Annotated in this window: 55 protein-coding genes and 1 riboswitch; of the genes, 17 read left to right on the forward strand and 38 right to left on the reverse strand. The window is 44.9% G+C overall.

What is annotated here, in order from left to right; translation table 11 throughout:
• Positions 1-571 precede the first annotated feature (571 nt).
• Positions 572-1,024: an RNA-binding protein gene (locus AB4249_RS14245; protein WP_017061054.1), complete on the forward strand. Its 453-nt coding sequence runs from the start codon at positions 572-574 to the stop codon at positions 1,022-1,024.
• On the opposite strand, the gene murI is transcribed toward AB4249_RS14245, so the two are convergent.
• From murI to AB4249_RS14260, 3 genes are read right to left on the reverse strand one after another with little or no spacing between them, the layout of a single operon-like run.
• Positions 987-1,793, reverse strand: coding sequence for a glutamate racemase (gene murI, locus AB4249_RS14250; RefSeq protein WP_372103689.1), 807 nt, complete (start codon positions 1,791-1,793; stop codon positions 987-989). The two genes, AB4249_RS14245 and murI, sit on opposite strands and share 38 nt — an antisense overlap.
• A 60-nt stretch (positions 1,794-1,853) precedes the next feature.
• Entirely contained in the window at positions 1,854-2,519 is a 666-nt protein-coding gene (locus AB4249_RS14255; RefSeq protein WP_372103692.1) for an ATPase, read from the reverse strand.
• A gap of 48 nt (positions 2,520-2,567) precedes the next feature.
• Positions 2,568-4,388, reverse strand: a complete 1,821-nt coding sequence (locus AB4249_RS14260; protein ID WP_372103695.1) for a TonB-dependent receptor domain-containing protein — start codon at positions 4,386-4,388, stop codon at positions 2,568-2,570.
• A 39-nt stretch (positions 4,389-4,427) separates the two neighbouring features.
• Positions 4,428-4,631: riboswitch (cobalamin riboswitch) on the reverse strand.
• 154 nt (positions 4,632-4,785) lie between these two features.
• On the opposite strand from AB4249_RS14260, the gene trmA reads away from it, so the two are divergent.
• Positions 4,786-5,895, forward strand: coding sequence for a tRNA (uridine(54)-C5)-methyltransferase TrmA (gene trmA, locus AB4249_RS14265; RefSeq protein ID WP_372103698.1), 1,110 nt, complete (start codon positions 4,786-4,788; stop codon positions 5,893-5,895).
• An 80-nt stretch (positions 5,896-5,975) separates the two neighbouring features.
• Here the strand turns inward: trmA and AB4249_RS14270 are convergent, their stop codons facing one another.
• Both AB4249_RS14270 and fabR read right to left on the reverse strand, forming a co-directional pair.
• Entirely contained in the window at positions 5,976-6,347 is a 372-nt protein-coding gene (locus AB4249_RS14270; protein ID WP_004736696.1) for a YijD family membrane protein, read from the reverse strand.
• Positions 6,347-6,988 (reverse strand): HTH-type transcriptional repressor FabR, encoded by a 642-nt coding sequence (fabR, locus tag AB4249_RS14275; protein ID WP_010438693.1) that lies wholly within the window; start codon positions 6,986-6,988, stop codon positions 6,347-6,349. The genes AB4249_RS14270 and fabR overlap by 1 nt, the downstream gene beginning before the upstream one ends.
• A 327-nt stretch (positions 6,989-7,315) precedes the next feature.
• Between fabR and sthA the strand changes: the two genes are divergently transcribed.
• Complete coding sequence (gene sthA / locus AB4249_RS14280; protein WP_017061048.1) at positions 7,316-8,716, forward strand: Si-specific NAD(P)(+) transhydrogenase; 1,401 nt, start codon at positions 7,316-7,318, stop codon at positions 8,714-8,716.
• 183 nt (positions 8,717-8,899) lie between these two features.
• Here the strand turns inward: sthA and dinF are convergent, their stop codons facing one another.
• From dinF to AB4249_RS14300, 4 genes are all read right to left on the reverse strand, one after another.
• Positions 8,900-10,255: an MATE family efflux transporter DinF gene (dinF, locus tag AB4249_RS14285; protein WP_017061047.1), complete on the reverse strand. Its 1,356-nt coding sequence runs from the start codon at positions 10,253-10,255 to the stop codon at positions 8,900-8,902.
• A 117-nt stretch (positions 10,256-10,372) separates the two neighbouring features.
• The gene (locus AB4249_RS14290; protein ID WP_017070281.1) at positions 10,373-11,251 is read right to left on the reverse strand and encodes a class I SAM-dependent methyltransferase; all 879 of its coding nucleotides are present in this window, start codon (positions 11,249-11,251) and stop codon (positions 10,373-10,375) included.
• 97 nt (positions 11,252-11,348) lie between these two features.
• Positions 11,349-11,969 carry a transcriptional repressor LexA gene (gene lexA / locus AB4249_RS14295; RefSeq protein WP_019820514.1) on the reverse strand — a complete coding sequence of 207 codons (621 nt, stop codon included), beginning with the start codon at positions 11,967-11,969 and terminating at the stop codon, positions 11,349-11,351.
• A gap of 94 nt (positions 11,970-12,063) precedes the next feature.
• Positions 12,064-12,426, reverse strand: coding sequence for a diacylglycerol kinase (locus AB4249_RS14300; protein ID WP_017061045.1), 363 nt, complete (start codon positions 12,424-12,426; stop codon positions 12,064-12,066).
• A gap of 220 nt (positions 12,427-12,646) precedes the next feature.
• On the opposite strand from AB4249_RS14300, the gene plsB reads away from it, so the two are divergent.
• Complete coding sequence (plsB, locus tag AB4249_RS14305; RefSeq protein WP_372103701.1) at positions 12,647-15,070, forward strand: glycerol-3-phosphate 1-O-acyltransferase PlsB; 2,424 nt, start codon at positions 12,647-12,649, stop codon at positions 15,068-15,070.
• Between the two features lie 103 nt (positions 15,071-15,173).
• On the opposite strand, the gene ubiA is transcribed toward plsB, so the two are convergent.
• The gene (gene ubiA, locus AB4249_RS14310) at positions 15,174-16,028 is read right to left on the reverse strand and encodes a 4-hydroxybenzoate octaprenyltransferase (protein WP_372103704.1); all 855 of its coding nucleotides are present in this window, start codon (positions 16,026-16,028) and stop codon (positions 15,174-15,176) included.
• On the reverse strand, positions 16,029-16,571 hold the full coding sequence (locus AB4249_RS14315) for a chorismate lyase (protein WP_164091128.1): 543 nt from the start codon (positions 16,569-16,571) through the stop codon (positions 16,029-16,031).
• Between the two features lie 162 nt (positions 16,572-16,733).
• Here AB4249_RS14315 and AB4249_RS14320 point away from each other — a divergent pair, with 162 nt between their 5' ends.
• Positions 16,734-17,141: a flagellar basal body-associated protein FliL gene (locus AB4249_RS14320; RefSeq protein ID WP_017063771.1), complete on the forward strand. Its 408-nt coding sequence runs from the start codon at positions 16,734-16,736 to the stop codon at positions 17,139-17,141.
• An 87-nt stretch (positions 17,142-17,228) separates the two neighbouring features.
• On the opposite strand, the gene glpG is transcribed toward AB4249_RS14320, so the two are convergent.
• The 6 genes from glpG to ftsY form a co-directional block, all read right to left on the reverse strand.
• Positions 17,229-18,071 (reverse strand): rhomboid family intramembrane serine protease GlpG, encoded by an 843-nt coding sequence (gene glpG / locus AB4249_RS14325; RefSeq protein WP_102428643.1) that lies wholly within the window; start codon positions 18,069-18,071, stop codon positions 17,229-17,231.
• A 58-nt stretch (positions 18,072-18,129) separates the two neighbouring features.
• Positions 18,130-18,450 carry a thiosulfate sulfurtransferase GlpE gene (glpE, locus tag AB4249_RS14330; RefSeq protein WP_017061039.1) on the reverse strand — a complete coding sequence of 107 codons (321 nt, stop codon included), beginning with the start codon at positions 18,448-18,450 and terminating at the stop codon, positions 18,130-18,132.
• A 440-nt stretch (positions 18,451-18,890) separates the two neighbouring features.
• Complete coding sequence (rpoH, locus tag AB4249_RS14335) at positions 18,891-19,748, reverse strand: RNA polymerase sigma factor RpoH (protein WP_017055518.1); 858 nt, start codon at positions 19,746-19,748, stop codon at positions 18,891-18,893.
• Between the two features lie 177 nt (positions 19,749-19,925).
• Positions 19,926-20,894: a permease-like cell division protein FtsX gene (gene ftsX, locus AB4249_RS14340; RefSeq protein WP_017061038.1), complete on the reverse strand. Its 969-nt coding sequence runs from the start codon at positions 20,892-20,894 to the stop codon at positions 19,926-19,928.
• A complete protein-coding gene (gene ftsE / locus AB4249_RS14345; protein ID WP_016791845.1) occupies positions 20,881-21,558 on the reverse strand; it encodes a cell division ATP-binding protein FtsE in 678 nt (225 codons plus the stop codon). The genes ftsX and ftsE overlap by 14 nt, the downstream gene beginning before the upstream one ends.
• A 78-nt stretch (positions 21,559-21,636) precedes the next feature.
• Positions 21,637-22,893: a signal recognition particle-docking protein FtsY gene (gene ftsY / locus AB4249_RS14350; RefSeq protein ID WP_136989532.1), complete on the reverse strand. Its 1,257-nt coding sequence runs from the start codon at positions 22,891-22,893 to the stop codon at positions 21,637-21,639.
• A gap of 230 nt (positions 22,894-23,123) precedes the next feature.
• Here ftsY and rsmD point away from each other — a divergent pair, with 230 nt between their 5' ends.
• Both rsmD and AB4249_RS14360 read left to right on the forward strand, forming a co-directional pair.
• Positions 23,124-23,726 carry a 16S rRNA (guanine(966)-N(2))-methyltransferase RsmD gene (gene rsmD, locus AB4249_RS14355; RefSeq protein WP_017061036.1) on the forward strand — a complete coding sequence of 201 codons (603 nt, stop codon included), beginning with the start codon at positions 23,124-23,126 and terminating at the stop codon, positions 23,724-23,726.
• Positions 23,727-23,736: 10 nt separating this feature from the next.
• Positions 23,737-24,003 (forward strand): DUF1145 domain-containing protein, encoded by a 267-nt coding sequence (locus AB4249_RS14360; protein ID WP_016784000.1) that lies wholly within the window; start codon positions 23,737-23,739, stop codon positions 24,001-24,003.
• Between the two features lie 117 nt (positions 24,004-24,120).
• Here AB4249_RS14360 and AB4249_RS14365 read toward each other — a convergent pair whose 3' ends face one another.
• From AB4249_RS14365 to AB4249_RS14380, 4 genes are all read right to left on the reverse strand, one after another.
• On the reverse strand, positions 24,121-24,705 hold the full coding sequence (locus AB4249_RS14365) for a YhgN family NAAT transporter (protein ID WP_017061035.1): 585 nt from the start codon (positions 24,703-24,705) through the stop codon (positions 24,121-24,123).
• A 206-nt stretch (positions 24,706-24,911) separates the two neighbouring features.
• Positions 24,912-25,148, reverse strand: a complete 237-nt coding sequence (locus AB4249_RS14370) for a YecH family metal-binding protein (protein ID WP_372103708.1) — start codon at positions 25,146-25,148, stop codon at positions 24,912-24,914.
• A 90-nt stretch (positions 25,149-25,238) separates the two neighbouring features.
• The gene (locus AB4249_RS14375; RefSeq protein WP_017061033.1) at positions 25,239-25,859 is read right to left on the reverse strand and encodes a lysoplasmalogenase; all 621 of its coding nucleotides are present in this window, start codon (positions 25,857-25,859) and stop codon (positions 25,239-25,241) included.
• A gap of 927 nt (positions 25,860-26,786) precedes the next feature.
• Positions 26,787-27,161 (reverse strand): hypothetical protein, encoded by a 375-nt coding sequence (locus AB4249_RS14380; protein WP_004736595.1) that lies wholly within the window; start codon positions 27,159-27,161, stop codon positions 26,787-26,789.
• A gap of 244 nt (positions 27,162-27,405) precedes the next feature.
• Between AB4249_RS14380 and AB4249_RS14385 the strand changes: the two genes are divergently transcribed.
• Complete coding sequence (locus tag AB4249_RS14385; protein WP_017061032.1) at positions 27,406-27,735, forward strand: DUF2500 domain-containing protein; 330 nt, start codon at positions 27,406-27,408, stop codon at positions 27,733-27,735.
• Between the two features lie 60 nt (positions 27,736-27,795).
• Here AB4249_RS14385 and AB4249_RS14390 read toward each other — a convergent pair whose 3' ends face one another.
• The 7 genes from AB4249_RS14390 to rhtB all read right to left on the reverse strand — a co-directional run bounded on the left by AB4249_RS14390 (position 27,796) and on the right by rhtB (position 34,308).
• Entirely contained in the window at positions 27,796-28,809 is a 1,014-nt protein-coding gene (locus tag AB4249_RS14390; RefSeq protein WP_017061031.1) for an acyltransferase, read from the reverse strand.
• Between the two features lie 169 nt (positions 28,810-28,978).
• Entirely contained in the window at positions 28,979-30,199 is a 1,221-nt protein-coding gene (gene arsJ / locus AB4249_RS14395) for an organoarsenical effux MFS transporter ArsJ (RefSeq protein ID WP_029235159.1), read from the reverse strand.
• 96 nt (positions 30,200-30,295) lie between these two features.
• A complete protein-coding gene (locus tag AB4249_RS14400; protein WP_017061028.1) occupies positions 30,296-30,787 on the reverse strand; it encodes a cyclin-dependent kinase inhibitor 3 family protein in 492 nt (163 codons plus the stop codon).
• A 21-nt stretch (positions 30,788-30,808) separates the two neighbouring features.
• Positions 30,809-31,810 carry an ArsJ-associated glyceraldehyde-3-phosphate dehydrogenase gene (locus AB4249_RS14405; RefSeq protein ID WP_017061027.1) on the reverse strand — a complete coding sequence of 334 codons (1,002 nt, stop codon included), beginning with the start codon at positions 31,808-31,810 and terminating at the stop codon, positions 30,809-30,811.
• Between the two features lie 173 nt (positions 31,811-31,983).
• On the reverse strand, positions 31,984-32,325 hold the full coding sequence (locus tag AB4249_RS14410) for a metalloregulator ArsR/SmtB family transcription factor (protein ID WP_017063763.1): 342 nt from the start codon (positions 32,323-32,325) through the stop codon (positions 31,984-31,986).
• Positions 32,326-32,424: 99 nt separating this feature from the next.
• Positions 32,425-33,645, reverse strand: a complete 1,221-nt coding sequence (locus AB4249_RS14415) for an EAL and HDOD domain-containing protein (RefSeq protein ID WP_372103711.1) — start codon at positions 33,643-33,645, stop codon at positions 32,425-32,427.
• A gap of 45 nt (positions 33,646-33,690) precedes the next feature.
• On the reverse strand, positions 33,691-34,308 hold the full coding sequence (gene rhtB / locus AB4249_RS14420) for a homoserine/homoserine lactone efflux protein (protein ID WP_017061024.1): 618 nt from the start codon (positions 34,306-34,308) through the stop codon (positions 33,691-33,693).
• A gap of 81 nt (positions 34,309-34,389) precedes the next feature.
• On the opposite strand from rhtB, the gene AB4249_RS14425 reads away from it, so the two are divergent.
• Together AB4249_RS14425 and AB4249_RS14430 are read left to right on the forward strand one after the other, a co-directional pair.
• Entirely contained in the window at positions 34,390-35,370 is a 981-nt protein-coding gene (locus tag AB4249_RS14425) for an alpha/beta fold hydrolase (protein WP_017063762.1), read from the forward strand.
• A gap of 182 nt (positions 35,371-35,552) precedes the next feature.
• The gene (locus AB4249_RS14430; protein WP_065584269.1) at positions 35,553-36,380 is read left to right on the forward strand and encodes a Cof-type HAD-IIB family hydrolase; all 828 of its coding nucleotides are present in this window, start codon (positions 35,553-35,555) and stop codon (positions 36,378-36,380) included.
• 88 nt (positions 36,381-36,468) lie between these two features.
• Here AB4249_RS14430 and AB4249_RS14435 read toward each other — a convergent pair whose 3' ends face one another.
• On the reverse strand, positions 36,469-36,936 hold the full coding sequence (locus AB4249_RS14435; RefSeq protein WP_017061021.1) for an EVE domain-containing protein: 468 nt from the start codon (positions 36,934-36,936) through the stop codon (positions 36,469-36,471).
• 39 nt (positions 36,937-36,975) lie between these two features.
• On the opposite strand from AB4249_RS14435, the gene AB4249_RS14440 reads away from it, so the two are divergent.
• Together AB4249_RS14440 and AB4249_RS14445 are read left to right on the forward strand one after the other, a co-directional pair.
• On the forward strand, positions 36,976-38,520 hold the full coding sequence (locus AB4249_RS14440) for a COG3650 family protein (protein WP_017061020.1): 1,545 nt from the start codon (positions 36,976-36,978) through the stop codon (positions 38,518-38,520).
• A 2-nt stretch (positions 38,521-38,522) separates the two neighbouring features.
• Positions 38,523-39,119 (forward strand): tRNA-uridine aminocarboxypropyltransferase, encoded by a 597-nt coding sequence (locus tag AB4249_RS14445; RefSeq protein ID WP_017061019.1) that lies wholly within the window; start codon positions 38,523-38,525, stop codon positions 39,117-39,119.
• Positions 39,120-39,264: 145 nt separating this feature from the next.
• Here the strand turns inward: AB4249_RS14445 and AB4249_RS14450 are convergent, their stop codons facing one another.
• The 8 genes from AB4249_RS14450 to lptM all read right to left on the reverse strand — a co-directional run bounded on the left by AB4249_RS14450 (position 39,265) and on the right by lptM (position 49,235).
• Positions 39,265-41,745, reverse strand: a complete 2,481-nt coding sequence (locus AB4249_RS14450; protein ID WP_372103715.1) for an EAL domain-containing protein — start codon at positions 41,743-41,745, stop codon at positions 39,265-39,267.
• A gap of 192 nt (positions 41,746-41,937) precedes the next feature.
• Positions 41,938-44,436 (reverse strand): EAL domain-containing protein, encoded by a 2,499-nt coding sequence (locus tag AB4249_RS14455; RefSeq protein ID WP_017061017.1) that lies wholly within the window; start codon positions 44,434-44,436, stop codon positions 41,938-41,940.
• Between the two features lie 168 nt (positions 44,437-44,604).
• Positions 44,605-45,321, reverse strand: coding sequence for a 5-amino-6-(5-phospho-D-ribitylamino)uracil phosphatase YigB (gene yigB, locus AB4249_RS14460; protein WP_017068593.1), 717 nt, complete (start codon positions 45,319-45,321; stop codon positions 44,605-44,607).
• Between the two features lie 15 nt (positions 45,322-45,336).
• Positions 45,337-46,269 (reverse strand): tyrosine recombinase XerC, encoded by a 933-nt coding sequence (gene xerC / locus AB4249_RS14465; RefSeq protein ID WP_017061015.1) that lies wholly within the window; start codon positions 46,267-46,269, stop codon positions 45,337-45,339.
• Positions 46,238-46,936 carry a DUF484 family protein gene (locus AB4249_RS14470; protein ID WP_017061014.1) on the reverse strand — a complete coding sequence of 233 codons (699 nt, stop codon included), beginning with the start codon at positions 46,934-46,936 and terminating at the stop codon, positions 46,238-46,240. Before AB4249_RS14470 ends, xerC begins: the two co-directional genes overlap by 32 nt.
• 44 nt (positions 46,937-46,980) lie before the next feature.
• Positions 46,981-47,811, reverse strand: a complete 831-nt coding sequence (gene dapF / locus AB4249_RS14475) for a diaminopimelate epimerase (protein WP_017061013.1) — start codon at positions 47,809-47,811, stop codon at positions 46,981-46,983.
• Between the two features lie 11 nt (positions 47,812-47,822).
• A complete protein-coding gene (gene lysA, locus AB4249_RS14480; RefSeq protein ID WP_017061012.1) occupies positions 47,823-49,076 on the reverse strand; it encodes a diaminopimelate decarboxylase in 1,254 nt (417 codons plus the stop codon).
• Positions 49,077-49,118: 42 nt separating this feature from the next.
• Positions 49,119-49,235, reverse strand: coding sequence for an LPS translocon maturation chaperone LptM (gene lptM / locus AB4249_RS21920; RefSeq protein WP_063524726.1), 117 nt, complete (start codon positions 49,233-49,235; stop codon positions 49,119-49,121).
• Positions 49,236-49,310: 75 nt separating this feature from the next.
• Here lptM and cyaY point away from each other — a divergent pair, with 75 nt between their 5' ends.
• Positions 49,311-49,625, forward strand: a complete 315-nt coding sequence (gene cyaY, locus AB4249_RS14490) for an iron donor protein CyaY (protein WP_017061010.1) — start codon at positions 49,311-49,313, stop codon at positions 49,623-49,625.
• 71 nt (positions 49,626-49,696) lie between these two features.
• On the opposite strand, the gene AB4249_RS14495 is transcribed toward cyaY, so the two are convergent.
• Positions 49,697-52,225, reverse strand: coding sequence for a class I adenylate cyclase (locus tag AB4249_RS14495; RefSeq protein WP_372103718.1), 2,529 nt, complete (start codon positions 52,223-52,225; stop codon positions 49,697-49,699).
• Positions 52,226-52,569: 344 nt separating this feature from the next.
• Here AB4249_RS14495 and hemC point away from each other — a divergent pair, with 344 nt between their 5' ends.
• From hemC to AB4249_RS14515, 4 genes are read left to right on the forward strand one after another with little or no spacing between them, the layout of a single operon-like run.
• Complete coding sequence (gene hemC, locus AB4249_RS14500) at positions 52,570-53,508, forward strand: hydroxymethylbilane synthase (protein WP_017061008.1); 939 nt, start codon at positions 52,570-52,572, stop codon at positions 53,506-53,508.
• A 2-nt stretch (positions 53,509-53,510) separates the two neighbouring features.
• On the forward strand, positions 53,511-54,239 hold the full coding sequence (locus tag AB4249_RS14505; protein ID WP_017061007.1) for a uroporphyrinogen-III synthase: 729 nt from the start codon (positions 53,511-53,513) through the stop codon (positions 54,237-54,239).
• Between the two features lie 19 nt (positions 54,240-54,258).
• Complete coding sequence (locus AB4249_RS14510; protein ID WP_372103720.1) at positions 54,259-55,485, forward strand: uroporphyrinogen-III C-methyltransferase; 1,227 nt, start codon at positions 54,259-54,261, stop codon at positions 55,483-55,485.
• A complete protein-coding gene (locus AB4249_RS14515) occupies positions 55,485-56,666 on the forward strand; it encodes a heme biosynthesis protein HemY (protein WP_372103723.1) in 1,182 nt (393 codons plus the stop codon). The genes AB4249_RS14510 and AB4249_RS14515 overlap by 1 nt, the downstream gene beginning before the upstream one ends.
• The last annotated feature ends 249 nt before the right edge of the window (positions 56,667-56,915 follow it).

Here is a 56,915-nt window from a genome sequence, read left to right on the forward strand (position 1 = left end):
AACATGTAATTCTAAAGCTATTACCATTCCAACAGAATGGTAATGAATTGACTGTGCCGAATAACTACAAGTAGTTAAACGTATTGGTCACTCAGTTCATTGAAATCAATTTTGATTCCGAAGAATCTGTTTTATCTAACGATAAAACGTTTTGATATTCATCAACGAGTGCCCACACAGATTGATAGGTTTAAATTGTTAAAGAGCGCTAGCGTTTTGTGATTCACATCTCAGTCGCTAGGGGTGCGTACTATACCTGCACCACTTTGAGAGTCAAGGGTTATTTTCAAACTCTTTTTCTCTACCGATTTCGCTGTGTGACTTTCGTCTCACTCCGTGTCGGTGAGGCGGCATTATAGAGAGATTGAGATGGAGCACAAGGGCTTTTTGAAATAAAAGTTTTGTTCGCCTAAAAAGCCACCAGATCCGCATTTTTCGAATAAAAACTAAACATTTGAGACGTATCACAGCAATACATTGGAAAAATGGAAGCCATGAACGTAAGATTCATGTGTCTATTTTGTTAATGGTAGATGCGTCTATTTCGTTTATTAATATGTAGTATTCCGATATGAACTCAAAAAAATCGATGTTGTTAATTGTCGCACTGGCTGTATTAGGCGGCATTGTTTTCTCTCAGGTAGATATATCGCCTGCAATTACCTTTATCCTTGGTGTCTTGGCTTCCGCTTTTGTTGTTAACTTTTCAAGCACCGACTCAAAATCAGATTCAGAACCTAAGGCTTCAACCAAAACACTTTATGTGGGTAACCTTCCATACAAAGCGAACGAATCACATGTACGTGAATTATTCTCAGAGCATGGTGAAGTATTTGCAGTACGTTTAATGAAAGACAAACGTACTGGTAAAAGAAGAGGCTTTGGATTTGTTGTTATGGCAAGTAATGATGTGAATCATGCAATCTCTGCACTTAACGATAAAGATTACATGCAACGCACTTTAAAAGTACGTGTTGCAAATGATCCTAAACATCCTGAAGCGGACGAATCTGAACTGAGCTAAACCCTAACTGCTTTAACATACTATTTAGTGCACTTTCTTTTTTAGGAAGTGCACTACAAAAAACTTCACGTACTCCCCCTTCTTTATTAACGCTTTCCAAACCCAACAAATCTTGAACCCGCTTAGCTATCGCTTTACCAGAATCTATCAGCACTACACTTTCACCTAGTACTTGTTGAATCTCTGATTTGATCAATGGGAAATGAGTACATCCTAATACAGCCACATCAATTGTGTTGATCATCGGCTGAAGGATTTGCTGTAACTCTTCAAGGCTAATCTCCTCGCCTCTGAGTTTATCTTCGGCCATATCCACCAGCCGAGTAGAACCCAACAGCTCTACTCTTTTATTACTCGAGAAGTTTTTGATGAGCTCGTGTGTGTATTCACGAGTAATCGTCGCGGGAGTCGCAATAAGGCCAACCGCTTTATTAGCCAGTAACGAAGCAGGTTTGATTGCCGGGACTACGCCAACAATTGGGATTAGATTATTAACGCGAAGTGTAGGCAAGACTATCGTACTGGCCGTATTACAAGCTATCACTACAATATCAATAGCGTGACTCACCACAAAGCTAGCGACGATACTTTGGGCTCGCTGAATAAGAACTTGCTGATCGAGCTCGCCATATGGGTAAGCCTCGTTATCGAATACATAGATATAATTGTGATTTGGTAGTAACTGACTTATCTCTTTATATACAGACAGGCCACCAACTCCAGAATCAAAGATCAATATGTTTTTTTGTATGCTTTCCGCCACAACCATTACCTATAATAAGTTCCGCAGCAATGATACCCCTTCACTTAGTTTTCGCCAATCATCACTCTACATAATGCAAGCTCGGTAGCGTTGATGAACAAAGCGCTCACCTTGATCTACATTTTCTAGATCTATCTTGAGCTTACCTTTAAAGCATGGCGCTGACGTCACTAAGGTGTGGAACTCACCATCTTCGCCACATGGATCGACATGACTCGGTAAGCTACCTATGAGCTCAAGTGTGTACTCCTTCCCGCAATAGCTCATATCTAATGCATCGCTATCGACCGTGACGAGAAAGGTTTCGATGCCTCTGTCTATTATTTCACTCGCAAGTGCCTGACTGTTCTCTCCCATTAGAGGGAACACACACTCCCAACCAGCTGGTTCTATATAGCTTCTTCTATAGTCGGCAATGCCATTACAAAACATGTCTCCAAACGCGACTGCATCGATTGATAAGCCAGAACCTTTAAGTGCGGAGACAATGGTACTTTGATAAATCTCATTACTAGGAAACACTTCCGGGAGCTCAATCGTGATTAATGGCAAACCGATTAATTGCGCCTGCATAGCAACCACATCAATCGGAGTCACTTGGAAAGGAACTTCATCTCCAACATACGTCGTATAGAGAGCTACAACTTCATATTCGGAGCTTTCAAGTAGACGCTCCAGGGTTAATGTCGAGTCTTTACCTGACGACCAACTTATGATGACTTTCTTTTTCATTGATATACCCAATAAGAAAAAACCGCCCGAAGGCGGTTTAGATGTAAATTAGAATTGGTAAGCTAGATTAGCAAAGTACCTGCGTTCAGGAGCGTTATATCCTAGCGTTGTTTGGTATTTCTCGTTAGTTAAGTTATCAACTCGACCACGAACAACTAGCTCAGGGGAAATCCAATACCCCACAGAAACATCCCACAAGCTCACTGATGGCAAAATATTATCTGGATCGGTTGTTTCTTTTGGATTACCCGCTCTATCACCCGTGTATGTATAAGTAAGGTTCACATCAAAATCTTCATATGAAGCATCCATCAACCACTTGTAGTTTTCATCAGCACGCTTCGCTAATTTGTTGCCCGCAGAGTCTTTATGATCTTTAAACTCAGCAACAACCGTGTGATGGATAAACCACGTGTCAAAATTACCTGTGATTTCTAAACCTTTAAGTTTTGCATCTACGTTTTGAGGATACCAAAATGGGCTACCTTCATACCAAATAATTAAGTTATCGACTTCATTATCGTATGCAGTCACATCCAGCTTGAATAAATCGAATTCACCGGTGTATCCAATTTCGCGATTTTCGGCCTCTTCAGGTTTTAGGTCTGAGTTTGTTGTTAGATCAGAATAGCTCGGAGCTTTAAATGATGTACCTGCGGCAGCTCTTAACGAGTGTTTCTCCGTTAGGTAATAGCGAGTCCCTAAAGACCAAGTCGTATGATTATCGTATGTATCGTGTTTATCGTTACGCACACTACCTACGATTTGAACATCACCGAATCTAAGTTCAGAAGAAGCGTAAACACCCGTCGTATCGCGAGACTCACCAGCTAGAGCATCAGGAGAACCATATGACAAAGCATCATCATCAAGCTTTTCTCTACGCCAATCTGCGCCAGCACCAACAGAAACGTTCTCGTTGATGTAATACTGATTTAAGAACTGTAAGTTCGTTAGGTCTATTTTCTTTTTAGTACCAGCATTATCTTTACCCTGAGCTTGAGAATAGTCTAGGTTCTCGATCGCTTGTTGATTAGCCCTAAGAGTCGAGCTTAAGTTATCACCTTTATAATCAAGAGCAACTGTAACACTCAGATTCTCAGAGTAGCCATAGTTCTTACCACCAGAATCGTACTCAGTTAAACTATCGAACCAGCGAACTGAAGCACTACCTGAAAAGGCCTCATTAATAGGTTGAGAATACGATGCAAAAAGATTTTGGCTTTCATACCCATAATTAAGTCCAGTAGCAGGATCTTTGATATCGTAACCTTCAGTCTCATCAAAACCACCAGCGAGCTTTAATGTTCCACCATTAGACAAATTACGGGTCGTTGAAAAATTAGCTTCCTTTTGAGCGTCGCTACCAGCTCCAACGGAAATCATTGTCGATTCAGTTGAACTACCAGAGGCTGTAATAACATTAATTACACCCGCTACAGCATCAGAACCATAAAGAGCTCCGCCAGAACCACGAATCACTTCAACTCTCTCAATAATGCCTACTGGGATATGATTAAAATTAATACCGCCAGCAGCAGAGTCAATACGGACACCATCAACTAGAAACAATACTTGATCACTATTATAGCCGCGCATAAAAACAGATGCGCTATGTCCACGTCCGCCACTTTGAGAAACTTCAACGCCAGGTACTCGTTTCAATACATCCACTAGAGATTTAGCTTGGGTTTCTTCGATTTCTTGTTTAGAAACAACCGTTGTTGATGCAATAACATCACTTAAAGGCTGCTCAAAACGGTTAGCCGTAACCACCATGGTTTCGTCAGTAGATACTTCTTGTGCGTGTAAATTGGAGATAGGTGAAAGTAGCGATGCTACAGCAACCGCTAAAAGGGATTTGTTCATGTTGTGATCCTAAATCGCGTAAAGTCCTACCAAGCCACATTGTATGGCTTAGCCGCTGGCAGGTATTCGGACTCAAGAGCACAACCTTATGGTTACCTGATATTCGACTTCCCACAAAACGCTATTTGCAGTGTCTTTGAATACTCGTTCTCTCTTACCGCTGCGCGTCAGTTCTGGATTTACACCAGATTCCCTCTTCAGCCATCTATACATCCAAATGGCACCAGCTTGCGGGAGATAGTATTAACCTATGAATCATTTGTCTAGTCTAAGATAGTTATAAGCTATAGTTTTCATGCTCGATTTACATTGAATAGCTCTCAACACTGGACAAGCGCCTGTGATTGAATAAAATCTGCGCTCTTGATTTAAAAGCACGACAGCAAAAGGCATAACCATGGCGAATTTAGATGTAAACCCGCAACGCTACCAAGAACAACTGGCAGAAAAGACTGAACGTCTTACTGAAATGTTCTCACAATACAATGTGCCTGAGCTGGAAGTGTATGAATCTCCAGAACAACACTACCGCATGCGTGCTGAATTCCGCGTGTGGCATGAAGGTGACGATATGTATTACGTCATGTTCAATCAAGAGACCAAAGAAAAATACCGCGTAGACCAGTTTCCTGCGGCTAGTCGTCTTATCAACGATCTAATGCCTCTATTAACGGATGCAATGAAGAGCAACCACTCTCTACGCCACAAGCTATTCCAAGTAGACTTCCTTTCTACGTTAAGCGGTGAGATTTTGGTGTCACTGCTTTACCACCGTCAATTAGGTGAACAGTGGATTCAAGATGCTAAAGCGCTTAAGCAGCAATTAAATGATGAAGGCTTTAACCTAAACCTGATTGGCCGTGCGCGTAAGATGAAAATCGTACTGGATCGCGACTACGTCATTGAAAAGCTAGATGTGAATGGTGATAGCTATATATACCAGCAAGTAGAGAACAGCTTTACTCAACCAAACGCCAAAGTAGCAGAGAAAATGTTGGAATGGGCTGTCGACTGTACTCAAGACAGCAAAGGTGACTTGCTTGAGCTTTACTGTGGTAACGGTAACTTCTCATTAGCTCTGGCACAAAACTTTGAGCGTGTACTTGCAACAGAGCTAGCGAAGCCATCTGTAGAATCTGCTCAATACAACATTGCGGCGAACAAGATTGATAATGTTCAGATCATTCGTATGTCTGCGGAAGATTTTACCGTAGCAATGGAAGGTAAGCGTGAATTCCGCCGCCTACAGCAAGCAAACATCGATCTAAAGAGCTACAACTGCAACACTATCTTTGTTGATCCACCGCGTTCAGGTATGGACGTTGATACTTGTAAGATGGTGCAAGGCTACGAGCGCATCATGTACATCTCTTGTAACCCTGAGACATTGAAAGAGAACCTAGACATTCTAAGCGAAACGCACGACATCACTCGTTTTGCTCTGTTTGACCAGTTCCCTTACACGCACCACATGGAAGCTGGCGTATTCCTAGAGCGTAAAGCGTAAGTATCGCTTTCAGGTCTAAGCCAAACAGCAGATACAAAAAAACGAGCCCATTGGCTCGTTTTTTTAATTTCTAAATCAGCTTAAGCAGTTTTGCCGATAAAGCCGAGTTTCTTACCTACCCATGCAAGAAGCAACATCGCGACAATAATCGCAAAGAAGTTTGAGCCAGCATCAGGGTGTTGTGCCTTCACAAAAGCCGAGTGGCCAAATGCACCCACGAAGAAACAAGCTAAACCTACTAGTGGGATATCTTCAGATACTGGGTTAGTTAGGTACTCTTGGTAAAGCGCTTGTACAGCCAAAACTAAAGCGATAAGCGGGAAAATAGAGAAGCCCACTTCGCTCATTGTTACCCAAGATAACAATGCATCACCACACACACCGGCTACAACAGCAAGTACGAGTGTTTTTCTTTCAGAACCACGGTTTACAGTATTATTTTCATTCGACATTATTCAATCCCGCCTTTTAATCGGTTACGTTCACGTTCTTTACGATACCAAAAAGCTCCTTTGGCCATCATTCGCAATTGCATGATCAAGCGTTCAGCCAATTCATCTCGCTGACGTCGATCTAAATCTAATGCTTCTGCCCCTGAGTTGAAGACTAAGATAACCGAGGCTTCCGCTTGAGTGAAAGCTTCGTCCCTTGTCATGCCAGTCGTTATCAAATATTCGGTTAACTCAGCAGAGAAGTGCTGTATCTCACGAGCTACCGCTGCACGAAACTCAAATGAAGTTCCTGAGCGCTCTCGCAATAACAGTCTGAATACGTTAGGGCTGCTTTCAATGAATTCCATAAAGGTTTCAACCGATGTACGAATCACACTGCCTTCTTTTACTATGCGTTGCCTAGCTTGACGCATTAACTGGCGCAGCAGTAAGCCACCTTCATCAACCATGGTTAAGCCAAGCTCATCCATGTCTTTGAAGTGACGATAAAAGGAAGTCGGTGCTATTCCAGCCTCACGAGCGACTTCTCTCAAGCTTAGATTGGAAAAACTACGATCGGCGCTGAGTTGGCTAAATGCTGCATCGATTAAGCTGCGACGAGTTTTTTCTTTTTGCTGTGCGCGAATGCCCATTGGTTTCATACTTTATCAATTTCTTCTTTTACAGCCTAAACAGGCATGTCTAATACTCTATTCAATATAACGCGAATCACTTATTTATATAAGGCACTCTGGTTATATAAGACACTAAACATACCTCTTTGTTCACGTACCGAAGTAAATACGTTCGAAGAAAAAATTTCAATATCCACACTGTCATTTGGAGACATACGACATACCAAATATTATTTTTTCGATAACACTGCGTGATCCCACCGACTCTCTGATGCCCTTTTCATGTACCCAAGAACAGAATCAGTTAAAATCTCGCTAAAGCAATGTTACTCAAATATAACAAGGAAGATATCTATGCCGCACTCCAACCACTTTGATGTAATCGTAATTGGTAGTGGCCCCGGAGGAGAAGGGGCAGCGATGGGATTAACCAAAGCCGGGTTGAACGTTGCAATCATTGAGAAAGAGAGCAGCGTTGGTGGTGGTTGTACTCACTGGGGAACCATTCCTTCAAAGGCACTGCGTCATGCCGTAAGTCGTATTATCGAATTCAACAGTAATCCGCTGTTTTGTCAGAACAACAAAAGCATACACTCAACGTTTTCTAACATTTTGGGGCATGCCAAATCGGTTATCGACAAGCAGACTCGATTACGCCAAGGCTTCTACGACCGCAACCAGTGCACGTTGGTCTTTGGTACTGCACGTTTTATCGATACCAACACTGTCTCGGTAATGCAAAGCGATGGCACTGAAGAACATTACAGTGCAGACAAATTTGTTATCGCGACAGGCTCTCGCCCTTACCAACCAGATAACGTCGACTTCCTGCATGAACGTATCTACGACAGTGACTCGATTCTTTCTCTTAAACACGACCCGCAACACATCATCATCTATGGTGCTGGCGTTATTGGTTGTGAATACGCGTCGATTTTCCGCGGTTTGGGTGTAAAAACCGATCTTATCAATACTCGTGACCGTCTGTTGTCATTCCTAGACAATGAAACCTCAGATGCACTTTCTTATCACTTCTGGAACAGCGGTGTCGTGATTCGCAACGATGAAACCTTTGAGAAAATTGAAGGCACTGATGATGGCGTGATCATTCACCTAGAGTCAGGTAAAAAGATGCGCGCTGATTGCCTACTGTATGCCAATGGCCGAACGGGTAATACCGATAAACTGAACCTTGGTGCTGTTGGCTTAGAAGCGGACTCGCGTGGGCAAGTCTCAGTAAATACCAATTACCAAACCAATGTTGACCATGTTTACGCTGTCGGTGATGTGATTGGCTACCCTAGCCTAGCAAGCGCGGCTTATGACCAAGGTCGATTTGTGGCTCAAGCAATTGTGAAAGGTGAAGCTGAACGCCACCTTATCGAAGACATTCCAACCGGCATCTACACCATCCCGGAGATCAGTTCTGTTGGTAAAACCGAGCAAGAACTTACCGCAGCTAAAGTACCGTATGAAGTAGGACGTTCTTCATTCAAACACCTAGCTCGTGCTCAAATTGCGGGTAAAGACATTGGTAGCTTGAAGATTCTGTTCCATCGCGAAACCAAAGAGATTTTAGGTATCCACGTGTTTGGTGAGCGTGCCGCTGAAATCATCCATATCGGACAAGCGATCATGGAACAGAAAGGTGAAGCAAATACCATCGAGTACTTTGTGAATACAACCTTTAACTATCCAACGATGGCGGAAGCTTATCGTGTTGCAGCACTCAACGGGCTTAACCGTTTATTCTAGATAAAGAACCAATAGGAGTATTTGACCACCCATAGGCCAAATACATAAACAGCAAGCCACGCGCTTGCTGTTTTTATTTAAAACACTGAATATTAAGGCATTGATAGTAATTAGATCATGATGTTCTAAATACCCCTTTACCTGTACAGCCTCATTTACTCTCCACAAACAGAGCCCTCAGAGCTAAGCGAGAAACTCCCCTTTCTTCCACTGAGAAACAAACAACACACCAAGACCAATTCCGCGCATTGCCATAAAGCTCAGCATCGCTAACCACAGTGCATGGTTCTCTAAACCTGATGCTAAATAGAAAATCGCGAAGAAACTACAGGTCGCAACAAACATACTATTGCGCATATCCTTGCCCTTAGTTGCTCCAACAAAAATACCATCCAACAAGAAGCACCACATAGACACCAATGGCATTGCGATTAACCACGGTAAATACACCTCGGCTTGACTCTTCACGTCTGGGATTGTGGTGATCATATTGATTAAGCTCGAGCCAACGAGTGCGAACACTATGGTCAGTACCAAACAAATATTGAAGCTCCAGAAGAAAGTTCCAATCAATGACTGGTTCAGCTCATCTTTGTCTTTCGCGCCTATCGCCTTACCGACCATCGCTTCCATTGCGTAGGCAAAGCCATCCATCCCATAAGAGATGATCATCAAGAAACTCATCAACACGGCATTGGCCGCAACAACATCATCGCCAAAGCTTGCACCTTGGAAGGTCATGAAAGTGAAAGTCGCTTGTAGGCATAATGAACGAAGAAAGATATCGCGATTCAATTTCACGAAACGACTCAAACCTTGGCTGGTTTTCTTAAGCAGATCCCATGGCGATGGTAACTGCTTCTTCGCCCAGATTCGGTAAACACAAATCAAGCCAAATGTTAGACCGGCATAATCAGCCATTACAGATGCCAATGCTGCACCTTCCACTTGCCATCCTAAGCCGATAACAAAAACAATATCCAAAACGATATTGGTGATATTGGTGATGATCACCATCCACATGGGCGCTTTGGCATTTTGAGTCCCGAGTAACCAACCTAGAATCACAAAGTTAGTTAGCGCAGCAGGCGCACTCCAAGCGCGGATTGAGAAATATTGCTGACCATAGTGCTTAACTTGATCACTGGCGCTACTCAATGAGAAAACTAAATCGGCGACTAGACTGTGTAAAAGCAAAAAGACACCAGCAAACCCTAAGGCCATGGTCACGCCTTGCACAAAGACTAAACCAAGTTGCTTGCCATCATTCGCACCATAAGATTGTGCGGCTAGCCCTGTTGTCGACATGCGCAGGAAACCAAGCAACCAAAAGGTCACGCTGATCATTGTGCCGCCCAGCGCCACACCACCTAAATACCAAGAGTGCTCGAGGTGACCGATAACCGCCGCATCGACTAAGCCCAGCAGTGGAACAGTAATATTAGAGAGAACCATCGGGATCGCGAGCAGCAGCACTTTTTTGTGCATCGCCTGATTGGATAGCGTTTGAAAAATAGTTTGGGGATTAAATAGCTTCACGATCACCTCTTAGATTAGAGGCGATAGTTTAACCTAGTGGGTGGGCTTTCACTATGTTGTGGAATTTTACTTATACCGGCTATGTACTCAGTTACTCGAAATACAGAACCACTAGGGTTACCACTTAACGAGCACTAACTGCGGCGTTAAACGCTTTTTGACCTGAGAGATCTTACAAAGAAGCCGCTGCCACAATTTCCAACGATTGCATTGTTGGTCTAGGGGAGAAAACGCTTTTACCCATTGTGCCCATGGCAGCCAATTAAGAACGCTGTCTATTGGTGAAGACAACCCATGAGCATACTTTCCTGAACCAAGCTTTTGTCCCAACGTACTTGAGCTTTTATCTCCAGCTAAGACTAAACACGCATGTGCATGAGTAAAGTAGCGGCTCAAAGACTGAATGAAGTTCGCGGTCTGTTGTTCATTACAATCCAGCAAAGCATGTTCACACACCACCATCACCGAGGCTTGTTCTGGAATATTAAGTTCATCCAACCAAGTTAGGTCATCGACAGAGCCACACTCTAAGCGATAGCGTTCATTTTTGTGGAACAAGCGTTGTCGCCAAAGCAGATTCTCGGTTACATCTAACTCAACCCAATGACAGCGGCCATTATCTAAACGGTAGAAACGGGTATCGAGCCCTGCTCCCACGTTAATAATCCAAGCATCTGGGTTATGAGATAAAAACTGTTGAACTTGAGAATCACAAAGTTGAGTCAGTGTCGCGTAAAGGAGTTGCTGTTGGTCGAGTTCACCGGTAAGACATTCTGGTGCGAGCTGGCAACGCTTGCAGGCTTGAGCTGCGATAGGATCATAAACGAGACCATCATCAGCTAGGCTTTCACGGCTACGAAACCAAAGATGCTGAACGAGGTTCGTCGGAACTTGGAATTCTTGATGTGCAGACCCTTGTTCAGAAGAAGCCTTTTGAACAGAGGAGCGCGGCTTACGAGTAAGCGGCTTCATTTGAGGTTTGGTTGGGTTTGGCATCATCATCTTCCTTGTATCTCGACAAAGAAGATGATAATGAATATCAATTACAATGACAAGTTATTGAGAATAAATATCAATAAGCTGTTTGTACTGACTACATCCAGTCGGTGTTGCGAATAATACCAACCGCAAGCCCTTCAATAGACAAGTGTTGAGATTCTAGATCGACATGGATTGGAGAAAACTCTTCATTTTCAGCATGTAACAGAACCGTTGAACCTTTACGTTCTAGGCGTTTTACCGTTACATCATCATCGACACGAGCCACTACAACCTGACCATCGCGTACATCTTGTGTTTTATGAACAGCTAATAAATCACCATCCATAATACCGATGTCTTTCATACTTTCGCCATTTACACGAAGTAAGAAGTCAGCTTGTGGTTTAAACATGCCTGGATCAACTTGGTAATGCATTTCTACATGCTCTTGAGCCAAGATAGGCTCACCAGCGGCAACCTGACCGATTAATGGTAAACCTTGCTCTTCGTTTGCTGCATCTTCAAGCAAAATACGAATACCGCGAGACGCACCCGGGATAATCTCAATCGCTTCTTTACGAGCAAGAGCTTTCAAATGTTCTTCTGCAGCATTAGCAGAACGGAAGCCTAGTTCACGCGCGATTTCTGCACGTGTCGGTGGCATACCGGAATCTTCGATCTTACCTTTGATAAGGTCAAAGACTTGTTGCTGGCGGGGCGTTAACGGCTTCATGATTCACCTGTCTTTTTATACAGTTGACTGTGAGTATATCCAGTAACTGAACAAAAGCAAAGCAATTGCTTGTTTTTAGTTCATTTTTAGCAAATTACAAAAACAGGATCTCTAGCCACACATAACCTGCGAGTGCCAAACAGATGAAAACTGCTGCCGAACCGACATCTTTAGCCATCCCAGAAAGCTCATGATGTTCACTGCCGATTCGGTCGACAACCGCTTCAATCGCGGTATTGATTAGCTCGACAACCATCACCAATACCACCGATGAGATCATTAAGATTCGTTCAACTTGGCTTACATCTAGGTAAAATGCCAACGGAATAAGCACGACCGCCATGAACACTTCCTGTCGAAATGCAGCCTCATTTTTAAACGAACTCGTAATGCCTTGCCATGAAAAGCCTGCTGCTTTGATGATGCGTTTGAATCCGGTGTTTGATTTTTTGGTCATTTTTAACCCTATACTCAATCAGTCGATGAATGATTTTCCACAAACTTAACGGCAATATGACTATTTCCATTAAAAGGTTAGACCAGTTTCTGGTATTCTTGCATCGATTAAATTTACGCCTAGGCTTATCCCTATTTCACTCATAGGATTTATCCTTTTTATCAGAGAAATAGAGATACGCTTCAGCACATTGAAATAACTATTGAGGCAGTGAACCTATATGTCTTCTGGACAATCTTTTTCACGTTCATTAATGAAGCTACCTTTATCCGTATTGGTAAAGGGCACATCAATTCCTTCAAACCCTGTTGAGGATTTGAACGTTGATTTGAGCAAACCGATTGTATACGCCTTACCGTTTCGCTCAAGTGTCGACATTCTTACATTGCAAAAACATGCACTTGAATTAGGCCTACCTGATCCGTTGAGCAAGCTTGAAATCAACGGCAAATCACTGCAACGCTACGTTTTCATCTCTTCTCGCAAAACTCTGCTGCAAGACGATGATTATGTACCAAGCTCATCAATTGAAGTCTTCTCTGAGCTGCTTTCACTGCATGCTGAAGACTCTGATCTCGACGTTCAAGTTATCCCTGCCACTGTATTGTGGGGTCGTAAGCCTGGTAAAGAGAATAACCAGAAACCTTACCTACAAGCAATGAACGGCTTAGAGAAATCAAAAGCGGTATTACTGGCAGGTCGTGACTGCTTGGTTCGCTTTAGTCCTGTGGTTTCTCTGCGTTACATGGCCAACTCACACGGCACCGACAGCACCATCGCGCACAAACTGGCGCGCGTGGCACGTATTCACTTCTCTCGCCAAAAGCTTGCAGCATCAGGCCCTAACCTGCCAAGCCGCCAAGCTCTGTTTGATCGCCTGTTAAAATCAGAAGCGATCAAAAAAGCGATTGAAGACGAAGCACAAGCAAAGAACATCTCGATCGAGAAAGCGAGCAAAGAAGCTCAAGACATCATGGACGAGATTGCTGCGAACTTCTCTTACTCGCTGATCAAGCGTGGTGAGAAGATTCTTGGTTGGCTGTGGAATAAGTTGTACCAAGGCCTGCATATCAGCAACGCTTCAACGGTTCGTAAGTTGGCTCAAGATGGTCACGAGATTGTTTACGTGCCTTGTCACCGTAGCCACATGGACTACTTACTGCTTTCTTATGTGCTTTACCACGAAGGCATGGTGCCTCCGCACATCGCTGCGGGTATCAACCTGAACTTCTTCCCTGCCGGTCCTATTTTCCGTCATGGTGGTGCGTTCTTTATTCGTCGTAGCTTCAAAGGCAACAAACTGTACTCGACGATTTTCCGTGAATACCTAGCGGAATTGTTCGCTAAAGGTTACTCAGTAGAGTACTTCAGTGAAGGTGGTCGTTCTCGTACAGGTCGTCTACTGCAAGCGAAAACGGGCATGCTAGCGATGACAATCCAAGCAATGCTGCGCGGCATGAACCGTCCGGTGACTTTGGTTCCTGTATACATCGGCTACGAGCACGTGATGGAAGTAGCGACTTACGCGAAAGAACTTCGTGGCAAGCGTAAAGAAAAAGAAAACGCGAGCTTAGTGATTCGTACCATTCGTAAGCTGCGTAACTTTGGTAAAGGCTACGTGAACTTCGGTGAGCCGATTCAACTGAACCAATACCTGAATGAGCACTCACCAGAGTGGACCAAAGACATCGACCCAATGGGCACTAGCAAACCACAATGGATGAACCCGGTGGTTAATGACTTGGCGACCAAAATGATGACGCACATTAACGATGCGGCAGCGACCAATGCCCTGACCCTTTGTGCAACGGCACTATTGGCTTCAAGACAGCGCGCATTGTCTCGTGACTCTTTGGTTTCTCAGATTAATTGCTACCTGTCTCTGCTTAAGAACGTACCTTACTCTGATACATTTACGGTACCAAAAGACAGTGCTGAAGATCTGGTAAAACACGCTGAATCGCTGAACAAGTTCCTAATTGAATCAGACTCAATGGGCGACATTATTTCGCTAGACCGTCACCAGTCAATTCTGATGACCTACTACCGAAACAACATCATTCACTTGTTCGCTCTGCCATCTTTAATTGCCCAGATGACCATTCGTCAGCGCGGTTTATCGATTGAAGCGATTCAAAAGAATGTTGCAGCAATTTATCCGTTCTTAAAGAAAGAGCTGTTCTTAAGCTACGACGAATCACAGCTTGAAGGCGTAGTCTCAAACATCATTGATGAACTTGTTAGCCAGGGCATGATTGTTGTGTCTGACAATGAAGTGACGATCAACCAATCGAACAGCCAAGCTCTTATGCTGTTAGGCCGTACGATTTCAGAAACGCTACAGCGCTACTCTATTGCTCTAAACTTGCTGGCAGAGAATCCGGAACTGGACAAATCTGACCTTGAGCAGAAAAGCCAAGACATCGCACAGCGACTTGGTCGATTGCATGGTATCAATGCTCCCGAATTCTTCGATAAAGGTGTGTTTGCTTCTATGTTCGCAACGTTGAAGCAGCAACAGTACCTAGATAACGACGGCAACTGTGATTTAGACAAGACTCAGCAATTCGCTAAGCTTCTCTACTCAATGCTTTACCCTGAAGTACGTTTGACGATTCAAGAGAGTATCCACCAAGCGGAGTAATCATCAGCTTGGTGTCTCTTGAATAGCGAGGCCAAACGCGATCAAAAAAGGCACCCAATGGGTGCCTTTTTCTTTAGCATTCGTTAACTCGAAAAGCGGATGCTTACCAGAAGGTAATGAACAAGCCCGCTGTCACTGCCATTCCAACATAGTTGTTGTTTAGAAAGGCTTGGAAACAAAGGTCTCGATCACGGTGGCGCATCAGGTGTTGTTGATACACAAATAAGCTTCCCGCTACCAACAGTGCCCAATAGAAGGTATTTCCTAGTTGGTAATGCATGCCTAACGCAATCAGCATCGCTAGGGTGACGAGTTGCAAAGAGCCAACAATCAGTTTATCGAAGCGACCAAATAAAATAGCCGTCGATTTAATACCAATCTTCAAGTCATCATCTCGGTCAACCATCGCATATTGCGTGTCGTAAGCAATCGTCCACAACGCGTTAATCACGAAGACAAACCACACAATGCTTGGCAGTTCATTGGTTTGTGCCGCCCAAGCCATTGGTATCGCCCAACTAAACGCTAAGCCAAGAAACAACTGTGGAAGATGCGTAAAACGCTTCATGAAAGGGTAAATGAACGCCAGACCCACACCAATAAATGAGAGCTTAATGGTCAGTGGATTCATGGTGAGTACCAGCAAGAATGAAACTACGGCTAGCACTAAAAAGAGCAGAATCGCTTCCTTACTGGAAACCAAACCAGACGGCAGTGGACGCTGCTTGGTACGTTTAACATGACCATCTACTTTACGGTCCGCAAAGTCATTGATCACACAGCCAGCTGAACGCATCAACACCACGCCGAGTACAAAAACAACCAAGACATCAAAATCAGGCATACCTTGTGCGGCGATAATCAGTGACCACAAGGTCGGCCAAAGGAGTAATAGGGTACCAATCGGGCGATTCATTCGCGTTAATTGCCAATACGCCTTCGCTTTGGTGGCAAGCATTTACACACTCTCCTTAGAGTAAATGGGTGATGTTGGTAAAAACAGTTCTGCCACAAGCATCGGTTTATGGTTCATCCATAATCGAGAACGACGCGCGAGTAATCGCTCATCGCCTGCGATAACCCAACCAACTTGCAGCGCATCTCGCTCCACGTTCTCAGCACTAAAAACGGTCAATCCAAGCGGGACATTACCTTGTTGAGAAAGGTCTGAGTGCTGATGATCTTCTAATGTGACTCGGGGAATCAAGGTTCGACCTAACACCCACGGTTCGTCATCACCCTTTAAAATCACTTTACGCAGTAAGCAATCAAACGATGATAAAAGATGTTCCTCGTCTTGTTGCAGCATTGAGCGTTCTACAACTTGATTATGAAGCAACTCAACAGACAGGTGCTGACAGCACTTCCCCAACTTGCGGGAAAGAGAACCTTGCTCCATCAGCCACTCTTTGGTGGTTTCATTAGGAAAATCAAATGTTTCTGTACTTTGCCAATCTACATTCATTAACGAATTAAGATACAGCGATATTGGCTGATTCATACTAGTATTCAATAGGTGACTTTACACGTACAATAAAGCTTCAACTTTCGAACAAAATTAAAGCGTTCTTCGAATTGTAAACGTATTTAGATTTAGACCGCTCATTGTAACAAGACTAATGCGTTTCGAATATCGCGAATAAACTAAAGAAAAGTCACAAATATGCACAAACGTTATGTAGCCCAAATATTTCTTGCGATTACCCTACTCTTTTCAGCATCAAGTTTCGCGGAAGAGGAGTCGGCAGCTAAACTCGCCTACTTCACGCTAGAGCCAGACCTGACCACCAATTTTTACACTAAAGGTAAAAAACTGGGCTACATTCAGGTTCGCCTCGACATCATGGTGGCAAATAGTAGCGACTTGGCCGCTATTGAGCATCACCAACCACTGATTCGCGATGCGGTGATTGAATTGCTTGGCAAACAAAACGAAGAAACCATTAAATCTCTATCTGGCCGTGAAGACTTAAGAAAATCCTTAGTTGAACACCTCAACAAGATTTTGCTTCCAGAGACAGGTAAAACCCTGATTGCTGACTTACTGTTTACCAAATACCTTTATCAGTAATGATGTAAAACGAATCCCAATAAAAAAGCGGCTCATCTGGCCGCTTTTTTTGTCTCTATCGTTTGGCTACTCATTAGAAGATATGAATTAGCTTCTTGTCGAGCTTGGTGCTTTCATCGCATCGATAAAGCCAATAATCACACCAGCGGCTAGACCAGCTAAATGCGCCGTATTGGCGATAGCCATAAATGGCTGCATGTACCCAAGCACCAACCACACCAACATAAAGCCGACAATCTGTCTTGGGATACCTAAACCAAGTTGTGGCGCCTTCGCACCAACCACCCATAAGTAACCAACCAAGGCATACACAACACCAGACAAACCACCGAAGTTCGCCCCTTCAACCCAATACTGCCCAGCACCTGAAAGCGCAGAAGAGACAGCAAAGATCTGAAGTAGCTTGAGGCTGCCAAGTTTCTTCTCAATGTCTCCACCTAGCTGCCACCACCACAAAATATTAAATGCGATGTGCATAACAGAGAAATGTAGAACGGCATGACTCAACCAACGCCACAGCTGCCATTGCTGTCCATCCACCGCTGGGAAATGTAGGGCATTGAAAATAGCTTGGCCAAAACCGATCTGTTGCAGCGCAAAAATCACCACACACACCAACATCAGGCTTAGTGTCACTGGGCCTGCTTTGGCTTTGATCATGCCCATGAAGCTTGGCGTGTGGTAATGGAAGTTGCTCTTTCTGGTCTCTGCCATGTCCCAAGATGCAGCTTGATAGCGCTTATGATTGGGCTCAGCCAGAAAACGATTCAGCTCAGCTTCGGTTTCAACCTGAAATTGGCCATCAAGAAGCCAAAGAGCAAAACGCCCTTCTCCCTCTGGAGACATCTGAATAGGGATCTGACGAGAGGCCATATAATCAATAAATGCTTGAGCAAGACGTGGATTGTCTAACACCATCAATCTAATCATTGTTACTTCCTATTCATTCTATGAGGGATGCTTGAGGCGGTTCAGGTGATGAAAGTCATTAACCTGCGATCACTGGAAGTTCAGCACGATGCCAAGCTTCGAAACCACCATCAACACTATATACCTCTTCAAAGCCTTGGTTCACTAAATATTGTGCCGCACCTTGGCTACTGATGCCGTGGTAGCACATCACTAAGATAGGTTGTTCGAACTCAACCTCATCCATGAATGACACCATCGTATCGTTAGTCAGGTGGTAGGCTGTTTTTGGGTGGGCAACCGCAAAAGACTGCGGGTCACGTATATCGACAAGTCGAGCTTCGCCTTGTTCGATGAGGGCTTGAGCGCCTTTAACATCGATATGTTTAAACTGGTCCATGACTTTCTCTTTTTATACTGATTTACTTTGCTGCCATTGTAACCTATCCCAAGGCTAACATTCACATCCACTTAATAAGGTTATCCACCAGCGATCACTTTTACACCATTTGTGGATAAATCTGTGAATTGCGTGAATAAAGTGTCTTTTCAAAAATAGATCCACAACATGTAGTAATGATCCTGATCTAACTGTGGGTTAACTGAAACATATCCCCACTCGAAAAACCCCGTCAAAGCCTTACTACACACTGCTTTTAGATAGCTGACGAATAAACTTCTCACAGAGTTATCCACAAAATCATTTTGCAAATTTCGATCGCAAAAGTTGAGAAATCGATCCAAAACAAAAAGGCCGAGATCTCTCGATCTCGGCCTTTTCAAAATTCAGCTATTTGTTAGCTCTACTAGAAAGTAGAAGCTAATAGAAACTAGATGCTATTAGAAATCACCAACGGCTTGTTTCAATTTCTTCATCGCATTCTTTTCTAACTGGCGAACACGCTCAGCTGATATACTGTAGGTATCCGCTAAGTCTTGCAGGGTTGCCTTGTTGTCGTCTAACCAACGTGAGCGAACAATGTGTTGGCTACGCTCGTCTAAGCTTGCTAGTGCTAGCCCTAGGCGATTATTGGTGTGTGACTCCCAGTTAGCCGCTTCAACCGTCTCAGCAACGTCTGACGCCTTGTCTTCTAGGTAGTAAACTGGAGCAGTGTAAGCAGAACCGCCATCGTCATCGTCCATAGGCGCTTCAAACGTCGCATCTTGTGCTGCTAAGCGAGATTCCATCTCACGAACTTCTGAAGGCTCAACACCCAGTTCACGAGCAACCGTCTCAACTTCACCGTTATTGAACCAACCCAAACGCTTTTTAGACTTACGAAGGTTAAAGAACAGTTTACGCTGTGCCTTAGTGGTCGCAATTTTAACGATACGCCAGTTACGTAGAACGTATTCATGGATTTCAGCTTTGATCCAGTGAACAGCAAACGAGACGAGACGAACACCAACTTCCGGATTGAAGCGCTTAACAGCCTTCATCAAGCCGATGTTACCTTCTTGGACGAGATCAGCCATTGGTAGCCCGTAGCCAGAGTAGCCTCTTGCAACGTGCACCACGAATCTTAGGTGGGAAAGGATCAAGCCTTTCGCAGCGTCGATCTCACCTTTGTAATGTAATCGCTCTGCAAGTCCACGTTCCTCTTCAGGAGTCAGCATAGGGTAGCTGTTCGCTGAGCGGATATAGCTATCTAAACTATCTTGTGTGACTAAAGCCATTTGATACGCTTGGTTTGCCATTCGGTTCCTCATCAATCTCTGATCTGGAGTAATACATCTATTAAAACCCTACAATCTTGAACCTAAAATGAACAGGTTTCAAGGAGGGGGAAGTAATTATGCATAATCAATTCGTCTATACAAGGCAAAAACTGGTTAAGAAGTGCCTATTTTTCGTCTAAATATGACTCTATTCACCTAAACTGGTTCAATTTCTTTTAGGTGACGCTGTGCAGAAAGCTTTGCAGCCACACTACCAAGCAGAGTTCCGACGATCAAAAGCAGTAAAGATTCATCCCAACTCAGGCCAATTAAACGGAAGTGGCTGTCGTATAGCTGAGCCAAATCATCCACCGCGCTGTTCAGCAATACGGTAATCAATGCCGTCATTACCCAAGCGCTAATCGAACCTAAAACGCCAAACCACATCCCAGCATAAAGGTATGGTCGAAGAATGTAGCTGTCGGTCGCACCAATCAGCTTCATGGTTTGAATCTCTTCTTTATGCGCCAACACATTAAATCGTAGTGTATTGCCGATAATCAGAAATACCGCGCCCAGCATCAATACCGTTAAGGTAATCACGATGACAGCCGCTAATGCTTTGATCGCATCTAATCGCGCTAACCAATCTTCGTCTAGGCGAACATCGGTCACTAATTCTTGTTGTTTAACTGTGCCTGCCAGCTCTTTAATTAAGGTATCGCTGTGCACGCTTGGCGTAATCACCAGCACACCTGGCAGTGAATAATCGTCGAGAATGGTTAGGGCGTCTTCAAAACCAGAATACTGGCTGAGGTCTGCAAGCCCTTGCTGCGGAGAAATGTACTCCACGAGCTCAACTTGATCCCAACTTTCGATTTCATCCTTAAGCACCATTACTCGTGGCTCAGGAATACCATCCTCTACATAAGCACTTATTTGTGACGGGCTAGTGACATCTTGCGCCACTTCCCCTACATTTTTACCTAATAGGTACAAACAAGCTGGCATCGCCAACGCCATAGAGATCACCGCAAGGGTCAGTAAGTTGCCTAACGGGCGCTGCCACATTTGCGAGAACGATGACTTGGCTTGTTTCCAGTGAACAACAAAGAAGCCGTCGCTTGAAGCGCGGTTTGCTGCTCGATTAGATTGAGGTTTTTTGATGCGCTTATTCGCGGCCATAGTCTTCAACCTCACTCAAAAATCCTTGGTTTAATTCAAGATGGCGGTACTGAGGGCGAGTGTTCACTAACCCGATATCATGCGTCGCTAGGATGATCGTCACACCTGCGCGGTTGAATTCTTCAAATAATCGCAACACACGGTTAGATAATTCAGGGTCTAGATTACCGGTAGGCTCATCGGCTAAAAGCAGAGTTGGACGGTTAACCACGGCGCGAGCAATACCCACGCGTTGCTGTTCACCACCAGATAACTGACTTGGTAGGCAACGCGCCTTATCAAGTAATCCGGTTTTATCCAACGCAGCACTAACTCGACGTTTTATTTCGTTTTCAGAAATAGATTCAATACGCATAGGCAGAGCGACGTTATCGAAAATCGAGCGATCCATCAGCAGGCGGTGATCTTGAAAAACAATCCCAATATTACGTCGTAAAAAAGGAATGTCTTTGACTGGAATCCGAGTGATATCGTGATCGTTGAACCAGACACGTCCATCAGTTGGACGCTCTATCGCGCAGATCAACTTCAGCAAGGTACTTTTACCAGCCCCAGAGTGCCCACCCAAAAAAGCCATCTCTCCACGTTTCAGGTGAAAGTCCACTTTTTGGAGCGCTTGTCTTCCACCTCGGTAGGCTTTACTCACTTGCTGAAATTTGATCACCGAAAATTCCTCTTACGATCACTAATATCAAATTTAAAAACGGTAGCAGATTAAGGATAAACCACTTTGCTACTCGCGTTACTCTTCGCGGCTAAATAGTGCTTCAATGAAGTCTTTAGATTCAAATGGACGCAGGTCATCAATACCTTCACCCACACCAATGTAGCGGATTGGAATCTGGAACTGATCCGCGATTGAGAAAATTACACCACCTTTCGCCGTACCATCTAGCTTAGTCAGTGTAATACCCGTAACTGGAGCCACTTCACTGAACAACTTCGCTTGGCTGATAGCGTTCTGACCTGTACCTGCATCGAGCGTTAGCATGATTTCGTGTGGCGCAGAGTCATCAATCTTCTTCATTACACGAACGATCTTGCGTAGCTCTTCCATCAGGTTGCTCTTGTTCTGCAAACGACCGGCTGTATCAGCAATCACAACATCAACACCACGAGCCTTCGCTGCTTCAATCGCATCGTAGATAACAGACGCACTGTCCGCACCAGTGTGTTGAGCGATAACTGGCACATCGTTACGCTGACCCCAAACCTGAAGCTGTTCAACGGCTGCAGCACGGAAGGTATCACCCGCTGCTAGCATCACTTTCTTGCCTTCATTTTGGAATTGTTTCGCCAGCTTACCGATCGTAGTTGTCTTACCTACACCGTTCACACCCACCATTAAGATAACGTAAGGTGTTTTAGTGGTATCAACAACCAGTGGCTGTTCCACTTGGCTTAAGATGTCTGCCATCTCTTCTTTGAGCAGACCATAAAGCGCTTCACCGTCTTTTAGGTCATTGCGAGATGCTTTTTCTGTCAGGTTTTCAATGATCTTAACCGTGGTATTCATACCCACGTCAGCAATCAGAAGTTGCTCTTCTAGCTCTTCAAACAGGTCTTCATCGATTTGCTTGCCTTTGAACAGACCAAAGAAACCAGCACCGATGTTTGCTTTAGTGCGGCTTAGGCTGCGCTTAAGACGAGCAAAGAAGCTTTCTGTCGGCTTCTCTTGTACTTCTTCAACCTTAGCTTGAGGAACTGCCACTTCTTCCTGTTCTGCTTCTGCTTCTGCTTCTGCTTCTGCTTCTGCTTCTGCTTCTGCTTCTGCTGCGACAGGTTGCTGCTCTTGTTGAGCTTCTTCAAGCGCTTGCTCAGATTCAGTTGGCTTAACTTGTTCAGCTTCAGGCGCGACCTGTTCAGCCTCAACTTGTGATTCAACTTCAGTTTGATCTTCAACGCTTTCTACGTTCGCTTCATTCTGAGTTTTTGGGCTTTGTTCTTCTTCACCAAAACCAAGCCACGATAATAATCCGCGCTTCTTTTTTTCCGTCATCAGAGGAGTTTCCTAGATCTACTAATTAGCTGTATTGACTTAATACACGTCGACTCTTTGCTATTGTTATACAATACAAGCTTGTACAAACGAATAGTAAAGAAAAATGACAAAGCAGTGATAAGTTTGCTTTTAGCTTGATACACTTTGTCATTGCAAATTTATTTAATACACGAACCCACTTAAATTGGGCTCGGTATAGTATCACTTTATTAGCGGTCAAAAAATCTATGGTAAGACGTCGCCAGCAAAACACATCACAAAAAAAGCCATCCGGAGGCTTTGTTCGAATTATTAGTGGCTCATGGAGAGGTAGAAAGCTGCCTGTTCATGATTTAGAAGGATTACGCCCAACCATTGACCGAGTAAAAGAAACACTCTTTAACTGGGTGGCTCAAGATATCCCACATTCAACTTGCTTGGATGTATTTGCCGGTTCTGGCGGTCTAGGTTTTGAAGCAGCTTCTCGCCAAGCCAAAATGGTGACACTGCTCGAAATGAATCAAAAGGCGGCTAAACAGCTTTCTGATAACGCGAAAGAGCTCAAGGCAGACAACATTAATGTCGTGAATACTGATGCTATCTCTTTCCTTAAGAAACCAGGCACTCCTTACGATATGGTTTTCCTTGATCCACCATTTCGCAAAGGCTTACTGGCAGAAACAGTACAACTGCTTGAGAGTAACGGTTGGCTTGCAGACAATGCCATCATTTACGTCGAGACAGAGAAAGAACTGAAACTCGAAGCTATGCCAGAGAACTGGGAATTGCATCGCGACAAGACCACCGGACAGTCAAGCTACCGACTGTTCAATCGAATCACTGAAGAATAGGAGTTATTGAATGAAGTTCTTGCTTCCACTAGCAAAAGCAGCCATCGCCTTTGTTTGGTTTATCTTAATCGTAAATATTTTCTACCCGTTTCCGGGTAATGCTGCGATTGCGCTTTATATCATGACCGCATTCTTGTTCTTCATGCACGGCCTGCAGATGCTGATTTTCATCGGTGCATTCGGCGATAAGATCGAGATGTCACGTTGGGAGAAGTGGTCAATATTGATTTTCGGTGTCTTCGCCTTACTCGATATCCGACGCAAACACATGATGTAATCGAGCTTAAGCCCAGATATAAAACGCTTAGCTACAGAAAACATCATGACAGAAACAGTAGAGACAAAAACGCCGCTCATTTAAGCGGCGTTTTTTTATTCAGCAATGATATTGATGTTAGCCCATGTAGCCTTTCACACCATCGAGGAACATTTGCGTCGACAGCATAACCAACAACAAGCCCATCAAGCGTTCGATGGCTTTAAGCCCTCTCTCTCCCAGCACTCGCAGGAAGAAGCCATTAAACATCAGAATGAAGAAGGTAGCGCCCCAAGCCAGCATCACAGCCGCTGAAAGCTCTAACATATTGTCAGGGTGCTGTGTCGACAACAGAATCAATGCCGCAATCACTGAAGGGCCAGCAATCATTGGGATCGCCATCGGCACAATAAACGGTTCTTCACCCGCCGCGAGGCCAGTAATACTACCCGCACTTGGGAAAATCATCTTAATCGCGATAATAAACAGAATAATACCGCCAGAGATACTCAAGGTTTCAGGCTGCACGTGCAGGAAGTTCATGATGCTTTGACCCGCAAATAAGAACAGCAGCAAGATAACCAGTGCGAACATCAGCTCACGAATCAGAACAATACGGCGACGCTTCGGGTCAATATGCTTAAGGATAGAGAGCACGATTGGCAAGTTGCCAAGCGGGTCCATGATAAGAAACAGCATGGTTGCTGCAGATAAGATTTCCATAAGTTTGTCTCGAAAAGCGTAAGTGCGCGGAGTATAGCAGCCTCAACATTGATTTTCGAACGCAGTGATAAGCGGGTTAACTGATGCTTTTAAAAGGGGATGTTATAAGAAGGCAAATTAGCGAAAGCAGATTGAAAGGTAATGAAAAGAGTGGAGCCGAAACATGCACCCACTCTTTATTCACGAATAAAACAAGCCACTAAGAATTAGTGATTACACACACGTACGCGGTTAGTGCAAAGCTTATCATCGACAACGACAACCTTTTCCATCTTCAAGAAAAACTTCAACAGGCTATCTAAATCCAGACCATTGAGCTTACAAGTATGGAAGCGAGCTTCTTCGCCATAGGTTTGAGCAAGCGCTAATGTTAGCTCTTCGCGAGTCAGTGGCTTTTCACTAAGCAGGTTTAAAACGTTGTGTGCGTGAATTTCAGTCGTCATAACTCAATCTCATGTTTAATGAATTACACGTAGAGTACCGAGTTTTAGCAACGCCGTTTTGATGTAGCTCAGGCTTGAGAGAGCTCTACCCTAAATAGTAATCGATGCGACGATGAATGCGTGTGCGAGAAAGTAACTGCCCGTTACCCAAAAGTAAGCGCCCTTGATTGGGCTGCGGTAACTGTTTAGCGCATAAGCTAAGGCCGAAAGGAGCAGCACGCTACAGCCAGCAAAACCGACCGCGTGTGATAACTGAGGATCCAGCAGCCAAACCTCACCAGAAGCCCATGCTAACTGAATAAGCACAATGCCCATGATGACCACGGGAAAAACGAGTTTGTCTAAGCGTGGCAGCAGTAAAAAGAAAGCAACAACGCAAGCTGCCAATAACAGCGCGAACAACCACCAAACCATTTCACCTGATAGCTGTAACCAAAAAGCTTTGCTGTAACAGAGTTGAGCCAATAAGAAGCAGACAAAATGCAGAGGGCGTTTTTGAGTGAGAGTATGAAGCACATCTGCGATCGCAGAGATAGCCAACCCCGCAACTATCCAATAGGTAAAGTCAGCCACAACCGACTGAGTTAAAGCAATTGTCGCTAATAATACAAAGGTAAATACCTTATACGATAAGGCCTGACCGATATGTCCATGTTTCGTTCCTGCTATTGCTCCGATACCAGATAAGGAAACCGCTAACCAACTCCACATACCACTTGCCCTATTGCTTTAAATCGTCGCCAGTCTAGGCACACGAGTGTTGATGTAAAGCCTCAGCCCCTCAAAATTGGATCTTGATTACGCTTCCACTAAAAAGAGTCTCTTTAGATTGAAGTCGTAACAATTACCACCATGACAATGGCCATTCGTTTAAAACTAGAACGAATCATCATAAAACCCATTCAAACTGGCATTAGAGTCGCCATACTTGAATTTTGGCCAATTCTAACCTATCGACCCCACCAAAACCGGCCTAATTCCGTAAAATACCACACTTAAAAAATTAAAATAACCACATTTAAAGTAAATAATAACAATAACTTAAATAAACAAACTCAAGATTAATAGGAAAATAAAAACGCCAACCAAGCCTAGACTTGTAAAGTAGCCAGTTTTCTTTTTTAACGCCCAGTTTTGTCAGGTTATTTCAAGCCTCCGGTAAAAATCGCCACAAAAACCAAGCCGAAAACTTAAAAAGCCAACCAAAACCAACCTAGCCACCACCAACCTCTATTAATACAGTTTAACAACCTTTAACAATATAAATCACACAAAACAACCATTACAAAACAACAAGTTAAATCAAATTAGAACAAACATAAATCACAACGAACAAATTAAGAACACACCATAAAACACAGTTAAACACTGCCAAACAAGCCAAAAACTCATAGTTTTCTACTACTTTTAAAGCTTTCGAAAGTAATTCTTGATCTAAGTCCATAAGTAGTGCTATTCTTTAAAACATAGCGAGAGACAACCAAATTTAGGAGTAGTGTTATGATTTCATCTTCGCAAAGACAAGGACTTGTAATGATCGCGGTAGTTGTAGGTCTAATGACACTACCGATGATGTACTAAGCAAGTTACAGATAAAAAAAGGGACGCCATGAGCGTCCCTTTTTTTGTTCAATTTTTTCACTTCGAAAACAGATGCAGTGTTAGCACATCCCAGTTCGCATAATAGAAACCTGCGGCAGCTAAAGTCATTGCCATCATCAGTAAGATCGCAACTCGCCAGATAAAACGACCACTGCGTGGAGTCAGCTCCTTCTCACAGTCGTTACACATCATGATGAACTTATGTTGGTCTTCCAACTTAGCCTCATGTTCATTGACTACCTTATTACGACACGTTGCGATATAGCGCAGCTTGCTCACCATATCGTGCGGTAGCCTTTCTTCACAGCTTGTTACAAGCTCATGCAATCCTTCGCCTTCGGCATGATATTGAAGCCTCAATAATTTCTCTATATTGCGAGTTCTTGTCACCACTTTTTCAATATCGGTCATCTTAGCCCTCCCACTCCACACTATAATTCTAGTCGAGCATTTCCCTATTCTTATACAAAATCACTGTTATTTACGAGAGAAAGAGACAATAAATAACAATGCTTTATCCCAAACTGACCATTAAATGTGATGTCTGCCGAAAAATAATCAGCTTGGCTTACAACAGTTCACGAATAACGGCTTTAAACACATATCCCTATTGCCTGAAAGACTAGAATAACCATCACGACTACATGGAGGTTATATGCCTAATTCACTCTTTTTTGCCATCTTTGCTCTCGCTGCTCTAGCGGCTTGGGTATTTATTGGTTTCTATCGAAAACACTCGCAAGGTGAAAATGCGCCAGAGAAGAAAGTGAATGTCACGGTGTTAGACAAACAATCGATCGACCTTCCTGACGCAGAACCGGGCCAAGAAGATCAAGAGTACTGGATTTACGTTCAACGTGGTGTGGTTGGTCCGAAGCGAGAATTCCAAGTCGGCATCCACTATTTCCACGCCCTTAACCCTGGCGACAAAGGAACCTTAACCTACCAAGGCGATAAGTTCTTACACTTTGCGTTGAAGCGCTAAACGTCAGCCGCTTCAACTGTCGTCCCTAAGCAATCCATCAGAAAGCCTTAGCAATCACCGCTAAGGCAATAACCAACGCGTTTTCTCTGACTTAGACACCAACCAGCTCATCCATAATGCGCCAGCTCCGCTGATCACAATCCATAATGGAATAACCCATGCCGGATGTCCTTGGTACCAACCAAACTCTTTCATCGGCCACAAGAAAATCGGGTGCAGCAGGTAAATACCTAAGCTGTGCTTACTGATAAAGCCAACCACTTGGTTACTCTTCTCAGACAGGCCTTCACCATAGTAACGGCATACCATGAACACCATGCTCGCGGCTAATACGGTATTCAACGTTTTGTAAGATAGCCAGCGCCCTACCGTGTACTCTTCTGCTACCAAGCTTGCATCAACCACCATGTAAACCGTGGTTAGTAACGCTAGCCCACCCAGTAACACACTCACGCCAACGGTCATCTTGTTAAGTGGCACAATCTTATACAGCAAGTAACCCAATGGTAAGTAACCGGTGTACAACCACAATTCGTGACTCCAAGGGCCATCGATTTTCAGTAAGAACAGCAATGTTGTGAACAACCATACCGCCGTAAAGGCATAGACCGATCTATCACCGTACTTTCTAACCATGATCTGCAAGAACGGAATCACAAAATAGAGTGGGATGAAGTAATAGAAGAAACCAAGGTGGTAATAGGTGTAATGATGGTAGCTATTAAGCAACACGTCCCAACTGACGTCGGCATCAAAGCCCATTGCTGACCAGCCCGACAGATAGGTATAGAAAAGCGACCAGACAATGAAAGGTATCAGTACCTTGCCCAAACGACGCTTGAGGTAGTATTTGGCGTCAAACGGGCGCTGATCACTGAGCATCAGTGCGCCAGTAATCAAAATGAACACAGGTACTGCCCAGCGGCTGAAACCGTTTACCGTAATGGCAGTAAGCCATTCACCGAAAGGAATAGTGCCCAACTCATTGCGATAAGGCGCCAAAACATGAATCGCGATAACCGCTACGGCCGCGACACATCGTGCTAAATCAAAAAAGAGAATTCGCTGCTTCATGTAAATGCCTGATTAATATTCAATCATTCTACTATAGCAATAAAAAAGCTGACCGGAATAAATACCAAGTCAGCTTAGTGTTAAAGGAGATACTTATCGCGAATTTAGCTCATACGACTCTAGCTTCTGCGACTTGAGCTCTCACAAATGAGGCTCATGTGGCTGAAGCTTATGCCGCTGAAATTTGCGGCACTTTCGGTAAACGCAGAGAGATCACCGTCGTTATCGCCAAGAATGCGAAGGAAACCCACAGACACGCAGACAAACCGGCCATTTGGAATACCAAGCCCGACAATATCGTGCCAATCAAACGGCCCATCGCGTTTGCCATGTAGTAGAAACCGACATCAAGAGAAACGCCATCACCTTTCGCATAACTCACAATAAGGTATGAGTGCAGCGATGAATTCACCGCAAAGATGGCACCAAACACCATCAAGCCACCGATAATAACGAACTCGGGTTGCCAGCCAATTTGCACCGCATAGGCAATACCTGCAGTCACGATAGCCAACGCCCCCGCCCATAATAGCGCTGCATGTCCATCAGGCACCTTGCCTTGTGCTTTACCAGTAATCTTGGGTGCAATGCCCTGCACAAAGCCGTATGCGATGGTCCAAGCCGCTAAAAAGCCACCCACCCATGAGTGATCCCACCCAAACACGCTGCCTAGGTAAATCGGCAAAGCAATCACAAACCACACATCACGAGCGCCAAACAGGAACATACGTGCTGCGGATAGGATGTTGATGGATTCAGACTTAGAGAAGATCTGTTTAAACTTAGGTTTAGTTTTCGCTTTACCCATGTCCGCTTCTAAGCTCAACACACTGCCAACGAAGACCAATGCCAACACGGCTGCCATCGCAAGCACAGCGTATTGGAAGCCAATCGTTGAAAGTAGTAAACCACCAATAAAGAAGCCTGCCCCTTTAAGCGCATTCTTAGATCCGGTCAGAATCGCAATCCACTTATAAAGCGCGCCTTGTTGTTCATCAGGAACCAGAGTCTTAATTGAGCTCTTGGCACTCATCTTATTGAGGTCTTTAGCGATACCAGACAAGGCTTGCGCCGCCATGACCCAAGGAATGGTCAGCATTGCCGTTGGCACCGCGAGCATACCCAAGGCGACGACTTGCATGCCTAACCCAATGTTCATGGTCTTATTGAGGCCAAGACGCGCCCCTAACCAGCCACCGATTAGGTTAGTCACCACACCAAAGAATTCATAGAAAAGGAACAGTGAGGCGATTTCTAACGAACTGTAGCCAAGGTCGTAAAAATACAGAACCACCAACATGCGAAGTGCACCATCAGTAATGGTGAAGTTCCAGTAGTTAAAAGTCACCAACATGTATTGGCGAACGCTCTTACTTAGATTTGAAAACATAACGCTATCTCTGCAATCTAAACAAAAAGAGCTTTTGGATCATGATAAGTTCAACACTCCAGATACCAAAAGCTCCCTGTCTAACACTGATGACTATTAGCTATTCGCTACGCCATTAATGTATTCAACCTGGATAGGTTTAGTGAAGGCACCTGGACGCAGTGCCTGCACCTCTTGAACTACCTTGCTCAAATCCCAGCCTTTTTCTAACAGTAGGTGAGCTGCGAACAAACCAGTGCGACCAGAGCCGCCCATACAATGCATTGCAACCTTGCCGCCGTTATCGACGATGTTATGTAGCTCAGGGCTAGCTGCTTGCCACTTCGCAGCAAAACCAGCACCCGGTGCACAGTCGTCTTCAATTTCGATCTGGAACCATTGCATACCTAACGCACGTGTTTTTTCACCAAGTGCCGCCACGTCTTTGCTTGCAAGCTCATGGTCATCAAGTGCTGTCACGATAGCTTCAACGCCTTGCTCTTTTAGCTGAGCCAGTGATGCATCAAGCGTTGCTTCTTTTGTGCCTGGGCACGGAGTAAGCACTAGCGCACCTTGCTCTAGGTCTAGTTGCCATGTTGGATGTATCATTATATCTTCTCCAGATTCTTATTAAGCAAGGCCAACGGTACGAACAAGCTCAGCGGTACGTGTTGCGTAACCCATCTCATTGTCGTACCAAGCGTAGATCTTAACCATGCGCTTACCGACCAACATCGTTGATAGTGCATCCACGATTGTTGAGCGTTGGTCGCCTTTGTAATCGATAGAAACCAGTGGACGCTCTTCAAAGCCAAGAATACCTTTTAGTTCATTCTGAGACGCTTCTTTCAGCATCGCGTTAACTTCTTCTGCCGTGGTGTCTTGCTTCACTTCGAAGATGATGTCTGTCAGAGAAGCGTTCGCTAGCGGTACACGAACTGCGTGGCCGTTGATGCGGTTTTCTAGCTCAGGGAAGATCTCAACAATCGCTTTGGCGCTGCCCGTCGTTGTTGGGATAAGACTCATGCCACATGCACGTGCGCGGCGTAAGTCTTTGTGCGGCGCATCAAGAATAGTTTGCGTGTTAGTTAAATCGTGAATAGTGGTGAAGGCTGCGTTCTCGATACCAAGCTTCTCGTTGATCACCTTAACCACTGGCGCGATACAGTTCGTTGTACAAGACGCTGCCGTTACGATTTTGTGTACCGCAGGGTCGAAGATATTGTCATTCACACCAACAACGATGTTTGCGATGCCTTCTTCTTTCACTGGCGCCGATACCACAACACGTTTCACGCCCTGCTCTAGGTATTTGTTTAGGAAAGAGGTCTTACGGTGAACACCTGTCGCTTCGATAACCACATCACAACCAGACCAGTCGATCGCATCGATGTCGCGCTCTTGTGTGGTCTTGATGCGCTGGCCATTAATGATCATCTCATCGCCTTCTGCAGTTACTTCGTGGTGAAAGCGACCTTGAACTGAATCAAATTCTAGAAGGTGGGCCAGTGTTGTTGTGTCGCCAGCAACATCGTTAATTTGAACAAATTCTAGCTCATCCCAATCGAATGCTGCGCGAAGTGCTAGACGGCCGATACGACCAAAACCATTAATACCTACTTTGACTGTCATTTTCTGTTCTCTCAGTTAATTGCCTTCATATTTGAAGCCGCAGCGTTGTTGACTACGTTCACTTACCGGAGCGCCGGCCGCCCTAATTACATAGAGCCACTATGCTCATAGGGATAAGTTCACTTGTCGCCTAGCTGCAACTACAACTATTTCGGCATTAAGTTTTAATGTATTTAAACGCAACATACTGGGCGTGAGTTCATCGACTCTAAGCGCTCAATATCTTGCTGGTATTCAGTTTTCAAACAGTTCGATGCAATAAGGTCGTCAATTAACTTTAGCATCCAACCTGGTAAATCTTGTGACAGGCGGTAAAACACCCACTGCCCCTGGCGAACATCAATCAAAACACCGTTTGAACGCAGCTGCGCAAGATGGCGTGAAACCTTTGGCTGACTTTCTTGCAATGCCTGAGTCAACTCACCAACCGATAAGCACTCATTGCGAACTATCAACATTAAGCAACGCACTCGCGTTTCATCGGACAGTAATTTAAAAAATTGGTGAGGAAGCATAAAAACATACTCATATATGGATATGCACATATCTTAGATATAAAAAAACGCACGTCAAGGCGTGCGTTTCAATTGTCATAAAAGTTTAACGAAGAAATATCAGAGCTTGTTGGTCACGGTATGGCTCCAACGGCGCGCTTCAGTAAGCTCCGTTTTAACCTGATCCACGCTTAATCCTAAATCGGCGCAGTGCTCATCAATCTGTTGCCAATCGGCATGCTCAAAGCTCTCTTCAAGTGCGAGCAAGGTACCATATGGCCCTTCTCTACGTAATAGAGCAACCTTGATACTTTTACACAGCGGCAACTGCTCGACTAAGTTATCTAACGACAAGTCCAACAGAGCATCCAACAAGGAGAATAAGCCAATCATAAAGGCCTGTTCTCTATACCCTTCAAATGCCTGATAGCGAGACATACGCTGACAAAACTGAGCACGCTGTAGAGACAATCCATACAGCTCTTTAGGCTTTTTATCGGACACATAAGAGGCGACGGCTAACGAGACAAACATTTTCAGTTTCTCTTGACCTAGATATACCAAAGCCTGACGAAAAGAAGAGATGGTCACTTCAAGGCGCGGCGACATAGTATTCACAAAACGCAGCAGCTTATATGAGAGCGCCACATCTTTCGCGACAATGCTCTCCACCCGTTGAAAGTCCACATCGGGCTTACACACTTCTTGAAACAGCTCCATAGCAATCACTTGCTCAGGGCTAATGTATTTACTCTTGATGATTTCCGGTTTATTGAAAAAGTAACCTTGGAAAAACTTAAAGCCAGCCTCTTTGGCTTGCTGGAATTCTTGTTCGGTCTCAACGCGCTCCGCCAAAAAGCTAAACTTTTTCCCTTGATGCACCCTAACCAAATCACACGCTTCATCCAAACCCATCTGCATAATATCGAGCTTTACGATATGCGTGTATTTAAGGAAACGTTCCCATTCTGGGGTCGAAGTAAAATCATCTAGGGCAATCATGTAACCCGCTTGATAAAGGTCTTTAACCGCTTCCAACAATTCATCTGTTGGTTTACAGGTTTCCAGAATCTCTACCACCACCTTATCTTTCGGCAAACTTAAGGGCAGTCGACGAATCAAACTTTGATAAGGGAAGTTGATAAAGCAGCGTGAAGATGGAATAGAAGGGTTAAGACCAACAGACAAGAAGTTCTCAACAATCAGACGATACGTTGCTCGATTAGACTCAATATGCGCTGGGTACGCATTCTTTTCTCCATCGCGAAATAACAACTCATAGCCGAGTGTATTCCTCTTGCGATTTAAGATAGGTTGTCGAGCAACGTATGTAGCGGTCATTTCTTGATAACTCTGATTGGTTTAACTATAACTCAGTCGCTTAATCTAAGCTTTCGCGGCAGCTAGCAAAGCACCGCAGCCCATGAACATACCACCAAATATTTTATTTATCTTACCCATTATGCGATCAGAGCGAATAAAACGTCCCATTTGTGACGCTAATGAGGTGTAACCCAACATAACAACGCTATCAATGAATACTGTCGTCACACCTAGCACTAATAACTGAGGTGCTTGAGGTTGTGTAGGGTCAATAAACTGAGGAAACAAAGCCACCAAAAACACGATTGATTTCGGGTTAGTTAGGTTGATAAGCACAGCGTTTCTCAGCAGTTTGCCACTCGACAGAGTAGAGCTTTCTTCAGATGCTACTAGGCTCGAGCTATCACGCCACTTTTGAATACCTAACCAAAGTAAGTACACCACGCCGACCCACTTAATGATGGTGAACGCCAACGCAGACTTAGCAACGAGTGCACCGATACCCGCGCCCACCAGCATAATGTGAAACGCAAGACCAAGCTGTAAGCCAACAATTGATGCGAGTGACTTTTTAGTGCCATAGCTAAGCCCATTACTGATTGAGTTAACGGTACCCGAGCCCGGAGCCAAGCTAAACAAAATCGCTGTGACAACATAAGCAAGCCAAACATGAGTATCCATTTGCATTTCCTTACTAGTTCTTTAATCTAACAACATTAGTAGCAATAAAGCTCTCACACGCATCAGTTCAGGTAATTTCCCATGGAAAACCACAGCGAAGCCACCTTCCCTTACACTCAAGAACCTCAGTTCGATCATGCGATTAAACACCCGATCAACGCTCTTTGGCAACAAAGAAAAGAGGGGTTTTTAACATCGTCTGGTAAAAAGAAACTGTACTGGTGCAGCCTCACCTCAGAAAAGCACAGCAAAGCTATTGTGATTTCAAATGGCCGTATCGAATGCTGCCAAAAATACCAAGAAATCTTTTATGATTTTTATCAACAAGGCTATGACGTTTATTCATTTGACCACCAAGGTCAAGGCCAGTCTGAACGTATGGTAACAGACTCTGACATTGGTCACATTCATGAGTTTGATGATTATGCATCTGACATGTCTGACGTCATTGCCAGTTTTGATCTCAGTAAGTATTCCAATCGCTACCTGCTCGCACACTCAATGGGCAGCACCATAGCCACTCGCTACCTACAAACCCATCCAGACCACCCGTTTGATAAGGTGACTCTGTGCGCTCCGATGTTTGGTATCAATACCGAGTGGTACCTGAAACCTATCGCGATGATCGTTGGACAAGTGCTTACCGCTTTTTATGCCAAGCCAACTTACGCGCCGGGCCAGCAAGCATATTATTCGAAGCCTTTTGAAAACAACTTACTGAGCCACAGTAAGGTTCGCTATCAGTGGTTCCGTCGCTTATATGACGAGTCTCCATCTTTGCAGGTGGGTGGACCAAGCACGCGTTGGGTGTGGCAAGGGTTAATGGCCGCCAAGCAAGCAATTCAACAAACTCGTCAAATCAAGATCCCTCTGCTATTGATTCAAGCTGGGGATGAAAAGATTGTCAGTAACAGTGCTCAAGTAAAGTTCATCTCTAAGCTGAAGAAAACCAACTCTGATTGTCAGTTTAAGTTGATTGAGGGTTCTAGGCATGAGGTGTTGTTTGAGCAGGATGAATATCGCAATCAAACACTGGATGCGATCAATCAGTTTTTCGCCTAGAGCTAATAGGCTAAGCAACCTACCAAGAAAATAAGCGCTAAAGAGGAAGAGAAGTAAGTGAGCTTTGCCCTCTTTTCTTGCATGAATTTGGCATACAATTTCTACCTAGAGATATTGTAGTTAAAACGATTCTAGCGCTGGCTAGCGTCAATATTGGTTAAGCATTTTGCAATGAGGGTTAAATGAGTATTTCTGCACTAAAAGATTCCGTGAAAATTGTTGCTTCTGATTTAGATGGTACGCTTTTGGCTCCCAACCATCAGCTAAGCGACTTTACCAAGCTAACGCTTAAGAAATTACACGACCAAGGTTATACCTTCATCTTCGCAACGGGTCGCCATCACGTCGATGTAGCTGGGATTCGTCAAATCGCAGGGATTCCGGCCTACATGATCACATCAAACGGTGCTCGCGTACACGACCAGAATGATCAGCTAATGTATAGCCAAAACGTACCTCAAGAGCTCGTTCAACCGGTTATTGATATTGTGCGCCAAGATCCAAACCTCTTTATTCACATGTACCAGAATGAAGATTGGTTACTAGACCGTGAAGATGAAATGTTGGCTAAATTCCACAGTGAGTCTGGCTTTAGCTACAAGCGCTTTGAAGCTGAAAACGCACCAAGCGAAGGCATCGCGAAAGTCTTCTTCACACATCCAGAACAAGACCACGAATATCTCGTCACGTTTGAACAAAAGCTAAGAGATGCTTTTGGCGACAAACTGAACATCGCCTTCTCTACACCTTGGTGTCTGGAAGTGATGGCAGCTGAAGTCTCTAAAGGCCACGCTCTAGACGCTGTTGCAAAATCACTAAACCTGACTCTGGATAACTGTGTTGCCTTTGGTGATGGCATGAACGACGCTGAAATGCTGGCTATGGCGGGTAAAGGTCTAATCATGGGTACATCACATGAGAAAGTGATGAAAGCACTACCTGACAATGAAGTGATTGGCAGTAACGCAGACGATGCCGTTGCTCACTACCTAGAAAAGCATCTGCTCTAATCTCGCTCCGTTGAACAGATCTGAATAAATAAAAAGGCAGCCAACTGGCTGCCTTTTTTGAACCTTACGTAAAAAGCTCTCTCTAACGCTATCGAGAACCTAACACTTCTTTGCTTAAGATTGCCTGCCACTCTTGTTCGGTAACCGGCATGATCGATAAGCGATTACCGCGTTTCACCAAGGGCATTTCGGAGAGTTCAGGCATGGCTTTAAGCGTAACCAAAGGAATCAAGCGCTCAGTCACTCGCACAAACTCGACATCCACCATGATCCAGCGTGGGTTATCGGGTGAAGACTTAGGATCGTAGTAATCACTCTCAGGGTCGAACTGAAAGTGGTCTGGGTAGGCTTCTCTGGTTACTTTAGCGATCCCCGCTACGCCAACTTTTTTACATGATGAGTGGTATATCATCACCAGATCGCCAAGCTTGACGTCATCACGCATCATGTTTCGAGCCTGATAGTTGCGTACACCCTCCCAACAAGAGGTTTTTTGTACTCTAAGAGTCTGAATAGAGAAGGTGTCGGGTTCTGTTTTAAATAACCAATATGCCATAATAAATCCAATTAACGGTTGCTCCGAGGAAGATATAACATGAAGGTAATGAAAAACCCAGTGACATGGCTAGTCGCGTTCGCTCTACAAGGCTGTGTTACGGCACCTGATACGCCGCAACAACCTGAACAGCCCCCAGCAAACTTGGATGAGCCACTGAGCATTCAACCGCAAACCTTCATCATGCGTGGTCAGGTGGTGGTTGGCCATGAAAGCCGAACCTTCACTCCTTGCGGTAGCCAACAACAATACTGGTTAGACTTATCTCCAGAGTTAGCGTTAGAAGCACAAGGGCTCTCAACGAGACCTTACCAAGCCTTATATGGCGAGCTGATTGGTCACCTAACCGTGCCGAGCCAAACGGGTTATAACGCAGATTTCACAGCGCGTTTCGTGGTTGACCAAGTGAACATCCTAACCGCAGAGAACCCAGATCGCTGCGTCCAACCGCTGCGCTCAACACGAGTATTTGGTAATGAACCCTTCTGGTCAGCAACCTTCGATAAAGACCAGCTGAAATACACTAAGATGGGCGAACAGCCACAGACCCTCGATATTGAATCAAGCCGCACCACATCGAGCAGCCGTGACTACCAATTAGAAGGTAAAGCTGCACAAGGCAAACTCAACCTTACGAAAGAGAGCTGTAGCGACGGCATGAGCGATTCTATCTATGGATGGCATGCCAAGCTTAACCTCAATGACAGTAACTACAATGGCTGTGCGACGGTCTCTAACCAAGATCCAACGCTGGACTGGAGCGGACTCTACTTCGCTAGCTCAACGCAAAACTCAGGGTTCTCTATCAACCTTGAACTCAACAATGACCACAGTGCTATCACGACTTATTCATACAGCAATGGAGACCCTTCTATTGTTGAACAAGGCTTCTGGCAGCAACTGAACCAAAATCAGGTACAAGTGGTTATGACTCGCCACCAGCAACAATATTTGATCTCCGAGCGCATCTTCACACTCGATAATGGCAAGCTAATCGCTGAAAAAGAGAAAGTGGGCAACGTGGTGTATCCGATTGCCAATGGCGGTCTGGTGCTATTCGAAGCTAAGAGTGCGCAAGCACAAGTAAACACCACCACTAACGTTGATCTAACCGCAAAGCAGGTGAACTCCAGCGATCAACTTGATCCAAAAGTCGACCAAGCGATCCGCGAATACTTTAAGATCAACAACAGCTCACCTGACGACACTAAATACCGCTGGTTAACCTACGACCTCAACGGCGACGGTAAAGAAGAGCTGTTCGCCCAACTCGATTGGTGTGGTTCTGGTGGCTGTACACTGCTAATTTTCGAAAACCATCAAGATAACTGGCGCTTCAATAGCCGAGTGACACTGGTTAAGGGCGACATACGCTTAGGTAAATCGCAAAACCACGGCTGGCAGGATCTGATCTTCAATGTCAGTGGCGGCGGTGCAACACCGGCGAAACACACACTTTCATACTCTGGTGTCAGCTACCCGCTAAACCCAAGTGTCGCTCCAGTTGCAGATGATGCTGATATCAGCGACGTGGTTTTGTTTGCTGATGGTATCTCACCCGCACAAAGTGGAGTTAAGTTGTAAACATGAGTAACCAACAAGCTTGCCATGGTTGTAGCTTCACTCACCAATGTATTTGTCACCTGATACCTAGTGTCGCAAGCCAAATCGATCTTGTACTGCTCACTCATGAGAATGAACTGTCACGCGATACCAATACAGGGAAGCTGCTTCAGCAATCCCTTGATCAGTGTCAGTCCATTGTATGGCAAAGGAAAACACCACCAGCGGAGCTCATCGCACTGCTTGACGATGAAACACGACAACCGTTTCTTTTATTCCCAAGTGATCAAAGTGTCGAGTGCCAGCAAGCTGTAATGACCCAAGCCCAGAGCCGTAAGCCGCTATTCATCATCTTGGATGGCACATGGCAAGAAGCGAAGAAGATGCTTAACAAGAGCTCGTGGTTACAAGCCGTTCCGCAAGTTCACCTCGATATTACCAGCGAATCTTCATACACCTTGCGCCGCAACCAAGACAGTGGCCACTTGTGTACTTGTGAAGTGGGTATTGAGTTACTCAAATCTTTAGGTGAAAGTGAATCTGCCAAGCTCATTGATGACTACTACCAGCATTATCTAAAAGTGTTCCACGCCGACAAGTGTGGCCACGCCCTCAAATAGACCAAGCAGGCGCGCGGGAAGGTAAAAACACATTTCGGGACGAGACAGACACTAAAAACAAAAAGGGTGAGCCATAAGCCCACCCTTTTTACATCGTATTTTCGTTATTGAGCCAACCAGTGTTTCACGTGAAACGCTCGCTCCATCAAAACAAACGCTGAGGTTGACCAAAGTAATACCCTTGCAAGTAATCGACCCCCATGTCTTCAGCAATACGGCACACCTGCTCATTATGAACGAACTCCGCCACCGTCTTAGCATTCAGAATCTGGCATAAGCTCACCAACTGCTGAGCGATCTTGCGCTGCTTTTTATCTTTATCAATATTGCGAATCAAACTGCCATCAAGCTTGATCACCTGTGGTTCTAGCTTCAATATCTCATCAATGTTCGAATAGCCCGAACCAAAGTCATCAACAATAATATTCACACCAAGATCGCGGAAGTGATTACACACCTCAATCAAGCGACCGTAATCCTGAATTTGTTCCGTTTCTAACACCTCCAAGCCAATACGCTGTGGGTGACTGATTTTCTTGATCGCTTGTTCAAGGTGAAGAATGGTTTTCTCATTGCTGAAATCTTGTGGCGCTAAATTAATTGAGAACGAATCGGTTCGCTGACTCATAAAATCGAAGGTGCGCGTTATCATCTGACGACTGAGGCGTGTATAGAGATGGGTTCCTTCAATGATTGGCAAGAACTTACCCGGTGCAATTAACTGACCGTCCTCTTCAATTCGAACCAAACACTCGTAGCTCTCTACCTGATGACTGTGTGCTGAAACTATGGGCTGAGAGCACGCCACAATATTCTGATTAAGCACCGCGCGACTCACGCACGACAGCCAACCAAGTTGCTCTTGGCGATGCTTCTCCAATTGAATGAGTGCCTTGGCGCTCACTAGGTGCTTGTTCTGGCTGACAGCGCTGCGCCTCGCATCAATCGCCTTCAACAATAAGTCATCAATAGAGGTAGTCGGGAAATCTCGACGGCTGGCGATACCCGCACAGATAGACACCGACAAGTAATCAATATCGGGTAAACCGGTAGGCTCAAAATTCACATGCTCGGTTTGATCGGCAAATTCCGAGAATCGCTGATGAATATGTTCTTGGCTCGCCCAACTATCAAACACCACCGCCCACTCACCAATACCGATACTGTAGAGCTGACAGCCCTCATCAAAGAACTGCCACAGCGCCTTTTGAAAGTACTCACTCAAATCATGCAGAAGCTTGTCACCTACTCGATAACCATACTTCTCATTGATCTGACCAAAGGTCGTGACCTTCAAAGCTAGTAAGTGGCTATCACTGCTCATCTTCGACAGTTTCTCACGCAGCACACTTCGATTGGGTAAACCTGTACGGTGATCAATTCGATAGCTTGCCGTCAATGCAGTGGCTTGCTGCTGAATCTTACTCGCCATGCTGTTGTTCATGTCATCGACATCAAGCAGTGCATTTCGGATCAATGAAAACAGAGGGGATATGTTGGTCGCGGGTTGCGTCTCTAATGGCAATACCGCCTTACCCTCGCCTTCTCTAAGCGAAAGATAAGTGAGGCTATGGTGCAAGATTCGCTGTTGGCCATTCTCTTGATAAAGTTCTCCCATGCAGTAAACGCCATAGCTGTCGGCCAATTTTTGGAAAACCTCAACCTCTTGGTTGCCATCAATAAAGTCGATACGAGATGTACAGTTATAAATGAAGAACTGTTCTGGCCTATGAGAGGCGATCTGCTGCACGCCCAGTCGTATCTGCTCTAAGGTCAGTGATGGATGGTCATAACAAAACCGGACCTCATCGCCCACTTGGAACAGGCCGCTGAATTCTATCTCTCCACTTTCCGTTACCTTGAGCGGTAAGTGAATGTTTTGCTCTTTCGGGTCACCGACCATCAAGGGAAAGTTATGCAGTTGCTCAAAAGGCACTTCGAGGCCATCAGCGAGGTAACGATTGTAGAGTTCGCGAACAGGCATCCCATCCAGTTCCAACAACCGGTTCTCTTGAGCACCTGTCACTCGAAAAGTTCGACCAATCGGATTCCATTCAGTGTAGTAACCCTTAGCGATGGAGAGCTCAACACTGTGCAGCGCCAACATCACATAGGCATTTTCATAGCAAATGCCGTCTAACATCACCCATCGCCCATTATCTGTGATGGTCGATGCACCGCCACAGATCGGTAATGAATACATCGACTGCTCAAACGCTGAAAATAGATCTCGGTTATTTATCTGCAAGCGGTCTGCGAAACAGATGATGCTTTGAGTATTATCATTGCACTCAAGCTGTTGCCACATAGCGTGGCTATCGAGCAATGGTTGTTCGCTATATTCGACAACACTACAAGAGTAAGACGTCGCGTCAAAGCGGGTAACAATCAGATAAAGACCTTGGTGCAGGATGACACCTTGACTAATGTAGTGGTTAGCACTGCAACCAATCAATTTGGCATTGGGAAAAGTCGATTGAATCACTTGGCAGGCAGCCAAAACAGAACCTTTCTCGAAAGACGAAAACACCTGAATCAGTAGGCTTTCATGTTGATGAAAATCTATCTTTTCCAATTCACGTTGGGTTTGCTCAATGTCTTGTATCAGGAGAGAAGTCGACTGCATATTCACATTAATCGTTACGTTAATGATTTATTATTGTGCTTATTATAGATAAGGCTTGCACGGAATACTTGCGATCGCGTTATGAATAATGTGACCTTAGTTAGACATCATTCATTCCGCCAAAAAGCAGTCATTAATGGCGGCGCAGTACTTTTATAGCCAGTCGTTACACAATGCGGGAAGCTTTAACTGCTAAAACAGTCGCTTAGGCTCACCGAAGTAGTAACCCTGCAGATAATCGACACCCATTTGCTCTGCTATCTCACAAACCTGTTGGTTATGGACAAATTCAGCGACCGTTTTGGCATTGAACACTTGGCACAAACGAATCAACTGAGAGGCTATGTTTCTTTGTTTTTGATCTTTGTCGATATTACGAATCAAGCTACCGTCGAGCTTAATGATCTGTGGCTCAAGCTTAATGATTTCCTCGATGTTGGAGTAACCAGAGCCAAAGTCATCAACAATGATTCTCGCCCCGAGAGCACGGAAGTGATCACACACCTCAATCATGCGACCATAATCTTTAATCTGCTCAGACTCGAGAACCTCTAGGCCAAGTCGAGTGGGATCGTTCATAGCACTGATGGCGGTCTCGAGCACCTCAAGCGTCTTGTCGCTCAACAAATCTTGCGGGGATAGGTTGATAGAAAATGGGCTTTGCTTATCCGCCATATAACCTATGGTGTTCTTAATCATGTGTCGGCTGAGGCGAGTGTAAAGGTGCGTGTCGGCAATGATAGGTAAGAACTTACCTGGTGGCACAATGGTACCGTCTGACTCCATGATTCTGACCAAACACTCTTGGCCAATCATTTCGTGCGTAACCGACTCCACAATCGGCTGGGAATAGGTGATGATGTTCTGATCTAGAATCGCACGACTTACACAACTCAACCAACCGAGTTGCTCTTTGCGGTCCTCTTCGCTCACCTGAATATCTTTGGCATTGGTGATGTGGGTATTGTTACGTACTCCATAGCGTCGAGCTTCGATCGCTTTCAATAAGATCTGGTCACCACTGTCGGTTAAGAAGTCACAACGACTAGCAAAGCCGCCACACAGAGAAACTGACAGGTAATCAATATCAGCCAAACCATATGGCTCAAAATTTATGTGTTCGATGTCATCGGCGAACTCAACGAAACCTTCTTTTATTTTCGTACTACCAACACTAGCATTGAAGATAATCGCCCACTCTCCAACACCAATACTGAATAGCTCTACCTTCACGCGAGGCTCTTTAACCACACGAAGCTGTAATCGCTCGATAAAGTGATTAGACAGATCGAGTAGCAGCTGATCTCCCACTTGATAACCATACTTCTCGTTAACCTGATGGAAGTTGGTTAGCTTTAAGGTCAGCAGATGTTCACTGAACAGAATCGTATTGAGGCGCTCTTTCAGTACGATACGGTTCGGCAAACCAGTACGCGAGTCAATGCGATAGCTTTCGGTTAAGCGACGCGCTTGTTGATGGAGTTTCTTTTCCATCTGAGTATTCATACTGTCGAGATCAGCGACTGCATTTCTGACTAGGTTAAGCAATGGCGACACGGTTGAGCCACACTGAAAGTCTTCGCAATGAAACTCTTTAATCTCGTCAGACTCGCGCATAGCGATATAAGTCAAGCTGTGGTGCAGTATCTCTTGGCGGTCTTCATTACGGTATAGCTCCCCCATGCAGTAGGCACCACATGTATTCACTATCCCTTCAAATGGCTTGAGCTCAAGTTTACTGTCGATAAATTCAAGTCGAGATACGCAGTTATAAATGATCACCGATTCAGGCTGATGCATGGCTAGCATCTCGGCACCGTGGTGCACCTTTTCTGCAGTGAGCGATGGGTGGTTATAACAAAACTGCGCCTCTTCACCGACATGCCAAGGGCTATCAAACTCAATACTGCCATCATCATTAATACGTAGCGGCGTCGAGATACCCTTCTTTCTGCCAAGTTCTCGATAAAGTGGAAAGCTCATCAGTTGACTAAAAGGAAGGTCTTTGCCATCCGCAAGGTAATGTTTGAATACTTCAATAGCCGGCTTGTCGTTCAATGCGTATAAGCGATTTCCGATTGCGTGTGTGACTCGTAGCTTCATCCCAATCGGGTTCCACTCAGAGTACGCGTCCGACCAAACCTTCAATCTTGGGTTAGTCAGAGCCACAGCAACACAGGCGTGCTGGTAGGTTTGCTCGTTATACATAACCCAACGGCCAAATTCATTCTCATGGCACAGTCCACCAGCTATCGGCAAGGCGTAAGGCAAATTTTCAAAAGCGCTATAAATAGGATAATCACGCCCTTCAACCTGATCGCACAAGCTGATGACCGTTTTGGTTTCTTCTGTAAGGCGCAGCTGAAAAGCTAAGTCTTGGCTGTCTTGATTTGGATTGCCGGAAAAAGGCTGGACCGCAGAGGTTAGATGGGTTTCGTTGAACTCACTGATGATGACTAAGGTGCATGCACTTTCAAGGCAATTATCACAGATAACATGACGAGCACTCTGGCCAATTAGCGTCGCATTATTTAAACGATTGAGGGCAACACCCGCGATTTGACGAGCTAGATCTGAAGATTGAGCTGAGAAAATTTGAATAAGGTACTGTTTGCTGTCACACCATTCTCGCTGATCAAATTGAGCTCTAAATAACGCCTCAGTATTTGCGAGAAATGTAAATGTTTGCATGCCAACCCTTGTTCAAAATCGAGTGAAGTAACAACCCGCAACCACTGCTATGACTGAAATGAATCGATAAAAAGTAGTCGCCAATTATCCTAGCCTAATCAGGCTTTTATAGGCGACTAATGTAACAATTCAATAGCATAAATGCGACACAATAAGCTTACCGAGCCATTAAATTAGTCGCATAAGATCGCTAAGTTGGTCTATTTCAACATCAGGGAGCACACTCGCCTTCGGGGAGCGGTATAAATTGGAACCAGTGTCATTAAACCAGCACGCTTGGAAGCCATTTTGCTTGGCTCCATAGACATCCGTTTTGAGGTGATCGCCAACATGAAGAATATTCTCAGCGTCACAACCTAGGTGTTGCTGAGCTTTTTCAAACATATCTGGATAGGGTTTTGCTCTGCCATCAGGGCCGGCTTTAAGGATTAATTGAAAGTACAGCCCTAAGCCAATTTTGTGTGGATCGACATTGCCATTGGTAATCGCAACCAGAGGAATACGTTGGCTAAGTTCAGTCATCACTCGATGCGTTTCTTGAGGGACATCGACTTGATTACGCAACCACAAGGCATGCTCAATGCCCTCTCGAGCCGCTTGCTCTGCTTGCTGCAGAGAGTAACCCAATTGCAGCAAACCACTCTTAATCTGAGTTTCACGCCACACGGTGACATCATGTTTCAAAGCTGGGTTTTCAGATGCGACTTGCTGCTTAATGCCCTGCCACTCTTCAAGCGATAAAGAAGCCGACACTGGGTGCTTTTGATAAAGCCACTGTGCCATCTCTTTCTCAACCTTCATGATCACAGGCCAGTTGTCATACAGGGTGTCATCCAAGTCAAAGGTCATGGCTTTGATGGGCTTTAACCCTCGATAAATTCGCATAGTAAACCCTTTAATCTAATCTTTATTCTTCTTACGAGCTCTCGGGTGAGCCTGATCATAAGCTTGTGCTAAGTGTTGGAAATCTAAGTGGGTATACACTTGGGTCGTCGAGATGTTTTCATGGCCAAGCAACTCTTGCACAGCACGAAGATTTTGGCTCGATTCCAGCACATGCGTTGCAAAGGAGTGACGCAGTTTATGCGGGCTGATGTGGCTCGCGACAGATTGCTTCTTGCCCCACTCTTCCATGCGCTTTTGCACGCTGCGGTGAGAGATACGAGTCCCGAGCTTAGAGACAAACAGCGCGGTTTCACCCGGTGAAGCCAATTCACCACGAACTTTGAGCCATTTATCGACCCACTCTTTAGCTAAACCAGAAAAAGGCGCTTTGCGTTCTTTGTCGCCTTTACCAATCACTCGGATTTCGCCTTGTCGACCCAACACATCTTTCAGATTGATGCCGACCAGTTCTGCCAGTCGTAATCCAGCACCATACATCACCTCCATCATCGCTCGATCACGAATCGACAATGGATCGTCCTCATTCACATCAAGCAGTTGACCCACTTCATCAACATCGAGGTTTTTAGGCAAAGGGCGTTGTTTGCGAGGTGCAGAGACACCTTTGGCTGGATTGGCGGTCATTTCGCCACGCAACACAAGGAAATCAAAGAAGCTGCGCAGTGACGATAAGCGCGTTGCAATGCTGCTCGCTTTCATTCCCTCACGCATGCCTTTACTGGCCAGTTGTCTGACCCACGCCGCATCGACTTGACCCCAATCCTTTAGCCCTAGAGTGACTAAATGACCGGCCATGGTTTCAAGTTGTTGTTTGTAATTACGTTGGGTGTGTAGGCTGAGTCCCTTCTCGCTTCGGAGATATTCATAGAAGCGAGAAAGTGGCTTTTGAAGGCTGTTAGGAAGAGGTATTTTGGGCTCTAGGCTCATTATTTATCTGCCAAGGTAAGGTGTCCGCCAAATGAGCGACAACAAGTGCTAAATGGCGTAAAAAGAGCGTATCCATATGGGGTTGGAAATGTCCGCCATCTTCACTAGAAAAGGCGAGCAAACCCAATGGAGACTGCTTAGCAAGCGGTAGTACTACATAAGAGCCTAGCTCTGGAACTGGATAATCACCAAACAAATCGTGTCTGTCGGCTTTTCTCAAGCGTCCAAGATAAGCATCTTTGCCATTGAAATGGTTAAGCGAAAACTTAGAGTAACCCTCAGCACTCAACTGATAAAAGCCAGATTGCGAAAGAATACGAACATGAGCCTTAAGCCCAAGATCTAACGCTTTTTGTTCAACGGCTTTTATCACCTGCATGAAGTCACTGCATTTCAGCACTTGCGCTTGCAGATCCATAAACTCATAGAAGGTTTTATCGTTATTTGCTGCCAACGACATCAAGCCAGTGATCTCTTCTTCAAGCTCTTCGATTCGATGACGTTGGCGTTTAAGCTGAACCTCAACCAGAGAAACAGCGCCCTGCTCAACGTTATTGATAGCAAGGCGATCAACCAAATCTTTTCGGTCTTGGAAAAAATCTGGGTTATCACGTAAATATTCCGCGACCACTTCTGCGGTGAGTGCGTCGGCTTCAACGTAAGACAAAACCTATCCTTTATTTTTATGAATATATTTGTTTTGGGTCGTTATTAGCAAGAAAGTTGACCATCAAACACATGCGTTGCAGGGCCGGTCATAAACAGAGGTTTACCCGGGCCTTGCCAGCTAATGTGTAAGTCACCGCCTGGTAGACGAACCTTCACATTCTCAGCCAGTAAGCCTTGAGTGATACCCACTGCAACTGCGCCACACGCTCCGCTGCCACATGCCTGAGTTTCACCCGCGCCGCGTTCGTAAACACGTAGACGAACTTCTTCACGGTTAACGACCTGCATAAAGCCAGCATTAACACGCTCAGGGAAACGTTCATGTGATTCAAGTAGTGGGCCTAAGGTGTCCACATCAGCCGTGTCGACGTCATCAACCACGGTAACCACATGTGGGTTACCCATGCTTACCGCACCACAGAATAAGGTGTGTACATCCGTTCTTAGAATATACGTCTTCTCTGGCTGCTTGGCCTTGAATGGAATCTTGCCGGGTTCGAACTCAGGAATGCCCATGTTCACCGTGATCAGGTCATTCTCTTCAATCTTGAGAACCATTTTACCTTTCTTGGTACTCACGTTGATGCTGTACTTATTCGTTAAGCCTTTCATGCGAACGAATCGTGCAAAACAACGTGCACCATTGCCACACTGCTCCACTTCACTGCCATCCGCATTGAATATGCGGTAATGGAAATCAGTTTCTGGATCATAGGGAGCCTCAACCACAAGTAGCTGATCAAAGCCCACACCAGTGTGACGATCCGCCAAACGACGGATCAAATCTGGAGAAAAGAAAATATTTTGAGTAATGCAGTCCACGACCATGAAATCATTGCCCAAACCATGCATTTTAGAAAAGTGGAAGTGCATAACGCTTAAAATTACTCCGGAAGAATGTTTTCAAGTTCCCACAGACTCGTAAGCTCTTCACGCTGACGAACCAAGTGAGTTTTATCGCCATCCACCATCACTTCAGCCGCACGCGAACGAGTGTTGTAGTTAGATGACATCGCGAAGCCATAAGCACCCGCTGAACGAACTGCTAGCAGATCACCTTCTTCAAGAACAAGGTCACGATCTTTACCTAGGAAATCGCCTGTCTCACAGATTGGGCCAACCAAATCGTAAGTCACAGCTTCACCCTGACGAGGGCTAACAGGAACAATATCCTGCCAAGCTTGATAAAGTGCTGGGCGCATTAGATCGTTCATTGCTGCATCGATGATGGCAAAGTTCTTGTGCTCTGTTGGCTTGAGGAACTCGACTTTCGTTAATAATACACCAGCGTTAGCAGCAATCGCTCTTCCAGGCTCGAAAATCAGCTCTAGATCAGAATGATTGTCTAAGCGAGCCAATAAAGCTTTCGCGTAGTCAGAAGGCTGTGGTGGTAATTCATCACGATAAACCACACCCAAGCCGCCACCGACATCAAGGTGTTTGATGTTGATACCGTTAGCACGTAGCTGGTCGATCAGCGCAAGTAGGCGATCGGTTGCATCGATGAAAGGTTCGATATCCGTTAACTGAGAACCAATGTGGCAATCAATACCATGGATAGACAAGTTATCGAGTGTTTTTGCAAACTCATAGACAGCAGGAGCACGGTCGAAAGCGATACCAAACTTGTTATCACGCAGACCTGTAGAGATATAAGGGTGAGTGTTGGCATCAACGTCTGGGTTGATACGCAGTGAAATCGGCGCTTTAACACCAAGCTCACCAGCCACTTTATTCAGTCGCTCTAGTTCTGGTTCTGACTCTACGTTGAAACACTTAATGTTCAACTCAAGCGCACGCTTCATTTCAGCGGCTGTTTTACCGACACCAGAGAATACAACTTTTGCTGGATCGCCACCGGCAGCAACCACACGCTCTAGCTCACCGCCAGAAACGATATCGAAACCTGAGCCCAAACGAGCCAAAGTATTCAACACGCCAAGGTTTGAGTTAGCTTTAACGGCATAGCACACCAAGTGCGGATGCTCACCAACCGATGAATCAAACGCATTCCAGTGGCGTTCTAATGTTGCACGAGAATATACATACAGCGGTGTACCATATTGCTCTGCTAGTTGTGAAAGTGCGACGTCCTCAGCCCAAAGCTGGCCATCTTCCTGATAGTTGAAGTAATCCAAAGTTCTTATCCCTTATAAATAACGATTTCTGCGTGTTTTCACTTATTGTGATTGTTCGGTTTGCTGAACTTCATCAGGATCGTACAAAGGACCCGTTTGACCACAACCAGAAAGTCCAATAACGGACAGCATAAATAGAGCAGTAATTAATTTTTTCATTTTGCATATCGTGATTATTAACTCAATGCCCCCTATAATCGCACCACACTCAGGAAAAGCAATAGGATAGAAAGGATGAACGAGACTGAATTTCATCAGCTGGTCGATATACAGATGCAAAACATCGAAGAAGCTATCGATGAATCAGAGGCAGATATTGATTACGAAGTGACTGGTAACGTGATGACGCTGGAGTTTGAGAACCGCAGCCAAATCATCATTAACCGCCAAGAACCAATGAAAGAAATCTGGTTAGCGTCTAAATCTGGTGGCTTTCACTTCAAGCTAGTTGACGACAAGTGGACATGTTCAAAGACGGGCATGGAGCTGTTTGAGATGGTTAAAGAAGAATGCGTGAAGCACGCAGGTGAAGCGATCGATTGGGTCTAATCATTTGTAAGCAAAACTAAAAAGGAGTGAATCAATCACTCCTTTTTTAATATCAATCAGTCTTAGTAAGACTAGATGTTGACTATCTTTGAGCTCCGAGAAGCTAAAGTTGCATCGTTACGATAAGGCACAACGTAGGAATTGCCTTCTTCAGGATGAACGATTTGGTAGTACTGAGGTAGATTAAAGTTAATCAACTTAGACGACATCTTCGACTCATCTTTTACCGACGTGTAGAAAGAATTCACGCTCGCGATCATCTCATCTTTTTCACCGCTGTACTGGTGGTAGACCTCAACTTGGTTCGACTCGTCCAATACATAAATATTGAAGCCTTTGTCGGTATCTTCGAAAAAGAACTGAATCAAGCCCTCACTCGCAAAACCATCCACCACTTCTGGTAGCTGATACTCTTGCTCTTTATCGAGCATCAGTAAAGGTGAGCCTTTGAGCTTATTGGTTGAGATGCTACGGTAGAAATCGACCGAGTTTTCCAACATCTGTACCGACACACCACGACGTTCGAAGAACAGACCAAACATCTTATTAGCTAAACGAATAGCCTTAAAGCGGCGGCGCTTCTCGGGTTCAATCGGTTTCAATCGTAAATCGATACACTCAGCAAGCAGTTGATACACCATGTTACGCATCACACCACGCAGGTTTTTGCTGTAACAGAACACATCAACCGATTCTGGCGGTAAAGCATCTTGGTGCATTTTGCCAAGTACCGTCTTCAGCGCATCCAGCATTGCCGTATCACCTTGGAAATGCAGCGTACGTACTTCATGCCAAGAGTTACGATAAACTAAGTCGACACTGCCGACTAAGCTCTTACCTTCCTCACCAAAGCTGAAGATATCGGCGTTCTTGAGGTCCACTTTTAATGCACGACCACTTAATTCAGACGTCGGGTCATTTTCAAAGTTGATGAACATCGCTAGCTGGCTTATCTCACACGGGCTCGCCAGTGCTTGCATACTTGGGCGACGCTTACGCAAAGAAAACGTATTACGCAGGTCGCTCACCATTTGATAGAACTTATCGATATCGATGTGAGCGTCACGTACCACAGAGTGCAAACGTGTCGACTCGGTAATCAAGCCATTAAAAAACGACCATGCTACCAACTTACTCAAGTACTCATGGTGCTCTAGAGAAGGCTGACCAAGAATGCGGTGTGCAACCAGTGGCTGCTTATACAAGTACCAACCTGCTTTATTCGACTGACCCTGACGAACTTCGATGAAGCTCAAGTCGGGTTCATGCAGATCCGGAGAGATTTGTGGGTTCAGCAGTGTCACTTTACCTGGCAATACCTCAAACGCAGCGTAAAGCTTACGTGCCAAGATACTGATATCTTGTGGGCTGATTGCCGAAGTGATGTCGTTACGACGCGCAAATTGAATCAGATTACGGTAGCTCAGCATCAAGGCATCAAGCAGTGCATGGTGCACCACTTTAACCTGCTCAACCTTCCAGTTACGGCGGTTATCGAGCTCAGCAATGGTTTCATGTCCCCAATTCCAAGACTTAGTCATCTCAGTCAAGGCTTCACGACGCCACGCAACAGAACCAATGCCCGCATCTCGTGACAGCTTCTCGTGGGTCTTAAGATAAAAACAGCGTCTTACCAAGCCCAATCGAGTGTGGTCGTTAATGCGTTCTAGATAGCGCGTTACCTTTTCAAGCATCAGATAGTAACTATCCATGCCATACAGATCCGGTTCATCCGCGAAGAAGCGACGCTTGGTATCAATACTCAGCAGTTGGGTGTTTGGGTATTCCCATGAATAGGCTTCTAACAGGATCGCCTTCAAAACCGATTTATACGGTGAGTCGATACTCTTATAGAGCTGCCACAGGTTTGAACCAAAGTACTCTTCAGCGGGAATGCGATTCAGCTTGCCGAAATCGATCCACTGCGAGCAATCAAGATAGCCATCCTGACACAAACCTTGAACATACTCGTCGTAACACTCTTCCATTTCTGGCGGAATGATTTGCCACAACAAACGCTGACCAGCCAAACGAACCGCAGAGCGATAAAACTCATCAAGCAATAATAAGTGCTGTGAAGAACCACAGTTATCGCCGGTCATCTCTTCTGAATGGTTCGAACGGAAACGCTCTTCATCCATCAAGAAGAAGTTCGCTTCTACTCCCAAGGTTTCAGCCCAATCGGTAATCAAGAGACACTTGTTGGTTAGGCTATCGCGAGAGGCGCCATCCATATCCGGGGAAACACACACCCAGATATCAAGATCACTTGAAGTGCTTTGACCAATAGAAGAAGTACTACCCATGGTGTACAAGCCAAGGATTGCTGGTTCATCCGTCTCGGTGAGTTTGCCACCCAGCGTTAATTCGGTATCAGAGACAAATTGCTTTTGGAATTCATTAAGCGTGAAGCTACGAATTCCAAAAGGAACTTGTTGGTCATAATAACCAGGCATCATCGGGTGATTGAAGTGAAGCAGTGCGGGAATAAGGTTGAATACTCGCTGGCCTTGCACATTCATCAACGCCAACGCACGATCAATGCGCTGCTGATTTAGATTGTCTAATCGTTGAATCAAAGTTTGAGTGTAAGCCTGCAAGGTAAGTCCTTGGTTTGAGGTTAAGTGCAGTTCTGTTTAGTTACTGAACGAAAGGAGCAACAAAACGTGATCAATTTAACACTTTTACCCTTAATGGTAAAGCAAAGGAACCCGTCATACTGGTCAATTCCTTGATGACAGAAAGTTAAACTCACGGCGCCGTAGTGTCCTCTTTATTGACTATTTCTAATAATAGCCCATGTTTCAAATGAGATACTAATCACACTATTTTGGTGAACTCATGAAAATCTCTCAGCTATCAAAGTATGGAATGATCAAACAGTAAGAATTCTCGCCTCATAATGGTAGGATTAGGCTATTACAGAACCTATATCGGAAACACCATGACAAATTCAGCACCAATCCGTATCGCGACCAGAAAAAGCCCTCTTGCCCTTTGGCAGGCATACTTTGTAAGGGATGCACTGCAAGCTGCTCACCCTGGTTTAGAGGTTGAGTTGGTAACTATGGTGACCAAAGGTGACATCATCCTAGACACTCCGCTTGCTAAAGTGGGTGGTAAAGGACTGTTCGTTAAAGAACTTGAAGTAGCCATGCTAGAAGGTCGTGCTGACCTAGCGGTTCACTCAATGAAAGATGTACCTGTCGACTTCCCTGAAGGTCTAGGTCTGGTAACAATTTGTGAGCGCGAAGATCCGCGTGACGCTTTCGTATCAAACACTTACAACAACATCGACGAACTCCCACAAGGTGCTGTCGTGGGTACGTGCAGTCTGCGTCGCCAATGCCAACTGTTAGAATACCGCCCAGATCTGATCATCAAAGAGCTGCGCGGCAACGTTGGTACTCGTCTAGGTAAACTCGATGATGGTCAATACGATGCGATCGTACTGGCTGCTGCAGGTCTTAAACGTCTAGAGCTAGAAGAGCGTATTCGTAGCTTCATCGAACCAGAGCAGTCTCTCCCTGCTGTTGGCCAAGGCGCTGTTGGTATTGAGTGTCGCCTTGATGACGAGCGTCTGATTAAACTCCTTGAACCACTGAATCATAAAGACACGGCTGATCGTGTACTGTGCGAACGTGCAATGAACCTTACCCTAGAAGGTGGCTGTCAGGTTCCTATCGGCAGCTACTCATTATTAGATGGCGAAAACATCTGGCTACGTGCATTAGTTGGTGAACCGGACGGTTCTAAGATGGTTCGTGGTGAGATCTCTGGCCCTCGCAAAGATGCAGAAGCACTTGGCGTGACTCTGGCAAATCAATTGCTGGATGATGGCGCGAGAGAAATCTTAACCAAGCTCTACGTTGACCAAGAATAATCATGACAGTGTTGGTGACTCGTCCCGGTTCAGAGGGACAATCGCTTTGCCAACAACTAGCGGATGAAGGGGTTCAAGCAATCCATCATCCGCTGATTCGTATCGTGGATAATCCCAACTCTGCGGATTTAAGCACCCAGCTTAATAACAGCGATATCATTATTGCAGTCAGTCACCACGCCGTGGCGGCTGCCCAAAGCATCCTTTCAAAAACCTCATCCATTTGGCCTACTTCGCCGCTTTATCTTGGCGTTGGTCAAAAAACTGCGCACGTTTTAAGCAAAGTCTGTAAACAAAAAGTAAACTATCCTCAAGTTAGTGATAGTGAACATCTTCTTAAACTTACTGAACTTAATGGCGTAGAAAATAAGTCCATTTTGATACTACGTGGCAATGGTGGGCGTGAGCTCATTAGGGATTCTCTACTCAATCGAGGTGCACAAGTCTCTTATTGTGAGACCTACCGTAGAGAATATATTCCTATTAGCGACCACAATACCTATCAAACATGGATAAACAAAAAAACGTCCAAAGTTGTCATCACTAGTCAGGAACAATTGGAGTATCTCTGCTCAATTACCCCTGATGAGTATTTGGCTTGGCTTTCAACAAGACATCTATTTGTCCCAAGCCAGCGCATTGTAGAACGAGCACAACAACTCGGCTTCTCGAATGTGACCAATACTCACAGTGCTACGAACCAAATATTACTGGCTGCTCTCCGGCCCTAGCTAGAAACAGGAAATAAGCATGACAAGCAAAAAAAATAATGAGCATATTGAACCTGAAAAGAAACAAGATACTCAGCCAGTAGTTGTTGAAAACGAAAAAGCTGACTCTACAGAGACAAAACAACCTGAACAGAAGCTTGATGCCTCTGCTTCAAATACCGCTAAAAATGAGCAGCCTCAAGCTGAGCATAAAGAGCAAATAGAGAAAGCAGAAAAGCAAGGTAAGCGCGGTGTCAAACTAGGCGCTATTGCGATCGCTATTTCAATTATCTTCAGTGGCGGTATCGCATTTCAAATGCAGCAAAAGAGCGCTGAATACTCGGCTCAAATAGCCGCTCTTCAAGCACAACTTCAAAATACCCAATCTGCGGTAAATAAAGACCTACAAACCATCAAGCAAGAGACTATCCAAGAAGCCTCACACGCGGTGGAGAAAACTCAGGTCGTGCAATCTCAACAGCAGAAGAGCATTCAAAGCCTGCAGTTAGCAGTGGCTGACGTGAAAGGTCGCCGCCCGAATGACTGGTTACTTGCCGAAGCCGATTACCTTGTGAAACTAGCAGGACGTAAACTGTTCCTCGAGCATGATGCCGTTAGCGCAACCAAGTTAATGGAAAGCGCCGATCAACGTATCGCAGCACTGAATGACCCGAGCTTAGTGTCGCTGCGTCAATCAATGACCAATGACATTACCAAGCTTCGCACTATTCCTCTGATCGACCGTGATGGCTTAGTTCTGCGTATCACAAGCTTGCAACAGCAAGTCGATACACTGCCGCTTGCCAATGCGATTCTTCCGGAAGCTGCGGTTGTTGAGAAAAAAGCGGTATCGCAAGATATTAATGATTGGCAGAACAACCTGATGACGTCGATGAAAGACTTCTCAGAAAACTTCATTACCTTCCGTAGTCGTGATGGCGAAGTTATCCCTCTACTCTCTCCTGAACAACACTTCTACCTGCATGAAAACATCAAAGGTAAATTAGAAACCGCGATTCGCGCCGTCTACAAAGAACAAGGTGAACTCTATAGCGCAGCTCTTAATACCGCTAGCGAGTGGTCGAAAGCGTATCTAAACCAAGATAACAACTCAGTGATTGAATTTGAGAAAGCGATTAAACAGCTAAGTGAACAGAACATCTCTGTGAAATACCCTGTAAAGCTTGAATCTCAAAATGAGTTGTCAGATGTGATACGTGAGCGCCTACGTCGTGAAGTCACCGTTATGACCACGGAGGAAAAATAATGATTCGTTGGATTTTTCTTTTTCTCGTTCTAGGTGCTGGGTTAATTGTTGGTACTCAGTTCTCTGGTCAACAAGGCTACGTTCTGATCTCAATTGCGAATAAGACTATTGAGATGAGCGTGACAACACTGGTTATCTTTGTCATTGCTCTTCTAGCGGCTCTATTCGGCTTAGAGTACCTATTTAAAAAGCTTATGTACGCGAGCTCGACAACTTGGAATTGGTTCAGTGTTCGTAAATTGAAACGCTCTCGTCGTTATACCAATGAAGGCATCATCAAGCTGCTTGAAGGTGACTGGAAAGGCGCTGAGAAGAAGGTAACACGTTGGGCTAACCATCACGACATGCCTCTACTTTGTTATTTAGTCGCTTCTCAAGCGGCGCACGAACAAGGTAATACGAGTGAGCGTGATAAGTACATCGAGCTTGCTAGCCAACAGGACGACTCTCTACTGGCGGTTGAGCTAACTAAAGCTAAACAGCAAATCAGCGAGTCAAACTACGAAGCTGCATTCGATACACTTTCTACCCTAAAAGGCACATACCCTAATAACACTGCTGTACTTGGCCTGTTAAAAGCCACTTACTTGCAACTGAAGTTATGGCAGCCATTGCTAGAGTTAACGCCTAAATTAGTTAAGAACAAACTTCTAACAGCTGATGAGCAACGTGAATTAGAACAGAAAGCACAATGTGGATTACTTCATGATGTAGCTCAACAACAAGGTAGCGAAGGTTTAATCAGCCATTGGAACAAGCTTTCAAGAAAGCAGAAACAAAGTTCGCACCTTGTATCTTGCTTTGTGAAGCAACTGATCGCTCGCAAAGCTGACTCAGAAGCGTTCACAGTGATCAAAGAGAACATTGCGAAGAGTGGTTCAAATGAGCTCTACATGTCGCTTCCAGAGCTGAATCTAGCCGATCACCACCCAGTAGTGGTCATGCTAGAACGTGCAATCAGTAAAGACAGTGGTAATGCCGAAGCACACAGCGCTCTGGCTCAGTTCTACTTAAGAGAGCAGAAGTGGGCGGAAGCACAAAGCCACTTCGAAAAAGCCCTAGCACTTCGCTCAAATGTTTCAGATTACGGATATCTATCTGACGCCCTAGAGAAGCAAAACTTAACGAAAGCAGCTCACGAGGTTTCTCGTAAAGCGCTCGCTCTAGTTCAACCCGCTTAATTCAAAGTGACTCAAACTAAGCCGATGTCTAACATCGGCTTTTTTGTATCTGTTACTTATCCCTAGATAACTTCTACAATACCTATAAACCAAACGCCTCGAACCCTACCCATCCAATGCTACCAAACCAACTAATCATGAAATTGCTCAATCGGGCCTCTCAAACAGACGGAGAACGACTTTAATTATGTCTGTACGTAGTTTTACCATTCTTATAAACAAGTCCTTATAATACCAATTAAAGTAAAA

Source organism: Vibrio sp. 10N.261.55.F4 (assembly GCF_041470465.1).
Classification (GTDB): Bacteria; Pseudomonadota; Gammaproteobacteria; order Enterobacterales; family Vibrionaceae; genus Vibrio; species Vibrio crassostreae_C.

Excerpts from the sequence above, each read along its gene's own strand:
- AB4249_RS14375 (WP_017061033.1), bottom strand. The coding sequence starts at position 25,859 with ATGTGGAGTTGGTTAGCGGTTTCCTTATCTGGTATCGGAGCAATAGCA.
- murI (WP_372103689.1), bottom strand. The coding sequence starts at position 1,793 with ATGGTTGTGGCGGAAAGCATACAAAAAAACATATTGATCTTTGATTCT.
- rhtB (WP_017061024.1), bottom strand. The coding sequence starts at position 34,308 with ATGGATACTCATGTTTGGCTTGCTTATGTTGTCACAGCGATTTTGTTT.
- AB4249_RS14400 (WP_017061028.1), bottom strand. The coding sequence starts at position 30,787 with ATGATACATCCAACATGGCAACTAGACCTAGAGCAAGGTGCGCTAGTG.
- arsJ (WP_029235159.1), bottom strand. The coding sequence starts at position 30,199 with ATGTTTTCAAATCTAAGTAAGAGCGTTCGCCAATACATGTTGGTGACT.
- ftsX (WP_017061038.1), bottom strand. The coding sequence starts at position 20,894 with ATGGCCGCGAATAAGCGCATCAAAAAACCTCAATCTAATCGAGCAGCA.
- AB4249_RS14255 (WP_372103692.1), bottom strand. The coding sequence starts at position 2,519 with ATGAAAAAGAAAGTCATCATAAGTTGGTCGTCAGGTAAAGACTCGACA.
- AB4249_RS14450 (WP_372103715.1), bottom strand. The coding sequence starts at position 41,745 with ATGCAGTCGACTTCTCTCCTGATACAAGACATTGAGCAAACCCAACGT.
- rsmD (WP_017061036.1), top strand. The coding sequence starts at position 23,124 with ATGGTAAGACGTCGCCAGCAAAACACATCACAAAAAAAGCCATCCGGA.
- AB4249_RS14290 (WP_017070281.1), bottom strand. The coding sequence starts at position 11,251 with ATGCCAAACCCAACCAAACCTCAAATGAAGCCGCTTACTCGTAAGCCG.
- rpoH (WP_017055518.1), bottom strand. The coding sequence starts at position 19,748 with ATGGCAAACCAAGCGTATCAAATGGCTTTAGTCACACAAGATAGTTTA.
- AB4249_RS14445 (WP_017061019.1), top strand. The coding sequence starts at position 38,523 with ATGAGTAACCAACAAGCTTGCCATGGTTGTAGCTTCACTCACCAATGT.
- AB4249_RS14415 (WP_372103711.1), bottom strand. The coding sequence starts at position 33,645 with ATGACCGCTACATACGTTGCTCGACAACCTATCTTAAATCGCAAGAGG.
- AB4249_RS14435 (WP_017061021.1), bottom strand. The coding sequence starts at position 36,936 with ATGGCATATTGGTTATTTAAAACAGAACCCGACACCTTCTCTATTCAG.
- AB4249_RS14365 (WP_017061035.1), bottom strand. The coding sequence starts at position 24,705 with ATGGAAATCTTATCTGCAGCAACCATGCTGTTTCTTATCATGGACCCG.
- AB4249_RS14430 (WP_065584269.1), top strand. The coding sequence starts at position 35,553 with ATGAGTATTTCTGCACTAAAAGATTCCGTGAAAATTGTTGCTTCTGAT.
- cyaY (WP_017061010.1), top strand. The coding sequence starts at position 49,311 with ATGAACGAGACTGAATTTCATCAGCTGGTCGATATACAGATGCAAAAC.
- AB4249_RS14515 (WP_372103723.1), top strand. The coding sequence starts at position 55,485 with ATGATTCGTTGGATTTTTCTTTTTCTCGTTCTAGGTGCTGGGTTAATT.
- yigB (WP_017068593.1), bottom strand. The coding sequence starts at position 45,321 with ATGCGAATTTATCGAGGGTTAAAGCCCATCAAAGCCATGACCTTTGAC.
- hemC (WP_017061008.1), top strand. The coding sequence starts at position 52,570 with ATGACAAATTCAGCACCAATCCGTATCGCGACCAGAAAAAGCCCTCTT.
- AB4249_RS14370 (WP_372103708.1), bottom strand. The coding sequence starts at position 25,148 with ATGACGACTGAAATTCACGCACACAACGTTTTAAACCTGCTTAGTGAA.
- AB4249_RS14455 (WP_017061017.1), bottom strand. The coding sequence starts at position 44,436 with ATGCAAACATTTACATTTCTCGCAAATACTGAGGCGTTATTTAGAGCT.
- sthA (WP_017061048.1), top strand. The coding sequence starts at position 7,316 with ATGCCGCACTCCAACCACTTTGATGTAATCGTAATTGGTAGTGGCCCC.
- AB4249_RS14410 (WP_017063763.1), bottom strand. The coding sequence starts at position 32,325 with ATGCTTCCTCACCAATTTTTTAAATTACTGTCCGATGAAACGCGAGTG.
- AB4249_RS14405 (WP_017061027.1), bottom strand. The coding sequence starts at position 31,810 with ATGACAGTCAAAGTAGGTATTAATGGTTTTGGTCGTATCGGCCGTCTA.
- AB4249_RS14510 (WP_372103720.1), top strand. The coding sequence starts at position 54,259 with ATGACAAGCAAAAAAAATAATGAGCATATTGAACCTGAAAAGAAACAA.
- ftsY (WP_136989532.1), bottom strand. The coding sequence starts at position 22,893 with ATGACGGAAAAAAAGAAGCGCGGATTATTATCGTGGCTTGGTTTTGGT.
- AB4249_RS14380 (WP_004736595.1), bottom strand. The coding sequence starts at position 27,161 with ATGACCGATATTGAAAAAGTGGTGACAAGAACTCGCAATATAGAGAAA.
- glpG (WP_102428643.1), bottom strand. The coding sequence starts at position 18,071 with ATGATTAGATTGATGGTGTTAGACAATCCACGTCTTGCTCAAGCATTT.
- AB4249_RS14385 (WP_017061032.1), top strand. The coding sequence starts at position 27,406 with ATGCCTAATTCACTCTTTTTTGCCATCTTTGCTCTCGCTGCTCTAGCG.
- glpE (WP_017061039.1), bottom strand. The coding sequence starts at position 18,450 with ATGGACCAGTTTAAACATATCGATGTTAAAGGCGCTCAAGCCCTCATC.
- ubiA (WP_372103704.1), bottom strand. The coding sequence starts at position 16,028 with ATGCTTGCCACCAAAGCGAAGGCGTATTGGCAATTAACGCGAATGAAT.
- AB4249_RS14440 (WP_017061020.1), top strand. The coding sequence starts at position 36,976 with ATGAAGGTAATGAAAAACCCAGTGACATGGCTAGTCGCGTTCGCTCTA.
- AB4249_RS14245 (WP_017061054.1), top strand. The coding sequence starts at position 572 with ATGAACTCAAAAAAATCGATGTTGTTAATTGTCGCACTGGCTGTATTA.
- trmA (WP_372103698.1), top strand. The coding sequence starts at position 4,786 with ATGGCGAATTTAGATGTAAACCCGCAACGCTACCAAGAACAACTGGCA.
- AB4249_RS14505 (WP_017061007.1), top strand. The coding sequence starts at position 53,511 with ATGACAGTGTTGGTGACTCGTCCCGGTTCAGAGGGACAATCGCTTTGC.
- AB4249_RS14320 (WP_017063771.1), top strand. The coding sequence starts at position 16,734 with ATGCACAAACGTTATGTAGCCCAAATATTTCTTGCGATTACCCTACTC.
- fabR (WP_010438693.1), bottom strand. The coding sequence starts at position 6,988 with ATGAAACCAATGGGCATTCGCGCACAGCAAAAAGAAAAAACTCGTCGC.
- AB4249_RS14260 (WP_372103695.1), bottom strand. The coding sequence starts at position 4,388 with ATGAACAAATCCCTTTTAGCGGTTGCTGTAGCATCGCTACTTTCACCT.
- plsB (WP_372103701.1), top strand. The coding sequence starts at position 12,647 with ATGTCTTCTGGACAATCTTTTTCACGTTCATTAATGAAGCTACCTTTA.
- AB4249_RS14425 (WP_017063762.1), top strand. The coding sequence starts at position 34,390 with ATGGAAAACCACAGCGAAGCCACCTTCCCTTACACTCAAGAACCTCAG.
- AB4249_RS14390 (WP_017061031.1), bottom strand. The coding sequence starts at position 28,809 with ATGAAGCAGCGAATTCTCTTTTTTGATTTAGCACGATGTGTCGCGGCC.
- AB4249_RS14315 (WP_164091128.1), bottom strand. The coding sequence starts at position 16,571 with ATGAATCAGCCAATATCGCTGTATCTTAATTCGTTAATGAATGTAGAT.
- xerC (WP_017061015.1), bottom strand. The coding sequence starts at position 46,269 with ATGAGCCTAGAGCCCAAAATACCTCTTCCTAACAGCCTTCAAAAGCCA.
- dapF (WP_017061013.1), bottom strand. The coding sequence starts at position 47,811 with ATGCACTTCCACTTTTCTAAAATGCATGGTTTGGGCAATGATTTCATG.
- AB4249_RS14300 (WP_017061045.1), bottom strand. The coding sequence starts at position 12,426 with ATGACCAAAAAATCAAACACCGGATTCAAACGCATCATCAAAGCAGCA.
- lexA (WP_019820514.1), bottom strand. The coding sequence starts at position 11,969 with ATGAAGCCGTTAACGCCCCGCCAGCAACAAGTCTTTGACCTTATCAAA.
- lptM (WP_063524726.1), bottom strand. The coding sequence starts at position 49,235 with ATGAAAAAATTAATTACTGCTCTATTTATGCTGTCCGTTATTGGACTT.
- AB4249_RS14270 (WP_004736696.1), bottom strand. The coding sequence starts at position 6,347 with ATGTCGAATGAAAATAATACTGTAAACCGTGGTTCTGAAAGAAAAACA.
- AB4249_RS14360 (WP_016784000.1), top strand. The coding sequence starts at position 23,737 with ATGAAGTTCTTGCTTCCACTAGCAAAAGCAGCCATCGCCTTTGTTTGG.